Here is a 57671-nt window from a genome sequence, read left to right as displayed (position 1 = left end):
TGGACCAACGGTGTCGGAGTCCCGAGCTGGAGGACAATCCGGCCGCCCTGCTGGCGGCGCTCCTGCACGCGTGGGACGTCGAGCACGGGACACCCATCCATGTGTTGATGCCGTACTCGAGCCGCCTTCGTTCGTTCGCGCTTTGGTTCCAGCAGTTGTGGGCGGAGTCCCTGGGCAAGGAGAAGGGAGGGGAGGGGATCGGGCCCACGCCGCTCCCCGCCGTGGGGGCGACCGATCAGCATGCGCAGGTGCAGCTTTTCATGGAGGGTCCGCGCGACAAGTGTGTCGTGTTCCTGGCCGTGCGCGATTTCGCCGAGACGCTGACGATCCCCGACGTACACACGGACGTGGAGGCTGCGCGTTATCTGTCGGGGCATTCGGTGGCCACCTTGTTGGACACCGAGCGCCGCGCGACGACGGAGGCCCTGCGGCAGCGCGGACGGCCTTCGCTGACGCTGACCATCCCGGCCCTGGACACCGCCTCGCTCGGTGGGCTGTTCCAGCTGTTCGAGCATGCCACGGTCCTGGCGGGAGCGCTCTATGGTGTCGATCCCCTCGATCAGCCCGGCGTCGAGTTGGGGAAGCGACTCACGTACGGCCTGCTGGGCCGGGCCGGACACGAGATCGATCCCCTTCCGCCGGAGCGGACCGCACACACCTGGCAGGGGTAGGGCGGCTCGCTACGCGGCCGCCGGTTGCGGATCCCATCCGGGGGGAAGCCCTGACGCCGTGGTGGCACGGCTCCTGTGCGGAGCCGCTCCTGTACCGGCCCGGAGGGGTGGGTTACCTTCCAATCTACCCGGACGCGCCTTCTGGAAGGCCCCCGGATCTCCTTCAAACTCGTGAGTCGTACCATGAGCGAGCGCGGGGAATCTCCCTATATCATCGTCGAGAAGGGTGGCAGCGGATTCGGGTCGTTCGTACTCGGAGCGCTGCTCGGCGCCGGCGTGGCCCTCCTCCTGGCTCCGCGCTCGGGAGAGGAGACGCAGGCCGAGTTGAAGGCCCAGGCCCGTAAATGGAAGGGCATCGCCGAGGAACGCGTGCGCGATGCGAGTCGAGCCCTCGGACAGCGCGTCGACGACGCACGCGAGGAACTCCATTCACGGGTGGACGACGTGCGCGGGGCGATCGACTCCGGACGGCAGGCCGCGCGCGACGCGCGCGGCGACCTCGAACGTCGCCTCGAGCAGACCAAGGCGGCGTACCGTGCGGGGATTGACGCCGCACGCACCGCCGCCCGCGAAGTCCCGGGGGACGCCGACAGCGAGTCGTGACCCGCGCGGCCCGCGGGTGGCGCTTCATCCGCGACCTCATCGGCAAGGCGTACCGCGACGACATCTTCTTCATGGCGGGCGCGATCACCTTCAATCTGGTGATCGCCATTGTGCCGATCCTCCTGCTCGCCGCCGGCGTGACCGGCTGGGTGCTGCGGGCCCGCTTCGTCGATCCGGGCGCGGGAGCCGTGGGGTTGGTTCTACGACTCCTGCCCCGCGGCGCGGTGGACCCCGACCTGGTGGCGGCACTCGAGGATACGGTGGGCGGGGTGGTCGACCGCAGCGCCGGCCTGTCCCTCGCGGGTGCCCTCGTTCTCGTCTGGATCTCCACGCGGCTGGTCGGGACGCTGCGCTCGGTCCTGAGGCGGGTCTTCGATCAGAGAGTCGACCGGTCGTTGGTGGCGGGGAAATGGTTCGATTTCCGCATGGTGCTGGTCGGGGCCTCCTTCATCATCCTGGGGCTCGGCCTGGCCCGCGGTACGTCGCAGCTGATCGGCCTGCTTTCCGAGCGAGCGGGGCTCGCTCCGAGCCGCTGGGTGAACGAGGGTGCCGGAGCTGCGCTGGAGCTCCTGTTCATGTGGATCCTGCTGCTGGTGATCTATCGGGTGGTCCCCCTGGGCCGACTTCCTCGGCGGACGACCCTGACCGCGGCCACGATCACGGCGGTGAGCCTGACGGTGCTGAAAGAGGCGTTCGCCTGGTACATCCGGAACGTGGCGGACTTTTCCAGCACCTACGGGAACCTGGCGACCCTGGCGGTGCTCTTCTTCTACTTGTACTACGCGTCCGTGGCTTTCGTGCTGGGCGGCGAGGCGTCGGTGGTCCTCAACGGCCTGGGACCCCTCGCCGCGGAACGCATCTTGAACGGGGAACAGGAAGCCGCCGTTTCAGGGGAGGCTTCCCCGGCGGGTCGCCCCCTCGTTGAGCGGGTGCCACAATAGGGGGACCCTGCGGACGACCCGCAGGGAGAACCAGGTTGGACGGATGATGAGAGCCCGGATCGCACGGATGAGGCGCCTTTCCCGGTGGGGCGCGACCACAGTGGTCGCCGCCGCCTGGGCTTCGGCCGTGCCGGTCGGTGCCCAGCTCCTCGACGGCGACGACGGGACCCTCTACCGCACCCGGGCGGTGGAGCACGGTCTCGAGCTCGATCAGCCCCTGCTGGATCATGCGGGTCCCTACATCGTGGTCCATCTCGCCGAGAACCGGGTCCTTCTGATGGAGGGGGGTCGGATCATCTGGTCGGCGCCGGCCGGAACCGGGACGGGGTTTCGGCTGTCGGGCCAGGGGAAGCGTTGGCAGTTCACAACCCCCAAGGGTCTCTTTCGTGTTCGCCGAATGGAGAAGGACCCCGTTTGGGAGGCACCGGACTGGTACTACGTCGAGAAAGGGATCCGCATCCCTCCGCAGGACCACCCCTCCCGACGGATTCCCGGCGTGATGGGGACCACGGCACTCTACCTCGGAGACGGGCTGGCCATCCACGGAACCAACTCGCCCGGTCTTCTCCTCAATCCCGACCCGGAGCGCCGGAGGGTCTCGCACGGATGCATTCGCCTCACGAACGAAGCGGCGCGGGACCTCTACCACCGGGTCGAGGTCGGCACGCCGGTCCTCATCTACTGAGCCGAGCCGCGCTGTGAGCAATGAAGGGGCGGTCCAGGTCGTGGCCCGCAACAAGAAAGCCCGCCACGAGTATCAGATTCTCGATGAGTGGGAGGCGGGGATCGTGCTGACGGGTCCCGAGGTCAAGTCGCTCCGTCAGGGCAAGGTGGCGTTTCAGGACGCGTTCGCGCGCGTCCAGGACGGGGAGGTGTGGCTGCACAGCCTGCACATCAGCCCCTACGAGGAAGCGAACCGCTGGAACCTCGACCCGGTACGCCCCCGCAAGCTGCTGTTGCACCGCCAAGAGATCCGCAAGCTGGTGGGGCGGGTCGAGGAGAAGGGGCTGACCCTGGTCCCCCTGGATATCCACTTCCGCAGAGGCCGGGCCAAGGTCGCTCTGGGCCTCGGCCGCGGGAAGAAGTTGCACGACAAGCGCGACAGCATCCGGGAGCGCATGCAGGAGCGCGATGCCGCCCGGGCGCTGGGGCGGCGCGGATGAAGCGGCTGGCACTTCTGCTCGGACTCGCCGCCTGGGGACAGCCCGGTGTTGGAGTCGCGCAGGCCCCCGACGTGTGGATCCGGCTGGGAGGTCGGGAGTCGGAGGCCGTGGCGGTCGACGACCGCCGTGGCTTCGCCGCCTTCGACGCGACCGAGCTGGCCCACTTCGGCTGGCCGGTCGAGCGCCATCGGGATACCGTCTCCATCGGCGTGAACGGGGGGCGGATCCGCCTTGCCGTGGGCACGCCCTACTTCCGCTGGGACGACGACCTACTGCAGTTCACGGATGCGCCCTACGTGGAGCGCGGTCAGGTTCTGGTGCCCGTCCAGTTGCTCGTCGACTTCTTCCCCGATCGCGTGCCGGGGTTCGGGTTCGATCCGGCAACGCGCACCCTGTTTGAAACGCAGGTGGCCCTGAGGCCGCCGCCGCCACCCGTGCAGACGCGCGCGTCGAGAGTGGTGGTGATCGACCCGGGCCACGGGGGGCGAGACCCCGGTGCGATCGGCAGTGGTGGCGTGCGGGAGAAGGACGTGGCGCTCGGCATCGCGCGAGCGCTCGCCCAGGAGCTGGCCCGTGACTCGACGATCGAGGTCCATCTGACCCGCGACCGGGACGTGCGGGTCCCGCTTTGGCGCCGCGGCGAAATGGCGACGCTCGTGAAGGGTGATCGACCCGGCATCTTCCTGAGCATCCACGCGAACGCGCTGCCCGCGTCCCGGGCCACGCGGGGCTTCGAGATCTACTACCTCTCCGAGGCTCGCACCGACGACGAGCGCCGCGTGGCGGCCATCGAAAACGCTGCGGATCAGACCGTCCTGTCGGGACCAGCGCCCGACGAGCTGGGGCAGATCCTCGGAGAACTGCGCAACCTCGACTACCAACACTGGTCAGCCCACCTCGCCGAGGTCCTGGGCGAGGACCTGGAGCAGGTGCATCCCGGACGCAACCGCGGGGTCAAGCAGGGCCCATTCGCTGTGATCACGAACGCGCTGATGCCGGCCGTCCTGATCGAGGTGGGCTACCTGACGCATGCGGGGGAAGAGCGGCTCCTGGGCCGGCCCGAGTTCCAGGAGAGCGCGGCCGGTGCGCTCGCCACGGCGGTTCAGCGCTTCTTCGAGCAGTATCCGACCGGGTCGGCAGCGCTGAACGCCCCGGTGGGGCGATGAGGCTCGAACAGGAGCTCTTCGGAACCCGCTTCCCAAACCCTGTGCTGCTGGCGGCCGGAACCTGTGGCTTCGGACAGGAGTTGGTCGAGGTCACGGACCTGGAAGCACTGGGGGGCTTCGTCACCAAATCCGTGACGCGGGAGCCGCGAGGGGGCAACCCCGCGCCCCGGGTGGCGGAGTTCCATGCCGGTATGCTGAATTCCATCGGGCTGGCGAACCCCGGCGTGGATGAAGTGAAACGATCGAAGCTCCCGTGGCTTCGGGACCACGTCCGGCGTCCCCGTGTCTTCGTGAGCGTCGCGGGTCATGATGCCGACGAGTACGAGCATGTGGTCGCGCGCCTGGACGACGCCGACGGGTTCGTCGGGTTCGAGATCAACCTCTCCTGCCCCAACGACGCCAAGCGTGGCGGTCTTCCGTTCGCTCTCGATCCGGAGGCGTTGGTCGCCGTCCTGGAACGCGTGCGGGCGCGGACCGACCGTCCGCTCTGGGCCAAGCTGGCGCCGAACGCTCCCGACCCGGGAGAGAGCGCTCGTCTGGCCGTCGAAGCCGGGGCGGACGGGGTCACCATGGTCAACACGCTTCCGGGGCTGCAGTTCGACGTGGACACCCGTGTCGCTCGTCTCGGCGCGGGTCCGGGTGGCATGAGCGGTCCTGCCCTCCTTCCCGTCGGAGTGCATGCGGTGTGGAGGGCGCGCCAGCGCGTCGAGGTGCCGATCGTGGGCGTGGGTGGCGTGGCCACTGCCGGAGATGCCGTGCAATACCTGCTCGCCGGCGCTTCACTGGTCCAGATCGGCACGGCCTCGTTCGCGGATCCCGCTTCCGCGGGCCGGGTAGTCGAGGAACTCGGCCGGTTCGGCCGCGAGCGCGGGTTCGCGCATGTGAAGGCGCTGATCGGAGCTGGCAGAACGCAGTGAGTCCAGATCCTCTCGAGAGCGGACGACCGCAGGTTGCTCTGGCTCTCGATGTACCCGACCGGGGCACTGCCCTGGCCCTCCTCGATCGCTTGGGGCCCGAGCCGCGGATCTACAAGGTCGGCCTCGAGCTCTTCGCCGCCGAGGGGCCCGCGCTGGTTCGCGAGGTGCTGCAGAGGGGCCATCGGGTCTTCCTCGACCTCAAGCTCCACGACATCCCCAACACCGTGGCCGGCGCAGTCGCGGTGGCCGCCCGCCTGGGGGTCGAGTGGCTGACCGTGCACACGAGCGGCGGGCCGACCATGCTGGAGGCCGCCGCGCGAGCGGCTCAGGGGGGGGTGCGTCTGTTGGGGGTGACGGTGCTGACGTCTTTGGATGCCCCGGCCCTCTCGCTCCTGTTGGGGCGGGCGCCGGTCGACGTGGAACAGGAGGTCCGCCGCAGGGCCGGATGGGCGCTCGACGCCGGTCTGGACGGCGTGGTCTGCTCGGTGGCGGAGGCCAGCGGGCTGCGCGAGGCCTTCGGGCGGCGCCTCTTGCTGGTGACCCCCGGGATCCGTCTCGTCCATCAGGGGGTCGATGACCAGGCCCGGGTCGCGTCCCCGACGGAGGCCGCCCGGGCGGGGTCCGACCTCCTGGTGATCGGCCGTGCCGTCACCGGCGCCGCGGACCCTGCGGCGGCGCTCGCCCGGGTGCACGCGGAGCTGGCCGCCGCGTTCCAGCGAACGTGAAGGCCGTTCGCAATGCCGCCTGGATTCTCCTGTTGGCGTGGGTGCCAGTTCCAGCGTCGGCTCAGGAGGGTTTGAACGGAAGCGCTCGGGCCGTGCAGCGAGCGTTGGCCGAGCGGGACTGGGGTGGGGTCCGGGAGTGGCTGCGTCCCGACGGTGTCCTCCTGCACCTGCACGACGAGACGCACTCCGGACTGGCGCCCGGGCAGGCATTGGCGGCGCTCCGGGACTTCTTCGACGCCCACGAGGCCGGAGGGATGCGTAGCGGCCGCGTCGCGGCGACGGAGGGCGACCCCGGACGGGGGTTCGCCGAGATGGAGTGGGACACGGTGGTGCTGGGGACCTCGGAGGCGGTACGCTACCGCCTGTTCACCAGCCTCGTGTGGGACGAGGGCCGCTGGTGGATCGACGAGTTGCGGGTGTTGCCGCGCGCCGGGCGCGGGCGCGTCTGACCCCTGCCACGACGAAAGAACGGACGACGATGTCGCTGGAGCTCTACGATACCCTGACCCGGTCCGCCCGGCCCTTCGAGCCGCTGCATGCGCCGCGGGTTCTCGTATATGCCTGCGGACCGACGGTGTACAACCACGCGCACATCGGGAACTTCCGGTCCTTCGTCTTCTATGACGTCCTCCGCCGCTACCTGATCTGGTCGGGCTACGACGTTCGCTTCGTCATGAACCTGACCGACGTCGACGACAAGACCATCGAAGGAGCACGACGCCGCGGCGTTCCGCTGCAGGAGTACACCCGTCCCTACGCGGATGCCATCCTGTCGGAGTCCGCGGCGCTCGGGATCCGCCGCCCGGATGCGACTCCGCTCGCGACGCATTGGGTTCCGCAGATGTTGGACTTCATCGGTCGCCTGATCGAGAAGGGTCTGGCCTACACCACGGAAGACGGCTCGGTGTACTACCGCATCGCGGCCTTTCCAGACTATGGGAAGCTGTCGGGGATCGATCCCGATGCGGTGCGCTCGGGTGCCCGCGTGGCGGTAGACGAATACGCCAAGGACGACGCCCGCGATTTCGCGCTGTGGAAGGCCGCCAAGCCGGTGGACGAGGAGGTCGGTGCGGCTTGGGATTCACCGTGGGGGCGGGGGCGGCCCGGCTGGCACATCGAGTGCTCGGCCATGAGCATGGGCGAGCTGGCCGAGACGTTGGATATCCACCTGGGTGGCGAGGACCTGGTCTTTCCCCACCACGAGGACGAGATCGCGCAGTCGGAGGGGCTGACCGGCCGGACCTTCGTGCGGTACTGGGTGCACGTGAAGCACCTTCTGCTCGAAGACCGCAAGATGTCGAAGTCGTTGGGCAACACACTCACCGTGCGACAACTCCTCGACGCAGGCGTGGACCCTGCCGCGGTGCGGCACATGTTGATCTCGTCGCACTACCGTCACGAGCTGAACTTCAAGCGCGAAGGCCTCGCGGCATCGAGTGCAGCCGTGCGCCGGCTCGCTGATCTCGCACTCCGCCTGGAAGAGGAGGGGCAGTCCGCCTTCAGCCACTCCACGCGCATGGAGGAGTTGGCGGCACGGCTGCGGGCCGAGTTCCGCGCGGCCATGGACGACGACCTCAACACCCCCAATGCGCTGGCCGCGTTGTTCGGGTGGGTGCGCGATGTGAACGCGGAGCTGGATGCCCATCCCGGCACGCCGGGGAGCGAGCGCGCTCAGGCGCGGGAGGCCCTGGAGTCGGTCGATTCGGTCCTGGGGCTGCTCGAGCTGGCGCGACGAGCGCAGGAGACGTCGGCGGGGCGGGAGCGGGAGATCGAAGCGCTGGTGGCCCAGCGGGACGAGGCCCGGGCGCGCAGGGATTTCCAGGCGGCGGACGACATCCGGGATCGGCTCGCTGCCGAGGGCGTGATCCTGGAAGACACGCCTGGGGGGACCCGCTGGAAGCTGGCGGCGGGAGGGGACCGATCCGGTTGACACTCCAGGAAATAGAGGCCTATACTAACTGGCTCTGTTTCCGCTGACGTAGCTCAATTGGTAGAGCAGCTGCCTTGTAAGCAGCAGGTTAAGGGTTCGAGTCCCTTCGTCAGCTCGTGTGGTCGCCGGGGCTCCCAGGGATGGGGGCGTCCGGCCTCCGCCGGCGAAGGGCAGGGCCGGCACGGCCGGTGGGGTACCGAAGCGGTCAAACGGGGCAGACTGTAAATCTGCTGGCTCATGCCTTCGAAGGTTCGAATCCTTCCCCCACCATCGGTGGTCGAGTGTGCGGGAGTAGCTCAGTTGGCTAGAGCATCAGCCTTCCAAGCTGAGGGTCGCGGGTTCGAGTCCCGTCTCCCGCTTGCAGTGCTGACCGGGTGAGCACCGGTCAGGAACGGTGGGTAAGCTCCGGTAGCTCAGGGGTAGAGCGCTTCCTTGGTAAGGAAGAGGTCATGGGTTCAAATCCCATTCGGAGCTCTTCGGTTCGAATCACGGTCGCAGACTAGGGCGAGGCGCGCGCGGGCAACGGCACCCGCCCGCCCGCTACATCCTCGCAGATCGCAGCGAACGCCTCGGCGATCCGATCCCACCCGAAGTGCTCGCGCACGTAGGCGGCTCCCGCGCCACCCAGCCGGCGAGCCTCCTCCTCGTCCTCCAGCAACTCGACCACCACGTCGGCGAACGCGTCCGCCTCGTCGGCAAAGCGCACGTGTGAGCGGTCCTCGACCGGAAGGCCCTCGGCGCCGACGCGGGTGGTGATCACCGGCCGCTCCATGGCCATCGCCTCGAAGATCTTGAGACGCGTGCCCCCTCCGATCCGAATCGGCACGACGAAGGCGGCAGCGCGCTCGACGTAGGGCCTCACGTCGGGAACGCGTCCCACCAGTTCCAGACCGGCCGACGCCTCCGCCATGCGACGGATTCGTTCGGTGGGATTCCGTCCCACCAACGTCAGCTGGGCATCGGGCACCCGCGCCCGCACCTTGGGAAGGATCTCCTCGGCGAAGAAGACGATCGCGTCCTCGTTGGGCATCCAGTCCATGGCGCCTGTGAAGACAAGCTCGCGCGAGCCTGCTGGAGGCCCGTGCGACGGCTTGAAGTAGTCGGTGTCGACCCCGGTGGGGACCCACGACACCGAGGGGAGACCGTAGTCCGCTTCCATCTTGTGGGCGTCGGCCTCCGAGACCGCCACCACATGGTCGAAGCGCCGGCACTCGCGCCCTTCGATCCAGCGCATGCGCCGCCATTGGCTGCCGAAGTAGGTGCGTCGCAGCCGGGAGCGCGAGACCTGTGTGTGCCGCTCCCAGATCGCGGCTTCGACGTTGTGCTGAAACAGGACTGTCGGGCATCCGAGCCCGCCCGGGACGTTGCGACTGGGAAAGAGGAAGTCGCAGACCAGCACGTCGTAGCGTCCGCTGGCGACCTGCCTACGTACCCGGGCCTCCATCTCGCGGGACCGATACTTCGCGACCGCGTAGGGCAGGCGGGAGAACACGTTGAGCAAGAGGTCGCCGTACAGGCGGGGAGAGTCCTTGGGCGTGGTGCGGAACGGGACCCGATCGAGCTCGTGGCAGTACTCGCTGGCGCGCTCGATGGCGTCGGGCGCCGCGTTTCCGTCGTCCAGCGTGAGATAGGTGATGTGATGGTCGCGCTTCAGCGCCTTCAGCATGTGGTAGGTCCGGATGCGCCCACCCTTGTCCAGTGGATGGAGCAACTCGGTTTTGAGCCACAGGATGCGCATCAGACGGATCCCGCCATGGCCGTGAGCCCGGGGACCATCGTCACGTCCTCGACGGCCTCGCCGTCGATGAAGATGCGCTGCCACACCTCGAGGTTCACCAGGCTCCAGAGACGCTCCTGATGCCCTCCGGCCCCGGCGTCGTGTTCCGCCACCAGCGTGCGCAGGGCCTCTTCGCGGAACAGGCCACGCGAGCGGGCGCGATCCGACAGCACGAACTCCTCCACGATGGCGCGGTAGGGGCCCCGCAGCCACGGACCCACCGGCACTGGAAAGCCCATCTTGCGACGGCGCAGGATGGTCTCCGGGAGGACGTCCCGCATGGCTTCCCGCAGTACCACTTTGGTCGTCCATCCCTTGAGCTTCAGGTGGCGCGGGAGCCGGGCGGCGAACTCCACCAGCGGGTGGTCCAGGAAGGGGACGCGGCTCTCGATGGACGCGCCCATGCTCATCTGGTCCTGCTTCATCAACAGCTCGTGCAGGTAGGTGGAGGAATCCGCGTAGAGCATCTGATCCAGGAGGTCGTCGCTCCCGCAGCGCTCGGTGGCCTGGTGGTAGGCCGCATAGGGGTCCAGCGAGCGTGTACGCTCCCGGAGCGAGGGATCCAGAAGGGTGGCCTGCCGGTTCCTGCCGAACACGGCGAAGTTGTCCAAGTAGATCGCTTCCAGATCCGCAGGCATCACCAGGAAGGTGCGCGAGAGTCGGCGACGCCACTTGGATGCGGCCGGGAGTAATCCGATGCCTCCGCGTACGGCGTGGCGCAGCGGGCTCGGGATGTGGCCATAGCGACGCCCCATCTGCAAGTTCAACAGCGTGACCCGGTAGCGGTTGTATCCGGCCAAGGTCTCGTCGCTGCCTTCTCCGGTGAGGACGACCTTGACCCGCTCACGCGCCAGCCGCGCCACGAAATGGAGCGGGACCGAAGACGGGTGCGCCATCGGCTCGTCCTCGAACCACACCATCCGGGGCACGGCGCGCCAGAAGTCGTCAGGATGTACGACGATCTCTCGATGATCCGTGCGGAAGCGCTCGGCGACCTGACGTGCGTAGGCGAGCTCGTTGGCTTCCCGTTCGGCGAAGGCCACCGAGAACGTCTTCACCTGATCGTCGATGAGCGAGCTCATGAGCGCGGTGATGGCGGCGGAGTCGATGCCGCCAGAGAGAAACGCCCCCAAAGGAACGTCGGCCATCAGCCGCAGACGAACCGCCTCGGTCAAACGCTCCCGGTACTCCTGGATGAGGTCCGCATCGGACCCCTCGGCCCTGGGGCCTCCCATGGCCAGATCCCAGTAGCGCTCGATCGACACGCGGCCGTCCTGCCAGGTGAGTGTGTGCCCAGCGGGCAGACGCCGAATCCCGGCGAAGAGGGTCTCGTCTCCGAACGTCGAGTGATTGGCGAGGAAGTCGGGGAGTGAGTCCAGGTTGAGCGCCACGCCCACACCTGCGGCCAGGATCGCCTTGATCTCCGAGCCGAACGTCAGGGTGCCGTCCTGGCTCAGGTGATAGTAGAGGGGTTTGATGCCGAAGCGGTCGCGCACAAGTACGAGCTTGCGCTGGTCGACATGCCAGATGGCGAAGGCGAACATGCCGCGAAAGCGTCGGACGGCGTCCAGCCCTTCCCGCTCGTACCATCGGAGCAGCGACTCCGTATCGCAGTGCGTATGGTACGGCACACCGTCGGCCTTGAGGTGCGCCATCAAGTCGGGGTGATTGTAGATCTCACCGTTGTAGACCAGATGAAGCCGGCCGTCGTCGGATGCCATGGGCTGACGGCCACCCTCCACGTCGACGATGCTGAGGCGGCGGTGTCCGAGTCCGACGCCTTCGCCCACGTATTCTCCGGATCCATCTGGCCCTCGATGCTCGATCGTGTGGGCCATCCGGCGAATGCGGTCGACGTCGACCGTTCCGCCGACGGCTCGGGGGATCGCGATGCCGCAGATTCCGCACATGGTTCAGTCGTCTCGACGAAGCGCGCGTGGCTCGGGGGCGAAGGACATGCGTGTCAGCTCCAGGTCCAGCGGCCGCGGACCGCGCGGTAGGATGCCGTCAGCGGGGCGGCCAGCAGCAGGAGCGCCCACCCGGCCTCGCGCGAAAGACGCACGATCGCGCGAGGGCGCAGCACCGCCAACAGCACCAGCGCGGCCCCGGCCGCCCCGAGCACGGGGAGCGCGAGGGGCTGCACCCAACGCCACAGCAGGGGTCCCAGGGATGCGACGGCCACGAGCATAAGGAACGGCGTGGCCAAGCGGAGCAACTTGTGGCACAGGAACTGGATCCAGACGGGGTTTCGCCAAGGCAGCAGCACGCGGGGCATCCAGAGGCAGAACTGGATCATGCCCGTGAGCGTACGCACCTTGCGGCGGAAGTCCTGGGCTCGGGTGAAGTGGCGGGGGTCGACCGCCAGTGCTTCCTCACAATAGTCGACCCGTTCGCCCTGGAACACCACGTTGAAAGGGACGAAGAGGTCGTCACAGATCGCACCGGCGGGAAGAGGCTTCCACAACGAGCGGCGCATTCCGTAGATGGCTCCGGTCACGGCAACGATGCTGTGGACCGACGCCTCGCCGCGACGAATGAACTGCTCCAGCCTCCACAGGGAATCCGCGACCCGGCCCGCGCGCTGCTGGGTCTCGTACCCGCCGGACACCGCGCCCACGCCAGGCTCGGCGAGTCGCTGCGCCAAGCGCAGGAGGGCATCGGGCGCGAAGCGTTGGCCGGTGTCGGCGAAGATCACCAGAGGACGCGTGGCCGCGCGTACGCCCGCATTCAGCGTGGCAGCCTTGCCGCCCGGAGGGTCGCCGGGCACGACGATGACCTGCTCGCCCAGCGAGGAGCGATAGTCGTGGGTCGACCAGGCCGCGGTGGGATCGACCGCCACGACGATCTCCAACTGGCCGGGGGGGAAGTCGGACGCCTCGAGGTTCTCCACCCGGCGAGCCACCTGTTCAGGGTCGTCCCGGGTCGCGATCACCACCGATACCGCCTCGACCGGCCCGCCCTCGGCATGGATGCGGGGCGGACGCCCAAAGGCCCGTAGCCCGATCGGGTACAGCCCCCACGCGAGCACGACCAGGAGGAGGGCGATGATGCCGGGCAGGATCACGGCCGTTCGACTGGCGAGGGCGGTGGCGTCGCGGCGTAGTGGGAAGTGAGGGGCTCCGCCGGGGGCAGGCGGCGCACGGGCGTGGCGAAGCGCCCGTCGTCCAGGTACCAACGGACCATCCGGCTCAGCCCGTCGCTCAACGGTACGGCGGCCGAGAAGCCGGCCTGCTGAATGCGGTCCGCTTCGAACTGGGTCTCCATCTCCGCCAGTTTCCGGATGCGGGCTCCAGAGATCGGCAGGTTGGCGCCGGTCAGCCGGATCGTCCAGTCGAAGGGCTTTGCAAGGAGCAGCCCGAGTCCGAGGGGCACCCGTAGCGACGGAGGGGTCCGCCCGAGGGCCCGGTAGATCGTATCCGCGATCCGACCGCTGGAGAGATCCGGTTTGTCCGCATAGTTGAAGACGTGGAATCCCGGCTCCCGCACGTGCTCCCAGAGGTGGAAGGTGGCGTCGACGAGGTTCTCGACGTAGGCGAGGCTCTTGATGTTGGTGCCCTCGCCGATCTGAAGGAAGCGGCCCCGCGCGATCTGCCGGATCAGGGCGAACATGTTCGCGAAGTTCCCAGGTCCGAAGACCACCGTCGGCCGAATCACCCAGGCCGTGCGATCCGGCCCGGAGTCGGTCCAGGCCCGAAACACCTGTTCCCCCGCGAGCTTCGACGCGCCGTAGGGGGCTTCTGGGCTCGGCGGCGTGGCTTCGGTCCGGGGAGGCGGGGTGGACCCGTAGACTGCCACGGAGCTGTAGAAGCAGAGCTCCCGTACCCCGTGCTCCTCCATCGCCTGGACCAGCACGCGGGCGGCGCCTTCGTTGACGTCGAAGTAGGTCTGCTCGGAGATCCCGAAGTCGTGGTGGGCTGCAGCCAGGTGCAGGACCCGGTCCACCCCCTGGATCGCCTCACGGACCGCGGCAGGGTCGCGGACGTCGCCCACGATGGAATGGACCCCGGGATACGGACAGGGTGCGAGGTCCAGAACGGTGACCTCGGACCCGGCTCGGATCAGTCGCTCGATGAAGTAGCTGCCGATGAAGCCGGCGCCACCGGTGATCAGGACACGCATCTTCTCGCTCGGACCCCTCCTTCCGGCGGGAGGGGCTGCAAGAGCCGAGCCAGGGTGAAGGAGGCGAAACCTGTTGAAAGACAAGGCGATAGCGCCATGGATCCGTGTCGGCTCGACGCAACACCACGTTGAAGCGCTCCCGCTGCCCAGGAGTCTCTCCAGGGGCGCCGGGGCGGTCAAGGCGTGCAGGTGGTCGACCCCTGCGGGTGCCGCGCGGCACCACGGGAAGATGGGGTCCAGGCCGGGGTCCCAGCGTTGACACTATTTGGTGTCCCGTCTAGCTTTCCCTGTCTGTCCCCCAGCCGGTGCCTTGTGTCCCGGTCGGGGGATGTTCGGTCTGCGGTCCGCACGGAACAATCCCGAGTCGAGATCCCGTCCCCGCCGGCTCCGCCGGAGGATCGGATGACGGTCCAACGAGCTGCCCACGGGGGAGCCTCGGCGGGCCGGTTGGCTTCTCACCCGTCCGGGACTCCACGCTCCCGCCGATCGAGACCCGCCCGCGGGGGAGGGATGGCGTCGACGCGAAGCCGCCGGCTTCGCCCACGCTCCTCGCCGCCGGCGAAACCGCGTAGCGACCGGACCACCGAACCCGACTAACCTGGGCATCGACGAGGAACGACGATGGGCAAGGAGAAATTCGAGCGTACCAAGCCGCACGTGAACGTGGGGACGATCGGCCACGTGGACCACGGGAAGACGACGTTGACGGCGGCGATCACGGTAACGCAGGCGAAGAAGCACGGGGGCAACGCGGTCGCGTTCGACCAGATCGACAAGGCGCCGGAGGAGCGGGAGCGGGGGATCACGATCGCGACGGCGCACGTGGAGTACGAGACGGCGAACCGGCACTACGCGCACGTGGACTGCCCGGGGCACGCGGACTATGTGAAGAACATGATCACCGGGGCGGCTCAGATGGACGGAGCGATCCTGGTGGTGAGCGCGGCGGACGGACCGATGCCGCAGACGCGGGAGCACATTTTGTTGGCGCGTCAGGTGAACGTGCCGTACATCGTGGTGTTCCTGAACAAGGTGGACATGGTGGACGACCCGGAGCTCTTGGAGTTGGTGGAGCTGGAGGTTCGGGAGCTTCTGAGCGAGTACGATTTTCCTGGGGACGACATCCCGGTGGTGAAGGGATCGGCGTTGAAGGCACTGGAGGCGGCGGGCGAGGGTCCGGACGCGGAGTGCATCCAGGAGCTGATGGACGCGATCGACAGCTACATCCCGGAGCCGGAGCGGGACATCGACCGGCCGTTCCTGATGCCTGTGGAGGACGTGTTCTCGATCACGGGGCGGGGGACGGTAGCGACGGGACGGATCGAGCGTGGGATCGTGAAGGTGGGCGACGAGGTGTCGCTGGTGGGGATGGGCTCGGACAAGAAGACGGTGGTGACCGGGGTGGAGATGTTCCGGAAGCTGCTGGAAGAGGGCCGAGCGGGAGACAACGCGGGCCTGCTGCTGCGGGGCGTGGGGAAGGACGAGATCGAGCGCGGGCAGGTGTTGGCGAAGCCGGGGTCGATCACGCCGCATACGAAGTTCAAGGCGGAGGTGTACGTCCTGACGAAGGAAGAGGGGGGACGCCACACGCCGTTCTTCAACGGGTACCGGCCGCAGTTCTACTTCCGGACGACGGACGTGACGGGGTCGGTGCAGTTGCCGGGCGGAGTGGAGATGGTGATGCCGGGGGACAACGTGCAGATGGAGATCGAGCTGATCACGCCGATCGCCATGGACACGGAGCTGCGCTTCGCGATCCGCGAGGGCGGCCGCACCGTCGGCGCCGGCGTCGTCACCGAGATCATCGAGTAGCACCCGGGAGGAACCACGATGCCGCGCGACCGCATCACGCTCGCCTGCACCGAGTGTCAGGAGCGGAACTACACCGCCACCAAGAACAAGCGGCTGCACTCCGAGCGCGTCGAGCACAAGAAGTACTGCCCTCGGTGCCGGACGCACCGCGTGCACAAAGAAACGAAGTAGGCTGGGAGCATCGCCGACACCATGGCTGCCGAACAGGGAAGTCGTTCGCTCGTCCAGAACACCCGGTCCTTCGTGGAGGACTGCTGGGCCGAGTTGCACAAGGTCACGTGGCCCGACTGGCCTCAGACCCGCAACGCGACCTGGGTGATCATTCTGTTCGTGGTGCTGGTCTCGGCCGTGATCTGGGTGATGGATCTGGTGGCCCGAGGCGGCATCAACATGATCCTGAGCATCTTCGGCGCGGCCTGAGGCGGGGTTCATGACCGAACCGAGCCCCGATTCCCGCTGGTACGCGGTGCAGACCTATTCGGGTCATGAGAACAAGGTGCAGAAGCTCATTCTCCGGAAGGCGAGCGACGAGGCCGACCTGGGAGGGAGCGACATCTTCGATGTGCTCGTTCCCACGCAGGACGTGGTCGAGATCAAGAACGGGAAGCGAGTGACGGTGACCCGGCGTCTCTATCCCGGATACGTCCTCGTGCAGATGCTGCTCAACGAGCAGACGCAACACCTGATCAACAACATCCAGGGTGTGATCAAGTTCGTCGGGTCGGGGCGTGAGCCCCAGGCGCTGCGCGACGAGGAGATGAACAAGATCCTCGGAATCAAGTCCGAGGAGGACGAGGAGCGGGAGGAGATCCCGTTCCACGCGGGCCAGGTGGTCGAGATCACGCAGGGACCGTTCACCGACTTCTCGGGGACCGTCCAGCAGGTCTTCCACGACAAAGGCAAAGTGAAGGTGGAGGTGTCGCTTTTCGGACGCCCCACCTCGGTGGAGTTGGACTATACCCAGCTTCGGGGCTACTAGGGGCTGACGCATCATGGCGAAGAAGATCACAGGATACATCAAGCTCCAGGTGCCCGCGGGTGCCGCGAACCCGGCGCCCCCGGTGGGGCCGGCGCTCGGCCAGCACGGCGTCAACATCATGGAGTTCTGCAAGCAGTTCAACGCGCGGACGCAGGGTCAGCCCGGGATGATCATCCCGGTGGTGATCACCGTGTATGCGGACCGTTCGTTCACCTTCATCACCAAGACGCCTCCAGCGGCCGTGCTGCTGAAGAAGGCGGCCGGCATCCCCAAGGGCGCCGGTGTCCCGAACCGGGACAAGGTGGGAAAGGTGACGCAGGCCCAGCTCCGCGAGATTGCCGAGCTCAAGATGCCCGACCTGAACGCCAACGATGTCGAAGCTGCCATGCGGATGATCGCGGGCACGGCGCGCTCCATGGGGTTGGAGGTCGAAGTCTGATCCCGGGGGCTGGGGCCCCCGAGACGTGCCCGATGAACCACCACCTGCGAGCCGCCAGGGGTGGGAGGGCCAATGGACGGCTCACGACAACATGCCGAAACGCGGAAAGAAGTACGCCGAGGCGCGCAGGCGCGTGCCCGCCGGCCAGCGGTTCGACGCGAGTGACGCGCTCGATCTGCTGAAATCCCTCTCCTTTGCGAAGTTCGACGAGACCGTCGAGGTCGCCACCCGCCTCGGGGTCGATCCTCGTAAGGCCGATCAGGTCGTGCGTGGCACCGTCGTCCTTCCGAACGGGACCGGGAAGTCGGTCCGTGTGCTCGTGATCGCCCAGGGCGAGAAGCTCAAGGAGGCGGAGCAAGCGGGGGCCGACTATGCGGGCACCGAATACGTCCAGAAGATCAAGGATGGCTGGCTCGATTTCGACGTTGCTGTGGCCACGCCCGACCTGATGGGGCAGGTGGGGCAGCTCGGGAAGATCCTGGGCCCCCGTGGCCTCATGCCTTCCCCCAAGGCGGGGACGGTGACCTTGGACGTGGCCAAGGCGGTCAACGAGATCAAGGCCGGTAAGATCGAGTTCCGGGTCGACAAGACCGGGAACGTCCACGCTCCCATCGGCCGCGTATCGTTCAGCAGGGATCAGCTACAGGAGAACCTGCGGGCGTTCATGGATTCGATTCTTCGGGCCAAGCCGTCGTCGGCCAAGGGCACGTACGTACGTAGCGTCACGGTCTCCAGCACCATGGGGCCGGGCATCGCGATCGACCCGAACTCGTTCGGGAGGGCCGGCTGATGAAGCGCTCGGTGAAGGAACAGTTCGTCTCTGACCTCCAAGGGCGCATCGATCCTACGACGGTGCTCTACCTGACGGATTTCAGCGGGCTCGATGTGGCGTCCATGACCGAGTTGCGCCGTCAGTTGCGGGCGACCGGTGCCCAGTTCGTGGTCGTCAAGAACCGCCTGGCGCAGCGCGCTCTGGCGGAGCTCGACGTGCCGGGACTGACGGAGCACCTGAAAGGGCCCACGGGCGTGGTGATCAGCCCCACCGATGCGGTGGAACCCGCCCGGGCGCTGACAGAGTTCGCGAAAACCCATGACGAACGGCCGGTCTTCAAGGTCGGTGTCGTGGAAGGCTCTCTGGTGGATGCGGCTGCGATCAAGAGGATCGCGACCCTGCCGTCCCGAGAGCAGCTGTTGGCCGAGTTGGCGGGTGCTTTCCAGGCGCCCCTGTCGGCATTCGTGGGAGTGCTGGAGGCATTGACCCGAGAGATGGCGGGGCTGTTGGAAGCCCTGAAGCAGATCAAGGAGTAGGGACGGGCCGCTTTCGCGGCTTTGTCTCCAACGATCACCGGAGCGCTGTTCGCCGAGTTCCCGGCCTTTCGAGCCGGATCCGCACAAGGAGGAAGCAGTACCCATGGCTACGCATCAGGAGTTGCTCGACACGATCGGGAACATGACGGTCCTCGAGCTCGCCGACTTCGTCGAGGCGTTCAAGGAGAAGTTCAACGTCACCGCCGTCGCCGCCCCGGTGGCCGCGATGCCCGGTGGCGCTGCGCCTGCCGCGGCCGCCGAGGAGGAGAAGGACGAGTTCGAGGTCGTTCTCCAGTCCGTCGGCGACAAGAAGATCCAGGTCATCAAGGTGATCCGCGAGATCACCGGCCTGGGCCTGAAGGAGGCCAAGGACCTGGTTGAGGGCGCACCCTCGACCGTGAAGGAGTCGGTGTCGAAGGCGGACGCCGAAGCCCTCAAGGCCAAGCTCGAGGAAGTGGGCGCCGGCGTCACCCTGAAGTAGGACCAGGACGACACCGCTGCCTATTTCCAAGAACGCAGGCTGCCAGCTGGGGGTCCCCGGCACCCATTCGTGGTGTCGGGGGCGTCCGTGCTTGCAAGACTTGAACGTGCACCGGACCCGTGCTGCGAGCACATGGGTCCAAGGGGAGGTTCCCGTTGGGTACCCGCATTGAGTCTCGTCCGACCCTGAGCTTCGCGAAGCTGCCGTCCATCATGGAGATGCCAAATCTCCTGGACGTGCAGGTCGAGTCCTTCGAAAAGTTGGCTCAGCCCACCCCGGAGTCCGAGCTGCAATGGGACTTTGGCCTGGACCGCGTGTTCGGGGAGATCTTCCCGATCTCCGACGTGAACGAGAACTTCACGCTCGAGTACGTCACGGCCTCACTGGGTGAGCCGAAGTACTCGGTGGAGGAGTGCATCGAGCGCGACATGACGTTCGCTGCGCCGCTCAAGGCCACCCTGCGTTTGATCGTCTGGGAAGACCTCGAGGACGGCGAACGGCGGCCGCGGGACATCATCGAGAAGGAGGTCTACCTCGGTGATCTACCCCTGCTGACCGAGCTTGGCACGTTCATCATCAACGGTGCCGAGCGAGTCGTGGTGAGTCAGTTGCACCGTTCTCCCGGTGTGGTTTTCGAGGAGAGCGTGCATCCGAACGGCTCGAAGCTGTTCAGCGCCAGAATCATCCCGTTCCGGGGGTCGTGGGTCGAGTTCACCATCGACATCAACGACATCTGCTACGTCCATATCGACAAGAAGAAGAAGTTCCCGGCTACGGCCTTGTTGCGGGCCTTCGGCTACGGGAACAACGACAGTATCTACCGCCTCTTCTTCACCACCGAGACGGTAGCCATCGCGGACGAAGCGGATTCCAAGCGACTGATCGGCAGCGTGCTCGCGGCGGAGGTGGCGGATCCCGAGACCGGCGAGCTGCTGGCTGAGATCTCCGACGAGATCGACGACACCCTGGCGGGCCGGCTGCTCCGGGCGGGCATCGCCAAGGTCGAGATCTATTCGAGCGCCCAAGGCGGTGCCCGCGGCGAGAGTCCGATCGTGCGAAACACGATCCGCAAGGACCCCACTAGCAGCGAGGAGGAGGCGCTCTACGCGATCTACTCGCTGCTTCGCCCGGGGGAGGCCCCGAACGTCGAGACCGCGCGCATCGCGTTGGAGCGGGTGTTCTTCAACCCGAAGCGCTACGACCTCGGACGAGTCGGCCGGTACAAGATCAACCAGCGGCTGGGCGTGAGCGCGCCGGCCGCCACCACCGTGCTCACCCGGGACGACTTCGCAGCGATTCTGCGCTATCTGATCGAACTGACCGAGGGTCGGGGCTTCACGGACGACATCGACCACCTGGGCAACCGTCGCGTGCGGACGGTGGGCGAGCTCATCGCCAACCAGCTCTCAGTGGGTCTGTCGCGCATGGCGCGCCTGGTGAAGGAGCGCATGTCGATCAACACCGATCCCGAGAAGATCAACATCGACGACCTGGTCAACGCGCGCACCGTTTCCGCGGTCGTGCAGGCCTTCTTCGGCTCTTCGCAGCTCAGCCAGTTCATGGATCAGACGAATCCGCTGGCAGAGTTGACGCACAAGCGCCGGCTTTCTGCACTGGGCCCGGGAGGACTGACCCGCGAGCGTGCCGGCTTCGAGGTGCGCGACGTGCACTACTCGCACTACGGGCGCATGTGCCCGATCGAGACGCCGGAAGGTCCCAACATCGGGCTGATCACCTCGCTGACCACGTTCTCGCGCATCAACGAGCTCGGGTTCGTGGAGACGCCCTACCGCAAGGTGGTCGACGGTAGAGTCACCGATCAGATCGAGTGGCTGTCGGCCAACGAAGAGGAAGAGGCGCGCATTGCCCAGGCCAACGCGCCTCTGAACGAGGACGGCTCGTTCCGGAACGAATTCGTCTTGTGCAGAGAGCGCGGCGACTTCCCTCTGTTGAAGCCGGAAGCCATCGACTACATGGACGTCGCTCCCGACCAGATGGTGTCGGTGGCCGCGGCGCTGATTCCCTTCCTCGAGCACGACGACGCCAACCGCGCGCTCATGGGCTCCAACATGCAGCGGCAGGCCGTGCCACTCCTCTACCCGGATGCGCCGCTGGTCGGCACCGGGTTGGAGACCAAGGTGGCGATGGATTCGGGCGCGGTGATCACGGCCCGGCGCGGCGGTGAGATCGTGCATGTGACGGCCGACGAGATCGTGGTCGACACGGGGAACGCGAAGGCCAAGGAAGCCGGCGCGCCGCTGGCGCGACTGGCACAGTTCGACCGCTATCGGCTGAAGAAGTTCTGGCGCACCAACCAGGACACGGCCATCAACCAGCGGCCGCTCGTCCGTCGAGGCCAGAAGGTAGCCCCGGGCCACATCATCGCCGACGGTCCCTCCACGGATCGCGGAGAGATCGCACTGGGCCGTAACGTGCTGGTCGCTTTCATGCCCTGGTACGGATACAACTACGAAGACGCGATCGTGATCAGCGAGAAGCTGGTCAAGGAGGACGTCTTCACGTCGATCCACATCCAGGAACTGGAGCTCCACGTTCGCGACACCAAGCGCGGCATGGAGGAGATCACCCGCGAGATTCCCAATGTCGCGGAGGAGAGCCTCGTCGACCTCGACGAGCGCGGCATCGTACGGATCGGCGCGCGCGTGAAGGCCGGCGACATCCTTGTGGGCAAGATCACACCCAAGGGTGAGACGGAGCTGTCGCCGGAGGAGAAGCTCCTCACGGCGATCTTCGGTGAGAAGGCCAAAGATGTGAAGGACTCGTCGCTGCGGGTGCCTCCGGGCATGGCCGGGACGGTGATCGACGTGAAGATCTTCTCGCGCCGGATCGACGACCCTCTCCTCGAGAAGGAGCACGGGGCGCGCATCGGTGAGCTCCGGCAGCAGGAGCGCGACGAGATCCAGCGCATCGCGGAAGCTCGTGGCGAGGAGTTGGTGGAGCTGCTCGACGGCCAGACGGTGGCACTGTGCCTCAAGAAGGGCACCGTGGAGCCCCTCTACGACGAGGGCGTGAAGCTGAGCCGCGCCGAGTTGGCCGAGGCGGATCTCACGGAGATCGACCTCACGACCCTCAAGGTCAAGAATCAGGAGGTCAACGAGCGGATTCGACTGCTGGTGGACGAAGCGCAGCGGCGCATCGACCGTATCCGCGAGAAGACCGAGGAGCAGATCGACAAAGTCTTCCAGCCCGATGAGCTTCCGCCGGGCGTGGTCCAGCTCGTGAAGGTCTACCTGGCCCAGAAGCGAAAGATCTCCGTCGGGGACAAGATGGCGGGCCGGCACGGAAACAAGGGCATCATTGCCCGCATCGCGCCCGAAGAGGATATGCCGTTCCTGCCGGATGGACGTCCGGTGGAGATCGTGCTCAATCCACTGGGCGTGCCGTCCCGCATGAACGTGGGACAGATCCTCGAGACCCACCTGGGCTGGGCGGCGCAGGTCCTGGGCTTCGGTGCCAAGACCCCTGTCTTCCAGGGTGCGTCCGAGGATGAGGTGGGCACGCTTCTGAAGTTGGCCGGGCTGGCCTGGGCGCACGCTTCGCTGGAGATCAGCGGGGACGGCCCGCCCGTGTCGCTCGAGGACCTGCACAGCTGGATCGAGGGCATCGCCGGACTGCCGTCGCGGCGGGAGGCGGGTTCCGGGAACGGCAAGGGAAATGGAAACGGCGGCGGGCCGGGGATCGGCCATGCGTTGGACCTGCTCGACTCGGTCGACCTGGCCAAGGGGGCGGGGCGCTTGGTCGAGGCGCTGAAGGCCTATCTGATCCACGCAGGGCAAGAGCTCGCTACACGCCGCGGTGCGTCGCTGGAAGACCGGTACCCGGCCATCGCGGCGCTTCGCTCCGCGAAGGCGAAGGCTGCCGGGTTGGACGCGGCCGCTGCCGAGATGCTCGAAGAGGCCCAGGTGCTGCCGGGTGGGAAGATCTGGTTGCGGGACGGTCGCAGCGGCCGCCGCTTCGACTTCCCCGTGACGGTGGGCGCCATCTACATGCTGAAGCTGTCCCACCTGGTGGACGACAAGATCCACGCGCGTTCCATCGGGCCCTACTCCCTGGTCACGCAGCAGCCGCTGGCCGGGAAGGCCCAGTTTGGTGGGCAGCGCTTCGGAGAGATGGAGGTGTGGGCGCTCGAGGCCTATGGGGCCGCGCACACGCTGCAGGAGATCCTGACGGTCAAGTCGGACGACGTGACGGGACGCTCCAAGGTGTACGAAGCCATCGTGAAGGGCGACAACCTCCCCGAGCCGGGGATCCCGGAGTCCTTCAACGTGCTGGTCAAAGAGCTCCAGGCCCTGGGGCTCTCGGTAACGCTCGGACAGGAAGAGTAGTCATCCCTCGACGGGATGGCCGGATCCATACGAGGACTGAGCCTGATGATCGACTTTCCAAGGTCGCGAGACACGCGTAGCTCCGACTTCGACTTCATCCAGATCCGGATCGCGTCGCCCGACGAGATCCGCGGTTGGTCGTACGGAGAGGTCACCAAGCCGGAAACGATCAACTACCGGTCGTTCAAGCCCGAGCGCGACGGTCTGTTCTGCGAGCGGATCTTCGGCCCGGTGAAGGACTGGGAGTGCCACTGCGGCAAATTCAAGCGCATTCGCTTCCGCGGTCACGTCTGTGACCGCTGCGGAGTGGAAGTGACGCTGTCCAAGGTTCGCCGCGAGCGCATGGGACACATCGAGCTGGCTGTGCCCGTGGTGCACATCTGGTTCTTCAAGACCCTGCCGAGCCAACTCGGCTACCTGCTCGGCTTGACGCTCCGAGACCTGGAGAAGGTCATCTACTACGCGTCGTATGTGGTGACCAACCCCGGGAAGCAGGACGTCGAGTTCCAGCAACTCCTCGACGAGGACGAATACTACGACCTCCGAGTGAAGGCGCGTGAAGAGGGCGACGACGAGTTCCGTGCCGAGATCGGTGCGGAGGCCATTCGCACGCTTCTGAAACTTCTGGACACGCCGGAAAAGAAGATCCAGGAGCGCAACTCGGACGGACGCGGCATCGACCGCTTGGCCGATTGGTTGCGAAATGAGATCGCCACCGAGACGTCCCAGCATCGCAAGAAGAAGAAGCTGAAGCGCCTGAAGGTGGTCGACGCCCTGCGTCACTCCGGGGATACGCCCGAGAGCCGCAATCGGCCCGAGTGGATGATCATGGACGCGGTGCCGGTGATTCCGCCGGATCTGCGCCCGCTGGTGCCGCTGGATGGGGGTCGCTTCGCGACGTCGGACCTGAACGATCTGTACCGTCGCGTCATCAACCGCAACAACCGGTTGAAGAAGCTCATCGACATGCGAGCGCCGGAGGTCATTCTCCGCAACGAGAAGCGCATGTTGCAGGAGGCGGTCGACGCCCTGTTCGACAACGGACGCCGCTCCAAGGCCATTCGCGGGCGCGGCAAGCGGCCACTCAAGTCGCTGTCCGATATGCTGAAGGGCAAGCAGGGGCGCTTCCGCCAGAACCTGCTGGGCAAGCGCGTGGACTACTCGGGCCGCTCGGTGATCGTGGTGGGACCCGAGCTGAAGCTGCATCAGTGCGGCTTGCCCAAGGCCATGGCCGTGGAGCTCTTCAAGCCGTTCATCATCCATGAGCTGGAGAAGCGGGGCGAGGCCGAAACGGTCAAGCGCGCCAAGAAGATCGTGGAGCGGGACGATCCGAAGGTCTACGAGGTCCTCGAGGACATCATCAAGGACCACCCGGTGCTCCTGAACCGCGCACCGACGCTCCACCGTCTCGGCATCCAGGCCTTCGAGCCGGTGCTGGTCGAGGGGAAGGCCATTCGCATCCACCCCCTGGTCTGCTCGGCCTTCAACGCCGATTTCGACGGCGACCAGATGGCGGTGCATGTGCCTCTTTCGTTCGAGGCGCAGTTGGAGGCGCGCGTGCTGATGCTCTCCTCCAACAACATCCTGCTGCCGTCGAACGGCCGGCCGGTGGCGGCGCCGACGCAGGACATGGTCATCGGCTCCTACTACCTGACCAAGCCACCGCTGCAGATGGCGGACCTTGAGCGGGTGGCGGGAGACCGCCGGGCCGCCAAGGCCGCGCGCAGCAAGGCCGAGGAAGAGCTGGACACGCTCTATGCTGCGGCTCCGCGCTTCTCGACCTTCGGTGAGGTGGAGATGGCCCTGGCTACTGATGCCGTGGGCTTCCACGACCTCTGCTATTTCTGGGTGGGCGGGGATGATTGGGAGACGGAGGACGGCGAGGGCCGCTGGGTCCATACGACCGTGGGGCGCGTGCTCTTCAACTCGATCGTGCCGAACGACCTGGGCTTCCTGAACGTGACGTTCGGGAAGAAGGAGCTCGGAGATCTGATCTTCCAGTGCTTCAACGAGGTCGGCCTGCTCCGTACCACCGAGTTCCTGGACAACCTCAAGGACTTCGGCTTCCGCTACGCCACCATGGGTGGCGTCAGCGTCGGAATCGAAGACCTGGAGATTCCGCCGGAGAAAGAGGAGATCCTCCGGGACGCCGAGGAGCAGGTGACGCGGTTCCAACGCGCCTATTCGGCCGGGTATATCTCCAACGGCGAGCGCTACAACAAGGTCATCGACACCTGGACCCACGCGAACAACGACGTCGCGGAGGCCATGGTGAAGCACCTGGAGCGGTCGAAGGACGGCTTCAACCCGGTGTACATGATGATGACCTCGGGAGCCCGCGGAAACCGGGACCAGATGCGTCAGCTGGCTGGGATGCGCGGCCTGATGGCCAAGCCACAGAAGAAACTGACCGGGGGCATCGGCGAGATCATCGAGAGCCCCATCAAATCGAACTTCCGTGAAGGCCTCACCGTGGTCGAGTACTTCATCTCGACGCACGGCGCCCGCAAGGGTCTGGCGGACACGGCCCTGAAGACCGCTGACGCCGGGTATCTCACGCGCCGCCTCGTCGACGTGGCGCAGGACGTCACGGTCGCGACCGAAGACTGTGGCACGATCCTCGGCTTGGAGATGGCCGCCTTGAAGGAAGGCGAGGACATCATCGAGCCGCTGGCGGACCGCATCGTCGGAAATGTTGCGCTCGAGGACGTCTACGACCCGATCGATGGCGAGTTGTTGGTGCGCGCCGGGGATCTCATCGATGATGAGGTTGCCGAGGCGATCGATGAGGCGGGGATCCAGACGGTGCGCATCCGCTCCGTGCTGACCTGCGAATCGAAGCGCGGCGTCTGCCAGAAGTGCTACGGCCGGAACCTGGCCACCATGAAGATGGTGGACATCGGTGAGGCGGTGGGAATCCTGGCGGCTCAGTCGATCGGTGAGCCGGGTACGCAGCTGACGCTGCGCACGTTCCACATCGGTGGTACGGCGGCCCGTATCGCGGCGCAGACGCAGCGTCGCTCCAAGATCGAGGGGATCGTGGCGCTGGATCGTGTAACCACGGTCGAGACGCCGGACGACGAGCGCGTGGTCACGTCCCGAGAGGGACAGATCGTCCTCAAGACGAAGGAAGGCCAGATCCGCAGCCGCCTGGCGGTGCCCTACGGGGCCACCCTGGCCGTGGAGGAGGGTCAGGCGATCAACGGTGGCGACCTGCTGTTCAGCTGGGATCCGTACTCGGAGCCGATCGTGGCCGACACGGCCGGTCAGGTGCGCTTCGTCGACATCATCGACGAGCAGACCATGCGCGAGGAGCTCGACGAATCCACGGGTCGCCGGCAGTTGGTGATCATCGAAGACCGCAACAAGTCCCTGCACCCCATGATTCAGATCTGGAGCACGGGGAAGAGCTCGGAGAAGCTACGCGAGTTCATCATCCCGGTGGGGGCAAACCTGACCGTACGGGATGGGGACACGGTGAGCCCTGGCGACACCGTGGCCAAGATCAGCCGCGAGGTCTACAAGACCAGAGACATCACGGGAGGTCTGCCGCGGGTGGCCGAGCTGTTCGAGGCGCGGCGGCCCAAAGATCCAGCCGTCATCACCGAGATCGACGGGTCGGTGTCCTTCGGGGACATCAAGCGCGGCAAGCGCGAGGTGGTCGTCACGCCCGAGAGCAGCGAGTCCCGCACCTACGAGGTGCCGGTCGGGAAACACCTCCGGGTGCATGAGGGCGACCAGGTGCGGGCTGGAGACCGGATCTCGGAAGGTCCGATCAACCCGCACGACATCCTGCGGATCAAGGGTGCGCGCGCGGTGCAGGAGTACCTGCTCAACGAGATCCAGGAGGTCTACCGCCTACAGGGCGTGAAGATCAACGACAAGCACATCGGAGTAATCGTGCGCCAGATGCTTCAGAAGGTGCGCGTGATGGACCCCGGCGACACCATGCTGTTGGAAGGGGATCACGTGGACCGGGTCGAGTTCCGGGAGATCAACCAGAAGGCCCTGCTGGAGGGCCAGAAGCCGGCCCGTTCCGAGCCGTTGCTGCTTGGGATCACCAAGGCCAGCCTGACCACCGAGTCGTTCATTTCGGCGGCTTCCTTCCAGGAGACCACCCGGGTGCTGACGGACGCGGCGGTGCGGGGCGCTCGGGACGAGTTGTCCGGACTGAAGGAGAACATCATCATCGGTCACTTGATTCCCGCCGGTACGGGCGTCCACCGCTACAACGAAGTCGAGTTCATGGTGGAGCAGTCCTACTACGACGAGGAGATCCTGCCGCTGGCCCAGCCGGAGGAGTTCAGTCTCGGGTTGGCGGGAGACGACGGGAGCTTCGAGGAGTTGGGCGCCGAGTAGCTCGAGGCATTCGCGCGGGCCGCTCGGGCGCAAGCCGAGCGGGCCCAGAACGGACGAAGGGGGATGGGCGATTCGCCCATCCCCCTTCGCCGTCTCTGCCTTTCAGCGTTGCGTCAGTTGGCTCCAGCGGTCTTCGCGTTGAACTGCGCGATGTCGGCGCCGGTCCCCTGGTAGGGGCTGGAGCCGCTCAGCTGGTAGTTCCCGCCGCTCACGTTGGCGAACCCGACCTGGCTCACGTTCGAGGGGAAGTGATTGCCGTTCGGGTAGAGGTTGGCCTTCCCGGTCACCAGCACGTTGTTGCCGAAGACGTATCCGGGAGCATAGTACTCCAGGGCCGCCGTGCCCTCGCCCTTGCCGCTCCCGATGATACCGTATTGGCCAAGCACGGTGAGGTTGTTCTGGTAGACGAAGTTGGGCGCGGGCGTGTTGCCATCGAACAGCATCAAGGCCTGTCCGGCGAATCCCGTGTTGTTCCGGATGGTGACATTCTCGACGTTGTTCAGCAGCTGGAAGAGGCGCCCCTGGCCGCCGAAGGAGCTCGCCGCCCCGATCTGGTCCAACACGTTGTGCTCGATGAGCACGTTGTTCTGCACGAGGGCAGGGGTGGCCTGGAAGCGGGCCAGCATGTTGATGCCCTGCGACGAGTTCCGGATCAGGTTGTAGCGGATGGTCACGTGCTCGACCACGGCCCAGGGCGCATTGCCGCCCTGGTTGAGGCTCTGCATGACGATGGAGAAGCCGGACTGGGCGTGCACCCAGTTGTTCTCGAGCACGTTCCCCTCGAACAGCACCCGCCGTCCCATCTTGAGCTCGAAGTGGTTCTTGACGGTCCACTTGGAGCCCTTCCACGACAGGGGCTTGAACAAGTGGTTGTGCCGTACCTCGATGTCCGAAGGCACCAGATTGGGGATGTTCGGGTCGGCTCCACCGAACATCACGTTCTCCCCCGCGCCCTCCAGGTAGTTGTTGACGATCTTGAAGGGGCCCGGCGCGTTCCACCCCAGGATGGCCTGGGCGTCCTGCCCCTCCGCGTGGCAGTCCGACAGCCACGAGTCGATCACTGCCGAGGGCGACGCGTTCATCTCGACACACCGCTTCGCGTGCAGGTTCGGCTGCCCATGGATGTACATGCGGTCGAGGACGATGTCGCGCGGCACCTCGGACAGGGCGTCCTGCATGGCCCCGGACCCACCCAGCTTGACCGTGACCCAGCTGAGTGGAGCGGCCGCGTCTGTCGTCACCTCCAGGCCCATGATGCGGTACTGACTGGCTCCTGGGCGGACCCACAGGGCCGGGTCGGTGTTGGGGCTCACGATCTTGGCGAAGGCGCTCGCCACCGTAGGCGTGACCCGTGTCCCCTCGGCGGGGAGGGTCATGTCGGTGGTGAGGACGATCCACCCGCTACCGGCCTTGGCGGGAAGATCGAAGTTCCCGACGAACACGGCACCCGGCTGCAGGGCCAGGATGTCGCCCCGTTGGGCCTGGTTGATGGCGGCCTGCAGGTCCTGCCCGGCCCGGACCTGGATCCGGCGGCCGGTGGGGGCCTGGTAGCTCGTGTTGATATAGGTGCGTGGGAGCTCGGGAGCTCCACCAGCGGGTGGCGGAGGTGGCGGGGGCGTGCTGGAGGACACCACCGTCGCGTTCTTCTGACCGGTCATCGAGGGCCCCGCCAGGGCCATGGAGCTGGTGACGTGGGCCGTGGCCACGACCGCCGCGGAACCGGGGGCCACCGCCGTGGCTCGGCCGGAGCCGTCCACCTGCAGGACCGACGGATTGGAGGAGGCCCAGGTGAAGCTGACGAAGGGCACCGGGCTGCCCCCGGGGTCACGCGCCTCCGCCGAGAACTGAACCGTGCTTCCGCTGGTGAGGTTGGTACTTGGAGCGGAGACGACCACCTGTGATACGAGTTGGCGCACCTCCACGGCCACGCTGTCGCAGGCTCCGATCAGGCAGGCCACCACGACAGACGAGCCCACCGCCCGCGCCACCACCCGACCCAGCTGGTCGACAGAGGCGACCGAGGGAGTGCGCGACGTCCAGTTGGCTCCGCTGGTCACAATCTTGACTCCGTTCGCATCGTACGCGGCGGCGCCCAGAAGGAGTGCGCCGCCCAGTGTATTCAGCGACGTAGAATCTCCCGTGATCCGGACACTGACGACCGGGGCCGAGACGGTCAAGGACGATGTCCCGACCACCCCGCCGGCGGCTGCCCGGATCTGCGCGTCTCCCGCTGCCTTTGCGAGAACCAGACCAGCAGAGGAGACGGTCGCAACGCCCGCATTGGACGTCGTCCATGTCACACTCACACCGGTCACTGGGTTCCCCGCCGCGTCGACCGGAGAGGCCAGGAACTGCCGCTCCTCTCCGGGGCTCAGCGAGGTGGATGCGGGGGTGACCCGCACCTCGGCCACGCTTCCGGCGCTGGCGATCGCCACGACCGCGACCGGGCTGAGGGCTCCTGCCGAGACCGTAAGCTGTTGCGTTCCCGCAACGGCTCCGAGGGTCCATTGGACCGAAGCCCGACCCAGGGCGTCCGTGACGGTCACGGGAGCGCTGAGCGACCCGCCGCCGCGAGCGACCTGCCATGCGACCGACACCCCCGGAAGGCCCTGGCCCGCCGCGTCAGTGACCTGAGCGACGATCGGCTGGGGCAGGGGGCTTCCAGCGACCCCGGATTGTCCGGCACCCGAGGCGATGCGCAGTGCCGACGGCCCGGACTGCACGACCGTGACCTGGGCGGTGGCGGTGCGGCCGCCGGAGCGTGCTTCGACACTGGTCTGGCCCGACGCCACACCCACGACGGTTCCGTTGTCCGCGTTGATGGAGGCAACGGATGGATCGGCGGCCTTCCAGCTCACCGACTGTGCGTCGGTCAGGTTGCCGAAGCGATCGCGAACGGTCGCTGTGAACCTCCGGCTCTGACCGACCCCCAGGTCGGCGGCGCCGGGCTCGATCTGGACGAGGAACGGCTGACCGGGCTTGGCTCTGGCGTTGAACCAGACCTCGTAGCCGTTCTCGAGCTTGGCCACGGCGCGTTGATCGCCCGAGACCTCACCGAGCTTCCAACTCACGCGGACCACACCTGCTGCATCGGTGTGCGCGGCGACCAGCGCGGATGAGGTGGGGCTCTGGCTGCTGGCCGCGCTACCGGCGCCGTGCACGAACTCCCACGTCACGCCGACGTTGGCCGTGGCGGAGCCGTTCTCGTCGATGACCCGCACGGCAAGGTCGGACCCCAACAGCGCACCTACCTCGCCCTGCTGGCCTTCGCCGCCGAGGATCTCCAGCCGAGACCGGCTACCGCTCCGCTTTCCGACTGCGCGGAGAAAGATGTCTGGGAGGCCGCCCGCAGAGACCTTGAGTGCGTTGTCCCCGGGGTTGGCGCCCAAACGCCAGATGACCTTGGCGCTCCCATCCGCGGCAGTGAGGACTTGCGGTGAAGAGACACTGCCTCCGCCCAGTTCCACAGTGAACTGCACCGCCATGCCGGCGACCGGCAGCCCACCTTCGTCCACGACGCGAACACCAATCGAGTCCAGCGCCGATCCCACCGCCCCTTCGGCTGCCTTGTCGATGAGCGGTCGCAGCGAGGCGGGCCGGGGAGCAACGGACACGACCGCTTGCGCGCGGCTCTCGCCGAGCGCGGCCGTGATCGTCGCAACTCCCGGGTGCCGCGCGGAAACCGCGCCCCCGTTGCTGGCGGTAGCGATCGCGGGGCGGTCGCTACTCCAGACAACCTTGGAGCTGTTTGGAAACGAGGAGAGCTCGCGTCCATCCCGGGTACGCAGCGTCAACTGCAGCGAGCCGGTGGCGCCCTGTTGGAGCTGCAACTCCACGGGCGACACAACGAGGTCGCCCTCGACGGGCGCATCCAGATCGAATGACGGTCCCAGTGAATCGGAACCGCATCCGGTGCTGGTGAGGAGCAGGAGGGCTGCGAGCGTCGCATGAAGGCGAGTGCGAGCGACGGATGAAACGGAAGAACCGATGCCGCGAATCGTGTGAGTCATTGCAAAACGGTGATGCGTTGGAGCTACGCTGACCCCGGGGGTGGTGCCGTTGTTTTGTAGCAGGGGCGCAACCTGTGAATGACGTTTCGTGTGGTTCCGTGGCAGGCATGATTCAGACCCATGCGGTCAGCTCGCGACGCTCGGCCACAAAGCCCACCGCTACGCGACGTTCGTCCTTCGATGCGGGCTTGCGACAGGTGACTGATGAACGCAGCGATGGTCCTTCTTGCCGTCGCGCGAACTCAGCGTGGGCTCGCCGCCACGACGTCAGCCGCGCGCGCGCGCCTGGTAGTGCCGGTCCCCCGGTGTCGGGGGCGCTCCGGTGCGGAGGTCGAGGGTCTCGGTCTCTCCGGTGGCAGAGGAACCAGAGACGAGAGGAGAGGGGGGGCTTCCGGCCGAACCGGAGGCCTAGCGCCGTTCCAGAGAGAGGGGTCGCTCCACCCACAAGAACAGTGCGGCGCAGGGGATGATCGAGAAGAGAAAGACCGGCATGAGGAGCAGCCAGAATCCCGCGGCGTTCGACCAGGAGGCTGGCCAGACGCGGGCGATCACCTCCATCGCCATCCGCACGGCGAAGCCGTGCAGCAGGAAGTAGGAGTAGCTCATGTTCCCGAAGCGGCGCAGGGGCGTCAGCGAACAGAAGCGTGCGAACGGGCCCAGGCCCCGGATCGACTCCATGACGACGAAGAAGTAGAGGATGAACAGCAACCAGAGCCGCCAGCGGCTACTCATCTGCAGCTCGAGGATCAGGATCATCCCCACGAACGACAGCAGCAGGGCCGGGATACCCAGCGCGGGCCAGTGTCGATTCCCCCTGGCCAGGAGGGCATCGGACAACAGCATGCCTGATCCGAACATCAGCATCTGGTAGGGCGCGCCGCGGACGGTGCGCATTCCCAGGAAGACGAGCACGCACAGCACCGAGATCACCACGAGACGGGTGGCAGGAGCCCAGCGCCGAAGCTGGAAGACCCACACCACGAGCGGAACCGCCAGGTAGAAGCAGAACTCGTAGCTGAGCGACCAGGCCACGGTGATGATGGGCTCGATGTCGAAGATCCCAGGCAGGAGAAACAGGTTCTGGATCAGGTAGACGACCTGCGCTCCCGGGTCCGACGGCAGCTTGGAGACCGAAGGGAGCACCCAGGACACGACGACGTACAGCGCCAGCACAGCGAGAAACGTCGGGTAGATCCGCTGGATACGGCGACCCAGGTAGGTGGGGAGCGGCCGGGGGCGGCGCACCAACATGCGGTAGATCAGGAACCCCGAGATCACAAAGAAGAGGTCGACCCCTGCGTTGCCGATGGAGGCCATATGCCGGGACACGAAGGCGCTGACGCTCCCCGAAGGGAGCCACACTTCGAACAGAGCCGCGTAGTGGACGAGGAAGACCAGAAACACCGCAATGGCGCGGAGTCCCTCCATGGCCTGGAGGGTCTTGACGTCTCCGTGCCCTGGCTCGAAGGCCTTCCAGAAGCGATCCAGCGTGTCCCGCACCGATCTGTCCCTTGCCTTGACTGGGGGGTCACCTCGGGGATGAGGCGAGAATGCGCCATCATAGCAGACTCCGCGCCAGGGGGGTCGGGGCGGAGCGGGGGAGGATGCCGAAGGGGCGAGCGTCCCGCAACGGGCCCACGGCCGGTCTGGTGGCGGTCGGCGCTGCGGGGAGCCCTGCTCGTGCGAGCCCTGACGCACGAAGGGCCCGGAGGCGGTGCCTCCGGGCCCTGGACCTGCGCGTCGCTTGCCTCGGCCTAGCGGGCCCCGGCGGTCGCGGCGTTGAGGGCCGGGATATCCGCTCCCCGGCCGGCGTAGGGGCTGGAGGCGGACAACTGGTAGTTGCCCCCACCCACGTTCTGGAAGCCGACCTGACTGACGTTCCCCGGGAAGTGGTTCCCCGACGGATAGAGCGAGTTCTTCCCGGCGATGATGACATTGTCCGAGAACGTGCCACCGGGCGCATACTGGGCGAGCGCGGCCGTTCCTTCGCCTGCGCCACTGCCGATGATCCCAAACTGTGTGAAGCTGACGATATTGCCCTGGAACACGAAGTTCTGCGTCGGGCTCGCTCCGTCGAAGAGGAGCACCGACTGACCCGCGAATACGGTGTTCCTGCGGATCGTGAGTGAGCGGATATCATCCAGCACCTGGAAGGTGCGCCCCTGCCCGCCGAAGCTCGAGGTCGGTCCCATCCGGTCGAGTACGTTGTGCTCGATCAAGATGTTGTTTGCAGCCTGGGCGGAGGTGGCCTTGAACCGCGAGAGCAGGTTGATGCCTGCCACGCTGTTGCGGATGAGGTTGTAGCGGACGGTGACGTGCTCGACGACCGCCTGCGGCGCGCCCCCACCCTGATTCAGGCTCTGGAACACGATCGAGTATCCCGTCTGGGCCTGGATCCAGTTGTTCTCGAGCACGTTCCCCTCGAAGAGCACCCTCCGCGCCATCTTCAGCTCGAAGTGGTTCTTGACTGTCCACGCGGTGTTCTGCCAGGAGAGCGGCTTGAAGAGATGGTTGTGCCGGATCTCGATGTCCGAGGGGACCAGACCGGCGATCGAGGGATCGGCGCCACCGAACATGACGTTCTCGCCAGCACCCTCGAGGTAGTTGTTGACGATCTTGAACGGCCCTGGCGCGTTCCACCCCAAGATGGCCTGGGAGTCCTGCCCCTGGGCATGGCAGTCGGAGAGCCACGAGTCGATGACGGCTGCGGGCGACGCGTTGATCTCCACGCAGCGCTTCACGTGCATGCTGGTGGGTCCGTGCACGTAGACGCGGTCGAGGATGATGTCTCGCGGCACCTTGGAGAGGCTGTTCTGAGCGGCCCCCGAGTCGCCCAGCTTCACGATACCGAAGCTGAACGGTGCCGACGACGCGACGCCGACCTCCACGCCCATGATCCGATACTGGCTGGCTCCGGGCTTGACCCAGAGCGCCGGTGAGCTGCTGGCGGCTTCGATGCGCGCGAAGTTGCTCGCGCTCTGCGGTGTCACCCGCGCACCCGCTGGAGGGAGGGTCGTGTTCGTCGTGATGACGATCCATCCGCTCCCGGCCTTGGCCGGCAGGACGTAGTCGCCACGGAAGGTGGCTCCGGCGTCGAGCATGAGGATGTCACCGCGCTGCGCGTTGTTGATCGCCGCCTGCAGGTCGTCTCCCTGTCGAACGCGGATCGTGCGGCCACCGGGAGCCGTATAGCTGGTGTTGACCCAGCTACGCGGCAGGTCGGGTGCCCCACCGACCGGCGGCGGGGGCGGTGGCGGTGGGGGCGGAGCGCTTCCCCCGCTCACCGTCACCGAGACCTGTCCGTTGACCGAGGTGCCCTGAGCCGTCGCCCGTGCGGTGATGGTGGCACTGCCGGTGCTCACCCCTGTGATCGCGCCAGCCGCCGATACGCTCACCACGGAGGTGTTGGAGCTGGAGAACGTCCAGGAGGCGCCCTGAACCGCGTTTCCGCGTGGGTCCACCGCCTTGGCGCCCAGAGACTGGGTGCTGCCCATACCGATCGAGAACGAGTTGGCGCCGAAACTCACCGCGTTGGGGATCTGACGCACCGTGACGCTGAGGCTGTCACAGGCGCCCGAGCAGGCCACGATGCGGGTGGACCCATTCGACTTCGAGGTCACGCGTCCCAGCGCGTCGACGGATGCGACGCCAGGGTCGCGGCTGACCCAGTTGAACGAGCCGCTGATCTTCCCGCCGCTCGCGTTGTACGCCTGGGCGGTGAACTGCACCATATCGCCAAGAGCACTGAAGTTCGTCCGCGGTGCGCCCATCTGCACCCGGCCGGCGCCCTGCGCCACGTTCACGGTGGCGAGACCCCGAACGGACCCTGCCTGGGCGTACACGAAGGACTGACCGGGAGAGATGCCGTCTACGGTTCCCTTCGGGCCCACGCGGGCGACGCCCACGTTGGTGCTGCTCCACGTGAAGGTGGTGCCGTAGATGGGGTTGCCCTGTCCGTCCAGCAGCTGCGCCTGCATCGGGACCTCGTCACCCGGCTGGATGGAGAGAACCGAAGGGAGGACGCGGACCGTGCGGGCGGCTGCGGCCGTGGCTTGTGCCACGAACGTCACCGCAGTCAGTCCGCCACCGCCGGCCGTCACGCGTTGCACTCCGGCTGCGCCGCCCAGCGTCCAGGAGGAACGCGCGGTACCGGTCTGGTCGGTCGTGGACGAACGGGCCGACAGCGAGCCGCCACCGGAGGCGACACCCCAGGTGATGCGGATTCCGGGAACCCCCCGGCCCTGTCCATCGACGACCCGGGCCGCCAAGGAGGTTGGAAGCGTCGTTGAGACCTGCCCCACCTGGCTGTTCCCGCCCGCGACCAGGATGCGGCTGGCTCCCACCTGCAGCACCCGGACGGTGGCGGTGGCCGTCATGGTCTTGGTCTCGGCCAGGATCTCGGTCGTACCGACGGACACGGCCACGACCTCACCAGTCTTGCTGACGGTCGCGACAGCCGGGTTGGCCGAGCTCCAGCGCGGATCGACGCTGATCTTGTTCCCGAAGGGATCGTACGCGACTGCATCGAGGCTGGCCCGGCGGCCGGGCTCCAGGTCGAGCGCACCTGGGGTGATCTCCACACTGGCGATGACTTTGGCACTGGCCTTGGCCTCGAACCACGCCGAGAACCCGTTGGGAAGCCGCGCAACCGCGCGATGCGTCCCGGACTCGGTGCCCAGGCGCCAGCTGACCTCGGTGAGGCCAGTGTTGCCGGCGGTGGACTTGGCCTGGAGCAGCGGGAGGCCCTCGGAGTCCGAGGCGGAGGTGGCCGTGACCAGAGAGCCCGCGTCCAACTCCCAGGAGACCTCCTGGCCCGTAACCGGGTTCCCGAATTCGTCGACCACCCGGACCTTCAGCGGCCGGTCGAGAAGTTCGCCCACTTCACCCTCCTGGCCGTCGCCGTCGACCGGTTCGAGCCGGAGGCGATCGGAGGTCGGTTCGACCTGAGCGCTGAGGTAGATCTCGTCCAGTCCGTCCGATGCGACTCGCACGGCCTGGAGACCGATGTCCCCTCCCAAGCGCCACGAGACACGCGCGATGCCGGAGGCGTCGGTGACGACCGTCTTGGGAGAGACGCGACCGTCTCCGAGCTCCGTCGAGAACCGCACCTCGAAACCGGCGACCGGCAGGCCCCCTTCGTCGATCACCTGAACGCCGATGCTGTCGCGCAGTGTGGCACCCACGGTGCCGAGCATGGTGAGATCCATGAGCGGGCGCAGCGCGGCGGGGCGCGGGAGCACCGTCACGAAGGCACTCGCCGTGCGACCGTCCAGGGTGGCGGTCACGCGCGTCTCACCGGGCAGCTTCGCGGAAACCGAGCCGTCCTTGGCGACGTCGGCGATCGCTGGCCGGTCCACCGACCAGACGATGCGCTCGCTACCCGGGAACGACGACAGGTCGACCCCGGTGAGGGTGCGCATCAAAGGCCGGACCCACCCTGACTCGCCGTTGGTGAGCAAGAGCTCCACCGGCTCGACCACGAGGTCGCCGTCGACGGGGTTGTCCAGATCGAGCGTCGGTCCGAGGGAGTCGGAGCGACAGGAAGCCAGAAGGAGAAGGAGAAGAAACGTGCCGAGCAGGGGGTGTCTCGTGTGGAGGCCCGTGACCGAGCTCCCGATGAACCGGTATTTCACTGCGCTCTTACACCCACGGTGGGAGGTTTCAAATACGGCCGCGGCACTGCGGGACACATGCGTTGACGACGTCATGTGGTGCAGGTGCGCGACAGGGTCGGGTCACGAGCGCCGGACTACTGCAACACTCGGGCCCGACCTGCGCGGAGCCCCGAGAAACCTCGGTTCCCGGCACCGTAGGCGCTTCTGGCGCAGTAGCCTACGGAATCAGGTGTGGCGCGCAGGCCTCAGGTTTGCAAAATCGTGCCAGACCTGCGCGAGTCGGGTCAGGGGTGCATCACCTCGGCACGCCGGCGGGCTGGAAAACGCTTGTTTTCTGGCGGAAACAGACGGCTTCAGGCGTCTGCGGCACCCAGCAGGCTAGGGTCGGGAGTGGGGAGGGGGCTGTGCCGCGACTCCAGCCAGAGTTGCAGGACCAACAAGCGCCACAGGAGCGTGCTGTGGTCACGGCGACGCTCGTCGTGTTCGCGTCGCAGTCGCAGCACCGACGCTCGGTCCACCCACTCCTGGATCTCGGCGTTGGGGCGGGTCAGAGGCTCGAGGCGGTGGCGCAGCTCGTTGCGAAGCCACGGCTTGAGGGGCACCGCAAAGCCCTGTTTCGCCTTGCGGAACACACGCTCGGGCAGCAAGTGCCGGACGGCTTCGCGGAGGATCCACTTGCCTTCTCCCCGGACCTTGAGCTCGCTGGGGATGCGCATCGCGAATTCGACGAGCCGGTGGTCGAGCAGGGGGACGCGGGCCTCCAACGAGACGGCCATCGACATCCGATCGACCTTGGTGAGGATATCCCCGGGGAGGTAGGTAAGGAGGTCCACGCTCATGAGTCGATGGGCGAGGGTGCCCGTCGGGACCTGAGCGAACCAGGGCTCGAGGCAGCGCTCGAAGTCGGGCAAGCGCGCGAGGAGATCGGGACCCGCGACTCCGCCCTCGCGCGGGTCGAGGGGATAGGCGACCTGGGTCGCGTAGCGGCCCTCGATGCGCCGGCCGAGATCCAGCAGCCGATTGCGGCCCAAGGTGGCATGCGGCAGGCGGCGCGCGAGGGCGGCCAACGGCCTGCCGAGAAGGGTCGGGAGCTCGCGCCTACGACCCAGCGTTTCGATGTAGCGCGTGTAGCCACCAAACAGCTCGTCACCCCCGTCCCCCGACAGCGACACCGTGACTTGCTGTCGTGCCAGTTCAGAAACAAGGTATGTGGGGATGGCCGACGAGTCTGCGAACGGTTCGTCGAAGCCGAGCACGACGGCTTCGATCAGTGCGTCCACGTCGGGCCGCACGGTCAGCTGTGTGTGCTGTGTCCCGAGCGCTTCAGCGACTGCGCGAGCGTCGTCCGCCTCATTGAACTCGCGCTCCTCGAAGCCGATGGAGAACGTCTTGAGCGCGCCGGTCTTGTGACGCGCCATATGCGCCACCACGGTCGAGGAGTCGATGCCTCCGGACAGGAACGCGCCCAACGGCACATCCGCCACCAACCTGGCGCGCACGGCGTCGTCGATCAGGCGCCGGATCTCTTCGACGGCGGCATCGCGGTCGATGGTCGGATCCTCCGCTCGCAGTGGGCTCCAATACTGCTCGACACGCAGGCCCTCGCTCCGTGACCAGAGGAGCCGGTGTCCGGGCGGGAGCTTGTGTACGCCGGCATAGATTGAAAGCGGGTCGGGCACGTATCCCAGGGAGAGGTACTGGGCCAACCCCTCTGGATCGATGGGCTGGTCGAAGAACGGCAGGCAAGCGATGGACTTCAACTCGGAAGCGAAGACCACTCCACCGTCGACGGGCCAATAGTAGAGCGGCTTGATGCCCATGCGATCGCGCGCCACGAAGAGCTGCTGGGCCCGCTCGTCCCAGATGGCCAGGGCGAACATGCCATTGAGGTCGTCGACGACCTGAGGGCCACGTTCCTCGAAGCGATGCAGGATCACTTCGGTGTCGGTGTGCGTCCGGAAGGTGTGGCCCCTGGCTTCCAACTCCCGGCGGAGGCCCTGGAAGTTGTAGATCTCCCCGTTGTAGACGATGGTGGCATTGCCGTCTTCGCTGGAGATGGGTTGGTGCCCACCCGCGACGTCGATGATGCTCAGCCGTCGCATCCCCAGCGCCACGTCAGTGGCGAGGTGGAAGCCTTCATCATCGGGCCCACGGTGCCGGATCACGTCACACATGCGTTGGAGCTCGGCGCGGCCGTTCTGCCGCCCCGAAAGCCCGGCCCAGCCTGCAATCCCGCACATCAGCGTGCTCCCAGGAGACTCAGGTAAAGGTCGTGCAGGCTCCCGATCGCACGCTCGGCCGTGAACGCTTCAGCCTTCTGCAGTGATGCCTGGCCCATGCGCGTGCGTAGCGCCGCGTCGGCGAGCAGCGGCTCCAAGGCCGCTGCGAACGCACTTGGGTCCGCCGGGGGCACCAGCACACCGTTGACACCATTCTCCAGCGCATCGGGGACGCCGCCCACATCGGTCGCGACCAGGGGACGCCCGAGGGCCATGGCTTCCAGCAAGGTGTTGGGGAAGCCTTCGCTCTGCGAACCGAGCAGAGAGACCTCGAACAGAGCGTGCCAACTCGGGCGGCTGGGCTGCTTCCCCGCGAGCAGGACCCGCCCTTCGAGCCCCTTCGCGCGGATCAGCTCCCTCAGTCGGGATTCCTCGGGGCCGTCTCCCACGAACACCATGTGCACATCGGGATGGCGGTGGGCCAAGCGGCTGAACGCATCCACGAGGCCGGCGTGATCCTTTTCCGGCCGCAGGCGAGCGACCGTGCCGATGAGGCGGGCCTGAACGCCGACGCCCAGCTGCTGTCGACGCTCTGCGATCCATGCGGCATCGGGAGGTTGGAAGGCAGCACGCTCGACGAAGTTGGGGATCACGTGCACGCGGGCCGGTTCCACGCCATCCTCCGTGGTGAGGATACGCGCCACACCGTGGGAATTGGCAAGCACGGCGTGGGCAAGTCGATAGGAGAGGCGGTTCAGGGGCCCCAACTCCGGACGCACCGGGGTCTTCCACCAGCGGCGGCTGGCTATGACCGCCGGCACGCCGGCCCAGCGCGCCACAGGCACGCCGAAGACGTTGTCATAGATGCCGTGCGCGTGGAACACCTGTACGCGCTGTTCGCGGAGGTAGCGGACCAAGCGTCGCGCTTGGCCGAGCGGGGGCGGCTTGAAGAGCGAGCCGATCTCGAACGGAACGATGGGGATGTCCAACTCGCGGTAGCGATCGATGAGGCGGCCGCGCGTAGACAAGCAGACCACCCGGAGGTCGAACCGACTGCGATCGATCCGCTCGGCGGTTCGAATGGTGTTGAGCTCGGTTCCGGCTTCCTCGAAGCTGTCGACGCAGAAGACGACAGGAATCATCGCACGGAAGCGACCCGGGGAAGAGGAGTAGCGCCTGGTGTGGCCAGACGTTGTCGAGACTCTACTCGGGCTTGGGCCAGGGAGCGTTCCGCCAGGACCGCGCCCGACCAGAGGACCGCCAGGTGCACGTACAGGAAGGCCAGCTCTTCGTAGGATGCGAAGACGCCTGCCATGAGAAAGCCCACCATAGCGTTGCGCAGGTAGCGCAACTGGAGGGCGCGCTCCGGATCGATGCGTCGGAGTCGTTTTGCTGCGCGGCTGATCCGAAGCATCACGCTTCCGACCAGGCCCAGGAACAAGGACAATCCCACGATCCCGGTTTCGCCCAATAGCCGCAGATAGGTGGAGTGTGTGTCTCGGGCCCCGCGGGCGCCGGGGAGCAGGTCCTGCCGTCCCCGACTGACGCGGGAGTGTTGCAGGGGGTAGGCGCCCAAGCCCCAGCCCGTGACGGGGCGGCCCGCGAAAACCTCGATGGACACCTTCCAGATGGTCCACCGTCCGATCGCGGAGTTCTCCGGATCGGCCTCCTCGATGGAGTCGGCTTCCACGAGTCCGATGAAGCGGTTCATGATGTCATCGGGCGTGAACATCGCGACGATGCCACCCAGGAAGAGCACCGCGGCGATGGCGCGCAGCTTCTTTCTCTGGTTGGCCAGGGAAAGCAAGCCCATCCCGATGAGTGCGAGCATGGCGCCGCGGGACTGCGTGATCACGATCACGAAGGCGCACACCCCGACGGATGCCACGGCGCCGAGGCGCGCCAGCTTGTGCCCGCGCTCGCCCATCATGTACAGCGCGCACGCCAGAGGCAGGAAGGTCAGCCCGGCCAGGTCGTTGGGGTTCTCGTAGATGTAGAGCCAGATCGCCCGCCCGAAGACCGTGTAGGCACCGGTGGCCCAGAAGAGGATCGAGCCGCGGCCCGGGTAGAACAGAAACGACCCGAGGAACACCAGGAGGAACATCCGGAACCGGTTCCAGTCGCTCAGCACGTTGAGCGCCACGAACATGATGATGCCCGCCTTGGTCAGCTGCTCCAGGGAAGTGGCCACCACGCCCTGGAAGGGCGACATCATGTAGCCGACCACACACCAAAGCACGAAGATGGTCAGCAGAACGGCCGGCTGGGGGAACTTGAGCTTGTGCTTCTCGAAGGGGAGGCCCAACAGGGCGACGACCATGGCTTCGGTGCCCACCATCAAGCGCATGGTCACCAGCGAGAAGATGTAGACCAGGAAGGCGACGAAGCTCACGGACCAGCGCACGCCGCGGAACCAATCGAACAGTCCCATGCCTCCGTCGCGCACGCGCTCGGCGAGACGCCGACCCCCCATGGGGGGTCGCCGGAAGTCGGCGGGAAGGGGCTGGCTCAGGCTGCGTTGCATGGTCTCCGTCGGTCCTGGGGAAGGCGGGTCAAAGTTCGCCTTGCCGGCGGGCGGCGCAAACATCCCGCAAGAACACTGCCCGACCGGCCGGGCCTCGCCGCCCGCCAGCGGATGGGGGCCTGGTCCGCGAGCAATGCGCGGACGGGCGACCCCGGAAGGAGAGCGGGGAGCGCGCCCGGGAGCGGCCAGACGCGCCCAGCCTGTCGTCCGCGCGCGGCGCGTGTTGGAGAGACGAGACAGCAGGCCGGCCGGTCGTGAGTCGGAGCGGGGCCTGGCCCTCGGAGCAGAACTTGCACGCCGGAGCGAACGAGCGGGAGCTCAACTGGCGGCTCCACCCCGTACCTCTAGATTCGGGACCATGATGGCTGGAACACCGGTGCGTGGCGCCGGATCCGACGGCGCGGCACCCCTTCAGGGCCTGCCCAGCAACCTGCGCGAGGGCCTCGCCTTGGCCCACATGCCGGCGCTGGACGGCATCCGTGCGGTGGCCGCCTTCACGGTCGTGTTCTACCACGCCGGCATTCCCCTGGTCCCGGCAGGGCAGGGCGTCCTCGCGTTCTTCGTCCTCAGTGGATTCCTGATCACCTGGCTGCTGCTCCGGGAAGACGAGGCGACGGGCACCATCTCACTCAAGGGGTTCTACGCACGTCGCAGTCTGCGGATCTTCCCGCCGTTCATCGTCTACTGGTGTGTGGTGTTGGTGCTGCTGCGGGCCACCGGAAACGCGGTCCACGTGCCTCAGGCCATCGCATCGTTCCTCTACGTCAACAACTACTACCAGGCACTCACGGGTGACCCGAACACCCTGCTGAGCCACACCTGGTCCCTGGGCGTGGAAGAGCAATTCTACCTGCTCTGGCCTGCCGCATTCATCGCGTTGCGGCACGACCGCCGGCGCCTGGCCAGGGTGCTGACCGGGATGGTGGTCGCGCTCTGGGTGTATCGCGAAGTGATGGTGCTCGGCGTGGGTATCGATCAGGGCTACGTCTACGAGGCGTTCGACATGCGGGCCGATCACCTCCTGGTCGGATGCCTGATGGCGGTGACCCTGCGGGCGGGCCTCTGGCCGGGCCTGTGGCGTTTCCTCACGGCGGCACCCGCCCGCATGGTGGTGACGGCGCTGCTTCTGATCCTCAGCATCGCTGCCGCGCACGTCGTCGGCGGTCGCTATCGCGACGTGGTGGGCTTCATCCTGGACCCGGTCCTCATGGCCGTGCTGATCGTTCAGGCCATCGCCTTCTGCCGCTCGCCGGTGGCGAAGTGGCTGAACTGGGGCTGGATGCGGTATCTGGGAGCGATCTCGTACCCCGTGTACCTCTACCATCCCCTGACGGTGGCGGTGGTCGACAAGGCGCCGCTGCGGGGCGTGCCGTACCTGGGGTTGGTGCTGCTGCTGACCACGCTCGCGGCCGCGGGGTCCTACCACATCGTGGAGCGCCCGATGCTGCGCTTGAAGAAGCGCTTCGCGGCCAGCGTGCCCCGCCCGCAGGCGGCGTCCCGGGCGGCAGGGACCCCCGTCGCGCCCTGAACTCGGAGATGCCCCTGGCCGACCGGACCGAGGAAGCGCGCTCCTGGGTCCTCGACCTCCTGGCGGGTAGGGCTGGGCCGGCGCCCGAGGAGCTGCGGCCGACCCTCCTCCCCATCCTTCGTCTTCACCGCCTGGAGTCGTTGGCCTGGTGGGAGGCGGACCCCGGCTGGACCGCGCTGGAAGGGGCCGCGCGCGCAGTCGCGGTGCGGAACGGCGTGCTCCTGGAGGCGGTCGCAGGGGCTCGTTCGGACCTCGCCGCAGTGGGCGTCGCCTCGCTGGTCTTCAAGGGAGCGGCGCTGTTGCTCGACCGCGTGTACCCGAGCCCCGGGGCCCGGCCCATGGACGATGCGGACCTGCTCGTGCGTCCGGCGCAGGCCTCCCTCGCGGCCGCCGCCCTGCAGCGGTACGGATTCCAGCCCTGGCGGCCCTGGTCGGATCGGTTACCGGAGTGGGCGGACTCACTCCCCTTCGAGGGGACCGGGGCGCCCGTGCCGGTCACCTTGGATCTCCACTGGCGAACCGAATACGGGCGCATGCGCTTCGGGTCCGGAGACAGCCCCCTGTGGACTGCGGCCGGTGGAGATCGTCCGGTCCCACCACCGGAGACGCATCTGATCGTCGTGGTGGAGCACGTCCTCAAGCACCTGCGGGTCGGCGCCCACCTGCTGGGAGTGGCGGACGCCGCGCGCCTGGCGACGCGCGTTCGGGACTGGGACGAGGTGGTCCGGGTGGGAGGCGCACGCCGGAGTGCCCCTGGGGTGGCGGCCCTCCTGGCTGCTCTCTCCGCGGAGCTGGGTGCGCCGATTCCGGCGGAAGTTCCCCCGCGGCTCCAGCGTACCGCCGGGGGGCGGGGCGATGGGTCATGGGTCGGGATCGGGTCGTGGGTCGGCCGGCAGCCCTCGCCGGCGCGGCGCTGGTCCGGGCTCGGGCAGCGCATCCGGATGGCGGCGACGCCCGGCCGAGCGTGGGAGGAACTGAGGGAGACGGCCTTCCCCGACGCCCGCTGGCTGCGAGCCCGCTACGACTCGGGGGCTCCCGTGCCGGCCCTCTGGGCCCGATACGCCTGGGCCAGCCTGCGCTGGCTGGTGGCCGGCGGCCGCTCTCCGCTGGATCCCCCGGGTCCGGTGGCCTGACTCAGCTGGCGGCCGCTGGCCTGGGCGGGGCCAGGGAGGCGCCCGAGCCGGTTCGTTTGGAGGTGTACATGGCGGCGTCCGCGGCCCGCAGAAGCTCCTCCATCGCGCTTCCGTGCATCGGAAACAGCGCGATTCCAATGCTGGGCACGACCTCGAGTCGCGTCGACGAGTGCGCGATCGGGGCGCCCACCACGTTGCGAATGCGCTCGGCAAGACCCAGCGCTTCTCGAGGGGTCGCCTCGGCGACCAACGCTACGAATTCGTCGCCGCCGATGCGGGCGATCAAGTCCTCCACGCGAAGACAGCGCACGAGGCGAGCCGCGACCGTCTTGAGCGCTTGGTCACCGGCCTCGTGGCCCCACGTGTCGTTGATGGTCTTGAATCCGTCGAGGTCCAGGAAGAGGAGCCCGAGTCCGCGGCCCTCCTCGGAGGCGGAAGCCAGCAGCGCCTCGGCGTCGTCCTCCAGACCTCGCCGGTTGAGAAGGCCGGTGAGGGGGTCCTGGCGCGCGTGGGAGACCATGGTCATCTCCCGCTGCTTCTCCTGGGTGATGTCGACGAAGGTGACCAGGACGTCCCCCCCAAGGGGGCTGCTGGTCACGCGGAACCAAAGGGGGGACTCACCGCCAGCCTGGACCACCGTGTCGACGCTGCTCCGCTGGTCGGCGACGCGACGGAAGACATCGAGCAGCACCGCCGTATGAGGAGGCCGCACCTCCCCCAAGGTCCTTCCAAGGAGCGTGTCTCCGGGCGGAGCCAGTTGGCGGTTGGCGGAGGGATTGGCGAACACGCAGGAAAAGTCCCGGATCCGGCCCTCGGGAGCACGGATGGGGCGGAGTCGGACGACGCCGTTGGGCGAGCTCTCGAGGACGGCTCGCATCATGGCCTCGCTCTCGTGCAGCCCCCACTCGGCCCGGTACCGCTCGCTCACGTCGCGCAGCACGAGCACCCGCCCCAGCGAGGACCCGTCCGGGCCCGCGATCTCCGAGGTCTCGCTCTCGAGGTAGCGATCGTCGGGTCCCCGGACCGCCGAGCGAGTACCCGGGGCGACCGGAACGAGCCCCAGGCCGTTCCGGTCGAGGACCGCGCGCGCGAGCTGGCCCAGGAGAGGACCGGAGCCTTCGCCGAGGAGGCGGCGCGCGGGGCCGTTGGCGTCGACGACGCGGCTCTGGCCGTCGATCAGGACGACTGCGTCCGCGACGGCCTCGAAGGCCCCCCGCATGGCCAGGGGCCTGGCGCGGTAGAGCTGGAAGCCGAAGAACGCCCACGCGTAGACGAGGGCCGTGACCGCGAAGGCCAGCGGCGTCTGCTGCAGGTCGGGGAGCTCAGGACGAATGTTGTAGACGATGTTGACCGCGAAGGGCACGGCGCTGCCCGCCAGCAGGGCGGCCGCCTGGGGCCGGGTCAGGTGCCGGGCCCGGAACAGCTCCAGGAGCAGTGCCAGCTGTCCGGCCGCCAACAGGCCGTACATGTATGGGGTCTGAATCCAGACCCACCAGGGGCCCCAGGGAGTTCGCACGCCCGTGGTCGGGGGTGTCGGGGGGTGGGCCCACATCCATTCATGCCACGGGTTGGTCCATATCAGGCCCAGGGAAAGCAGGGGAACCACGGAGAGCGCCCAGACGAGTGCTCCACCCGCGGGCTTCCCCCGCACCAGGTGCAGCGCGAAGAAGAAGAAGCCCAGCACCGCGCCGAGGATCCCGATGTACTTGTAGTCACGGGCCAGCAGGAACAGGGTGGGAGAACTGGCGAACAGGATCTCGGCGGCGGAGCCCGTCAGCCAGATCGCCGTGGAGAAAAGGGCGGCGGCCATCGGGGGGGCGCCGGGCTCGTACCGGTTTCGCACCACCAAAGCGCCCAGCGTGGCCTGTACCGCGGAGATGGCGAGGAGCACTGCCGCCAGATGCAGGTGAAGGGAGGGGTCCATGGTCGGACAGGGCTCCTGGGTCCCGAGGGCGGTGCTTCCGACCGGCGCGCCCGGAGGCGCCGGGAGGCGGGGCGAATGTGAGGGGCTCGACCGGCCTCCGCCAGTCTCTTTTACCGCTCCCCCGGCGTTGACACCCCTCAACACCGCTCCTACCTTATTCAGTCTCCCTTCCCGCCGGATCTCAGGGTGGGTCGCGGGGGCAGAAAAAGACGTAGATCAGCGGGGTCCAGCGCGCTTCTGGCGCGTTTTTTTACCAGGGTCACCAAGGCCAATGCCGACCATCAACCAGCTCGTTCGCAAGGGACGCGAGGCGGTCAAGAAAAAGACCAAATCGCCTGCGCTCCAGAGCAACCCGCAGAAGCGGGGGGTCTGCACGCGCGTGTACACGACGACGCCCAAGAAGCCCAACTCCGCGTTGCGGAAGGTGGCTCGCGTCCGTCTCACGAACGGCTATGAGGTCACGGCCTATATCCCCGGTGAGGGCCACAACCTCCAGGAGCACTCCATCGTGCTCATCCGAGGTGGCCGTGTGAAGGACCTCCCCGGCGTCCGGTATCACATCGTCCGCGGGACACTCGATGCCTCCGGCGTGTCGAACCGGAAGCAAGGCCGGTCCAAGTACGGCGCCAAGCGGCCCAAGTAGCAGGATCGTAAGAGATGAGTCGTCGTAAGCGAGCGATCGAGCGCCCGGTGGCAGCGGATCCCAAGCATGGATCCCAAGTGGTCACCCGGTTCATCAACAGCCTGATGCTGGACGGCAAGAAGTCGATTGCCGAGAGCATCTTCTATGACGCGCTGGACATCATCGAGGAGCGCTCGGGTCAGCCCGGTCTCCAGGTGTTCAACCAGGCGCTGAACAACGCGAAACCCGCCGTCGAGGTGAAGAGCCGTCGAGTGGGCGGAGCAACGTATCAGGTTCCGGTCGAGGTCCGCCCAGAGCGGCGCCAGGCGCTGGCCACCAAGTGGTTGATCCAGTACGCGCGGGACCGCAGCGAGAAGACGATGTCCCACCGGCTCGCGGCCGAGTTGATGTCCGCCAGTCGTGGTGAAGGCGCAACCATCAAGAAGAAGGACGATACGCACCGGATGGCCGACGCAAACAAGGCGTTCGCCCACTACCGCTGGTAGCTCGGAACCACGACTCGCTGCCGACCTCACGGTTGGCGGCCCGGGTCGTGTTCGGGCGCGGAGGACACCGGCGGCGCAGTAGCCGGGAGAACCTCCGCGCTTTTTGCGCCCCTCAAGGAAGGGGCCACAGCAGTCACCGTGTGCTCGAGACGATCAACAGATAGATGCCTAGGAAGACGCCTCTCAATCAGCTCCGCAACATCGGCATCATGGCGCACATCGATGCCGGTAAGACGACGACCACGGAGCGCATCCTGTTCTATACGGGCAGGGTGCACCGCATGGGCGAGGTGCATGAAGGCGCCGCGACCATGGATTGGATGGAGCAGGAGCAGGAGCGCGGCATCACGATCACGTCGGCGGCGACGACTGCGCACTGGAAGCGCAACGACACCGACTATCGCATCAACATCATCGACACTCCCGGCCACGTCGACTTCACGGCCGAGGTGGAACGATCCCTGCGCGTGCTCGATGGTGCAGTCGCGGTGTTCTGTGCCGTCGGTGGGGTGGAACCGCAGTCCGAGACCGTCTGGCGCCAGGCGGACCGCTATGGCGTTCCCCGCATCGCGTTCGTCAACAAAATGGACCGCATCGGGGCGAACTTCGAAAACGTCGTCGCGATGATGGGAGAGCGCTTGGGCGCCAACGCCCACCCCGTCCACTACCCCCTGGGTGAGGGCGAGCTCTTCACCGGCGTCGTCGACATCGTGCGGCAGGTGGCAATCGTCTGGGAGGACGAGCTGGGGTCCAAGTTTACCGAGGGTCCCATCCCCGACTCACTGACGGACAAGATCGCCGAGCTTCGGCACCATTTGATCGAGGCGGCGGTCGAACACGACGACGTGCTGATCGAGAAGTACCTGGGCGGCGAGGAGTTGAGCGAAGACGAGGTGCGCCACGCGATCCGGTCCGCCACGATCGCGGGCAAGATCTTTCCGGTCTTCGCGGGCTCCGCGTTCAAGAACAAGGGTGTGCAGGCCCTGCTGGACGGCGTGATCGACTATCTGCCGTCCCCGCTGGATATCCCGGCGATCACGGGGCACCTGCCGCACCATGACGAGACGTTCGAGACACGTGAAGCCACGGACAACGCGCCGTTCGCCGCGTTGGCCTTCAAGATCATGACCGACCCCTACGTCGGTAAGCTCACGTTCTTCCGCGTCTATTCGGGCACGTTGAATTCGGGCACGCACGTGTTCAACACGCGACGTGACCGCAAGGAGCGCATCGGCCGAATCCTGCAGATGCACGCCAACAAGCGCGAAGAGCGGGAAGATGTCTACGCCGGTGACATCGCTGCGGCGATCGGGCTGAAGGATGTGAAGACGGGGGACACGCTGTGTGACCCCGATCATCCGATCATCCTGGAGGCGATGAAGTTCCCGGAGCCCGTGATCGCGGTGGCCATCGAACCGAAGACCAAGGCCGACCAGGACAAGCTTTCGACCGGTCTTTCCAAGCTCGCGGACGAAGATCCCACCTTCCGCGTGCACACGGATCCGGAGACCGCTCAGACGATCATCAGCGGGATGGGCGAGCTCCATCTCGAGATCATCGTGGACCGCCTCAAGCGTGAGTTCGGCGTGGACGCCAACATCGGCCGTCCCCAGGTGGCTTACCGCGAGACGATCCGTAAGGAAGCACAGAACGTCGAGGGAAAGTTCGTCCGGCAGACGGGTGGCCGCGGCCAATATGGTCATGTCGTGATCAACCTGGCCCCGTCCGACCCGGGTCAGGGCTTCGTGTTCGAAGACAAGATCGTCGGCGGCGTGATTCCCCGAGAGTACATCGGGCCGGTGGAGCAGGGCATCAAAGACGCCCTGGACACCGGTGTGCTGGCCGGCTTCCCGGTGATCGACGTCAAGGTGGAGTTGATCGACGGCTCCTATCACGACGTCGACTCCAACGAGATGGCGTTCAAGATCGCGGGCTCGATGGCGTTCAAGGAGGCCGTCCGCAGGGCGGGTCCCGTCCTGCTGGAGCCGATCATGGACGTCGAGGTGGTGACGCCTTCCGACTACATGGGCGACATCATCGGTGACCTGTCGTCCCGGCGCGGGAAGGTCGGTGGCATGACCGACCGCGGTGATGCTCGTGTGATCGGGGCCTCTGTCCCGCTTGGCGAGATGTTCGGGTACTCGACCACCCTCCGCTCGATGAGCCAGGGCCGTGCCGTGTACACGATGCAGTTCTCGCACTACGACGAAGTGCCGAAGAGCAAGGCGGAGGAGATCATCACCGCCAGCGGCAAGAAGAACTAGCACAACCAGCGACCCGGAACCCCCGGAACCTGAAAGCAACGAGGAAGAGGGATGGGCAAGGAGAAATTCGAGCGTACCAAGCCGCACGTGAACGTGGGGACGATCGGCCACGTGGACCACGGGAAGACGACGTTGACGGCGGCGATCACGGTAACGCAGGCGAAGAAGCACGGGGGCAACGCGGTCGCGTTCGACCAGATCGACAAGGCGCCGGAGGAGCGGGAGCGGGGGATCACGATCGCGACGGCGCACGTGGAGTACGAGACGGCGAACCGGCACTACGCGCACGTGGACTGCCCGGGACACGCGGACTATGTGAAGAACATGATCACCGGGGCGGCTCAGATGGACGGAGCGATCCTGGTGGTGAGCGCGGCGGACGGACCGATGCCGCAGACGCGGGAGCACATTTTGTTGGCGCGTCAGGTGAACGTGCCGTACATCGTGGTGTTCCTGAACAAGGTGGACATGGTGGACGACCCGGAGCTCTTGGAGTTGGTGGAGCTGGAGGTTCGGGAGCTTCTGAGCGAGTACGATTTTCCTGGGGACGACATCCCGGTGGTGAAGGGATCGGCGTTGAAGGCACTGGAGGCGGCGGGCGAGGGTCCGGACGCGGAGTGCATCCAGGAGCTGATGGACGCGATCGACAGCTACATCCCGGAGCCGGAGCGGGACATCGACCGGCCGTTCCTGATGCCTGTGGAGGACGTGTTCTCGATCACGGGGCGGGGGACGGTAGCGACGGGACGGATCGAGCGTGGGATCGTGAAGGTGGGCGACGAGGTGTCGCTGGTGGGGATGGGCTCGGACAAGAAGACGGTGGTGACCGGGGTGGAGATGTTCCGGAAGCTGCTGGAAGAGGGCCGAGCGGGAGACAACGCGGGCCTGCTGCTGCGGGGCGTGGGGAAGGACGAGATCGAGCGCGGGCAGGTGTTGGCGAAGCCGGGGTCGATCACGCCGCATACGAAGTTCAAGGCGGAGGTGTACGTCCTGACGAAGGAAGAGGGGGGACGCCACACGCCGTTCTTCAACGGGTACCGGCCGCAGTTCTACTTCCGGACGACGGACGTGACGGGGTCGGTGCAGTTGCCGGGCGGAGTGGAGATGGTGATGCCGGGGGACAACGTGCAGATGGAGATCGAGCTGATCACGCCGATCGCCATGGACACGGAGCTGCGCTTCGCGATCCGCGAGGGCGGCCGCACCGTCGGCGCCGGCGTCGTCACCGAGATCATCGAGTAGCACCCGGACAGAGCAGTAACGCAAGCACACCAACGAGCTGATTGAAATGGCTGACCGCATCCGCATTCGCCTGAAGGCGTTCGACCACTGGGTGGTCGATCAGACCGCCGCGGACATCGTGCGCACCGCCCAGAAGACGGGTGCCACGGTGCGAGGGCCGATCCCGCTTCCGACGCGCCGGCAGCGCTGGACGGTTCTCCGGTCGCCGCACGTGGACAAGAAGAGCCGGGAGCAGTTCGAGCTCCGGACGCACAAGCGTCTCATCGACATCGTCGAGAGCCGGCCCCAGACCATCGACGCGCTGACCAAGCTGGATCTTCCGGCCGGTGTCGACGTGGAGATCAAGGTAGACTGACCCATGGCGGGAATCATCGGAAAGAAGCTCGGGATGACGCGCGTCTTCGACGACGAAGGCGCTGCCGTCTCCGTGACCGTCATCGAGGCCGGTCCCTGCCCGGTCGTACAGGTGAAGGACATGGACTCGGACGGGTATCGGGCCGTGCAACTCGGGTTTGCTCAGAAGAAGGCCAAACGGACCACGAAAGCGGAGGCGGGCCACGCGGCGCGCGCCGGCCTCGAGGCCGCCCCGGCCATTCTTCGTGAGTTCCGCACCACGGTGGATGAGACGTTCGAGCCGGGCTCGACCGTCACGGTGGATATGTTCGCTCCCGGCGATCGCGTGAAGGTCACTGGGAACTCGAAGGGGAAGGGCTTCCAGGGCGTGGTGAAGCGTCACGGCTTTACGGGGCGCCCCGGATCGCACGGTCATCCGGAGTCGCGCAATCCAGGATCGATCGGGCCGGGCACCGACCCGTCCCGCGTCATCAAGGGAAAGAAGCTGCCCGGCCAGACCGGGAACGTGCGTCGCACGATCCGCAATCTCGAAGTGGTCCGCGTGGACCCGGACCGGAGCCTGCTCTTCGTGAAGGGTGGCGTCCCCGGCCCCAAGAACTCGTACCTGCTGATCACGAAGTGACCATGTACACGGCGCACTACTACAAGGCGGACGGGAAGAAGGGACGGGCGCGCGCCCTCCCTGACGTCCTGTTCGATGGCCAGGTGAACGAGGCCGTGCTGCACCAGGTGGTGAAGGCCCTCCAGGCCAACGCCCGCCAGGGGACGGCCGCGGCCAAGAACCGTTCCGCGGTCAGCGGAGGGAATCGCAAGCCCTGGCGTCAGAAGGGCACGGGTCGGGCGCGACAGGGCTCGACGCGGGCACCCCATTGGACCGGCGGTGGTCTGGCGTTTCCGCCCCAGCCCCACGGCTGGCACCAGAAGGTGCCCAAGAAGGTACGGGCCCTGGCGCGGCGCTCCGCCCTCAATGCCCGGGCTCAGGACGAGCGTGTGGTTCTGGTGGACGACCTTCTGTTCGACGCGCCCAAGACCTCCCGCCTGGTGAAGTACCTGGATGGGATCGGCGTCGAAGGGACGGTGCTGATCCTCACCGCCGAAGCGCGGCCCAACCTGTACCTGTCTGCTCGCAACGTCGGCGGGCTGGAAGTGCGGGTGTTCGGAGAGGAATCCGTCTACGACCTGCTGCGCGCGCACACGCTGGTGATCGAACGCTCGGCGGTCGACGCGGCTGCGGCTTCGGATGAGGAGGGCGACGATGCGTGAGGCTTGGGACGTGATCGTTCGTCCGGTGGTGACCGAGAAGTCCACCGAGCAGTCGGAGGCGGAGAACGTCTACACGTTCATCGTCGCCGAAGCAGCCAACAAGCACGACATCGCGCGAGCGGTGGAGAGCCTCTGGGACGTGTCGGTGGAGGACGTGCGTACCATGCGTTACCGCGGCAAGGCCAAGAGGGCCCTGCTGGGTCGCATGGCCAAGAACTGGCAGCTGGGGAAAAGGCCGTCCTTCAAGAAGGCAGTCGTCAAGCTGGCCGAGGGCGACCACATCGAGCTCTACGAGGTGGGCTGAGCCATGCCACTCAAGAAGTTCCAACCGATCACGCCGGGCTCGCGCCTGCGCACCGTCATGCAACGGACCGAACTGACCCGTTCGGAGCCGGAGCGGTCTTTGACGGAGACGCTGTCGGGCAAGGGTGGACGCAATCATCACGGCCACGTGACCATGCGTCGCCGGGGTGGTGGCCACAAGCGCCGTTATCGTCGCATCGACTTCAAGCGAGACAAGGTCGGTGTCGAGGCCCGCGTGACGGAGATCGAGTACGATCCGAATCGCAGCGCCAACATCGCGCTGTTGGTATACGAGGACGGCGAGAAGCGCTACATCCTCCATCCAAAGGGATTGGCCGTCGGCGACCGGATCCAGTCGGGACCGGGAGCGGACGTGAAGGTGGGCAATTCGATGCCCCTGGAGCTGATCCCGCTCGGCACCACCGTCCACAACGTGGAGCTGAAGCCGGGCAAGGGTGGGCAGATGGCGCGCTCCGCGGGATCGAACGTTCAGGTGGTCGCCAAGGAAGGGGACTACGTGACGTTGCGGCTGCCCTCCACCGAGGTGCGCCGCGTCCGCCGCGAGTGCATCGCGACGATCGGCGAGGTCGGCAACTCCGACCACAACCTGCAGCGCATCGGAAAGGCCGGAGCCAACCGCTGGCGGGGACGCCGTCCCAAGGTGCGCGGTGTGGTGATGAACCCGGTGGATCACCCTCTCGGTGGCGGCGAGGGCCGCTCGTCGGGTGGTCGTCCCCCGGTATCCCCGTGGGGCAAGCCGGAAGGCAAAAAGACGCGTCACCGCAAGAAGGCCTCGACGAAGCTCATCGTCCGTGGCCGCAAGCGCGGTAAATCGACCAAGTAGGTCGGAGCTCAATCATGGCGAGAAGCATCCGCAAAGGCCCGTACATCGACCTTCCCCTGCTGGCGAAGATCGAGGCGATGAACGCCAGGGGCGAGAAGAAGGTGATCAAGACCTGGGCGCGTGCCTCCACGATCTCTCCGGATTTCGTGGGGCATACGGTCGCGGTCCACAACGGCAACAAGTTCATTCCCGTCTATGTGACCGAGAACATGGTTGGTCACAAGCTCGGTGAGTTCGCCCCCACGCGCTTGTTCCGGGGCCACGGCGGGAAGCTGGCCGACAAGCGTTCGCGGGTCGGCTGAGGCGCGAGGCACAAAGGACGATGGAAGCTAGAGCGATCGCCCGGAGCATCCGGATGAGCCCCCGCAAGGTGCGGCTGGTCGTGGACCAGATCCGCGGCCGAGCGGTGAACGACGCCTACTCGCTGCTGCGCTTTTCGAAGAAGGCGGCATCGGAGCCGGTGGAGAAGACGCTGCGCTCCGCGGTGGCGAATGCCCAGGCCAAGGCACAGGAGCAGGGAGAGGTGTTGGACGTGGACGACCTGGTCGTTCGCGAAGTCTTCGTGGACGAAGGGCCGACGCTCCATCGCTGGCGCGCCGCGGCCATGGGTCGAGCGACACCGCGTCGGCGCCGCTCGAGCCACATCACCGTCGTCGTCGATTCGAGAGGCTGAGACGCATGGGCCAGAAGACACATCCGCACGGGTTCCGCCTCGGAGTGGTGAAGGAGTGGCGCTCGCGTTGGTACGCAGAGCGTGACTTCTCCAAGCTCCTCAAGGAGGACGAGACCATTCGCCAGTATCTCCACCGGCGTATGGCGCACGCAGCGCTCTCGCACGTGGAGATCGAGCGGAAGCCGTCCAAGATCGTCATCACGCTGCACACTGCCAGGCCGGGCGTGGTCATCGGAAAGCGCGGTGCGGAGGTGGACAAGCTCCGCGACGAGCTCTCGGTACTCACCTCGAGTGAGGTCTCCGTCAACGTCGAGGAGATCAAGCGGCCCGAGCTGAGCGCCCGCCTGGTGGCGGAGAACGTCGCGCATCAGCTGCGCCAGCGCATCTCGTTCCGCCGCGCCATGAAGCGAGCCGTCCAGGGTGCCATGCGCGCCGGTGCCGAGGGCATCAAGATCCAATGCGCCGGACGACTGGGAGGCGCGGAGATCGCCCGCACCGAGGGCTACAACGAGGGTCGGGTCCCGCTGCACACGCTTCGCGCGGACATCGACTTTGCCCGGGTGCAGGCACGGACCACCTACGGCACCATCGGCGTGAAGTGTTGGATCTTCCGTGGCGAAGTCGTCGACGACCGCCGCGGCCGTACGTACTCGACGGGATCGTAAGGGCAATGCTGGCACCGAAGCGCGTCAAGTATCGGAAGAAGCACAAGGGCCGCATGAGCGGGAAAGCGCTCCGCGGCAGCAAGGTGTCGTTCGGGGAATACGGCCTTCAGGCACTGGAGCCCGGCTGGATCTCGAACCGGCAGATCGAGTCGGCCCGTGTGGCCATGACCCGCCACATCAAGCGTGGCGGCAAGGTCTGGATCCGGATCTTCCCCGACAAGCCGATCACCAAGAAGCCGGCCGAGACCCGCATGGGGAAGGGGAAGGGGAATCCCGAGGGTTGGGTGGCAGTGATCAGGCCCGGTCGCGTGCTCTTCGAGATGGAAGGGGTGACCGAGACCATCGCCAAGCGGGCCATGGAGCTGGCCGCGGCCAAGCTGCCGCTCAAGACCCGCTTCGTGATTCGCGAGCAGGAGCTGGGGAGCTGACGACCGTGAAGATCGACGAAATCCGTGACCTGACGGACGCCGAGCTGGCCGAGCGCATCCGGGAGTTGAAGCAGGAGCGTTTCCGGCTGGGGTTCCGCAGCGCGACGATGGAATTGGAGAATCCCTCTCTCCTCAAGAGCTTGCGGCGTGAGATCGCCCAGATGAAGACGGTGCTACACGAGCGCACCCGGACTGCCCAGAAGGCGCAGGAGGCTTGAGGATGAGCGAGACCAGCACGGAGCGGAACGCTCGCAAGTCCCGCGTCGGCGTGGTGGTGAGCGACAAGGCCGCCAAGACGGTGGTGGTGAAGGTAGAGCGTCAATTGGCTGATCCGCTGTACGGAAAGCGCGTCAAGCGGACGGCGAAGTACCATGCCCACGATGAGCAAGACGAATACCGGGTGGGAGACACCGTCCGGATCGTGGAGACGCGCCCGCTGTCGAAGTTGAAGCGTTGGCGGGTGGCCGAGCTCATCGAGCGGCCCCAATAAGTCGCATACGACGAACGGCCGGGAAACAGAGCCATGATCCAGCAGGAATCGATCGTCCAGATCGCGGACAATACCGGGGCCAAACGGGCGCTGTGCATTCGCGTCCTCGGAGGCTCCCGCAAGCGGTACGCGCGGGTTGGAGATCAGGTGGTCTTGACCATCAAGGACGCCATCCCCAACGCGCCCGTGAAGAAGGGCGAGGTGGTGAAGGCTGTGATCGTCCGTACCAGCAAAGAGACGCGGCGCAAGGACGGGTCGTACATCCGGTTCGATGACAACGCCGCGGTGCTGATCAACCAGAACGGCGAGCCTCGCGGCACGCGCATCTTCGGGCCCGTGGGGCGTGAGCTCCGTGAGAAGCGGTACATGAAGATCGTGTCGCTTGCACCCGAAGTGCTCTAGAAGGCAACGAAACATGCGGAAACACACCATCACCAAAGGGGACCGGGTGCGAGTCATCCGGGGCAACCACCGGGACGCGGAGGGTACCGTGCTTCGCGTCCTGCGGGATTCGAACCGGGTCGTCGTCGAGGGCGTGAACATGCGCAAGAAGCATCAGCGCCCCACGCCAGACGAGCCCGATGGTGGCATCATCACGTTCGAGGCTCCGATTCACATTTCCAATGTGATGTTGATCGACCCCGCCACCGGAGATGCGAGCCGAGTCCGGATTCGGGTCGAGTCGGATGGAACCAAGGAGCGGATTGCCGTGAAGAGCGGCAACTCCATTCCCAGGGCATAGAGACATGGAACCGCGTCTACAGACACACTATCGGGAAAAGGTGGTGCCCAAGCTCCGCGAGGAGTTCGGCTTCACCAACGTCCACCAGATTCCACGCATCTCGAAGATCGTGGTCAATGTGGGCATGGGCGAAGGATCACGGACCCCCAAGCTCCTGGACTCCGTCGTCGACGAGTTGGGCGTGATTACGGGCCAAAAGCCCGTGATCAACAAGGCGCGCAAATCGATCGCCAACTTCTCCCTCCGCGAAGGGATGCCGGTCGGTGTGTCGGTGACCTTGCGTCGGCGGCAGATGTACGAGTTCCTGGATCGGCTCATCAGCACGGCGCTGCCGCGTGTACGCGACTTCCGCGGCTTGCCCACCCGGTCCTTCGATGGCCGTGGGAACTACACCATGGGCGTCAAGGAGCAGATCATTTTCCCCGAGATCGAGTTCGACAAGGTCGGCAAGGTCCACGGGATGGACATCACCATGGTCACGACGACCGACAAGGACGATCAGGCGCTGGCTCTCCTGCGCGAGATGGGTATGCCCTTCCGGGGCGCCACTCCCGTGCAGGTCGAGGCTACGCAGACCTGACGAGAG

At 66.7% G+C, this 57671-nt stretch carries 51 protein-coding genes and 4 tRNA genes (1 of these 55 only partly in view); 44 read left to right on the top strand and 11 right to left on the bottom strand.

The features are described from left to right. The 14 genes from R3E10_05655 to R3E10_05590 form a co-directional block, all read left to right on the top strand. On the top strand, positions 1-671 hold the final stretch of the coding sequence (locus R3E10_05655) for a glucose-6-phosphate isomerase (protein MEZ4415218.1). Its footprint begins 724 nt before the window's first position; the window shows 671 of its 1395 coding nt (coding positions 725-1395); the start codon falls outside the window, past its left edge; its stop codon occupies positions 669-671. Between the two features lie 183 nt (positions 672-854). Continuing rightward, positions 855-1274, top strand: coding sequence for a YtxH domain-containing protein (locus R3E10_05650; GenBank protein MEZ4415217.1), 420 nt, complete (start codon positions 855-857; stop codon positions 1272-1274). After that, positions 1271-2215 (top strand): YihY/virulence factor BrkB family protein, encoded by a 945-nt coding sequence (locus tag R3E10_05645; protein ID MEZ4415216.1) that lies wholly within the window; start codon positions 1271-1273, stop codon positions 2213-2215. The genes R3E10_05650 and R3E10_05645 overlap by 4 nt, the downstream gene beginning before the upstream one ends. 67 nt (positions 2216-2282) lie before the next feature. Then, complete coding sequence (locus R3E10_05640) at positions 2283-2900, top strand: L,D-transpeptidase (protein MEZ4415215.1); 618 nt, start codon at positions 2283-2285, stop codon at positions 2898-2900. A gap of 13 nt (positions 2901-2913) precedes the next feature. After that, a complete protein-coding gene (gene smpB / locus R3E10_05635; GenBank protein ID MEZ4415214.1) occupies positions 2914-3378 on the top strand; it encodes an SsrA-binding protein SmpB in 465 nt (154 codons plus the stop codon). After that, a complete protein-coding gene (locus tag R3E10_05630) occupies positions 3375-4544 on the top strand; it encodes an N-acetylmuramoyl-L-alanine amidase (protein ID MEZ4415213.1) in 1170 nt (389 codons plus the stop codon). Before smpB ends, R3E10_05630 begins: the two co-directional genes overlap by 4 nt. Then, positions 4541-5461: a dihydroorotate dehydrogenase gene (locus tag R3E10_05625; GenBank protein MEZ4415212.1), complete on the top strand. Its 921-nt coding sequence runs from the start codon at positions 4541-4543 to the stop codon at positions 5459-5461. The genes R3E10_05630 and R3E10_05625 overlap by 4 nt, the downstream gene beginning before the upstream one ends. Beyond that, complete coding sequence (pyrF, locus tag R3E10_05620; GenBank protein MEZ4415211.1) at positions 5458-6186, top strand: orotidine-5'-phosphate decarboxylase; 729 nt, start codon at positions 5458-5460, stop codon at positions 6184-6186. Before R3E10_05625 ends, pyrF begins: the two co-directional genes overlap by 4 nt. Then, entirely contained in the window at positions 6183-6635 is a 453-nt protein-coding gene (locus R3E10_05615; protein MEZ4415210.1) for a hypothetical protein, read from the top strand. Before pyrF ends, R3E10_05615 begins: the two co-directional genes overlap by 4 nt. 29 nt (positions 6636-6664) lie before the next feature. After that, positions 6665-8116, top strand: a complete 1452-nt coding sequence (gene cysS, locus R3E10_05610) for a cysteine--tRNA ligase (GenBank protein ID MEZ4415209.1) — start codon at positions 6665-6667, stop codon at positions 8114-8116. A 42-nt stretch (positions 8117-8158) separates the two neighbouring features. Further along, positions 8159-8231 (top strand) — tRNA-Thr (locus tag R3E10_05605). A gap of 72 nt (positions 8232-8303) precedes the next feature. Further along, a tRNA-Tyr gene (locus R3E10_05600) sits at positions 8304-8386 on the top strand. A 15-nt stretch (positions 8387-8401) separates the two neighbouring features. Then, a tRNA-Gly gene (locus tag R3E10_05595) sits at positions 8402-8475 on the top strand. 43 nt (positions 8476-8518) lie between these two features. Then, positions 8519-8590 (top strand) — tRNA-Thr (locus R3E10_05590). A gap of 25 nt (positions 8591-8615) precedes the next feature. Here the strand turns inward: R3E10_05590 and R3E10_05585 are convergent. From R3E10_05585 to R3E10_05570, 4 genes are read right to left on the bottom strand one after another with little or no spacing between them, the layout of a single operon-like run. Then, positions 8616-9854 carry a glycosyltransferase gene (locus R3E10_05585; protein MEZ4415208.1) on the bottom strand — a complete coding sequence of 413 codons (1239 nt, stop codon included), beginning with the start codon at positions 9852-9854 and terminating at the stop codon, positions 8616-8618. Next, a complete protein-coding gene (gene asnB / locus R3E10_05580; GenBank protein MEZ4415207.1) occupies positions 9854-11803 on the bottom strand; it encodes an asparagine synthase (glutamine-hydrolyzing) in 1950 nt (649 codons plus the stop codon). Before asnB (R3E10_05580) ends, R3E10_05585 begins: the two co-directional genes overlap by 1 nt. 53 nt (positions 11804-11856) lie before the next feature. Further along, positions 11857-12957, bottom strand: a complete 1101-nt coding sequence (locus R3E10_05575) for a glycosyltransferase (GenBank protein ID MEZ4415206.1) — start codon at positions 12955-12957, stop codon at positions 11857-11859. Then, complete coding sequence (locus R3E10_05570) at positions 12954-14012, bottom strand: NAD-dependent epimerase/dehydratase family protein (GenBank protein MEZ4415205.1); 1059 nt, start codon at positions 14010-14012, stop codon at positions 12954-12956. The genes R3E10_05575 and R3E10_05570 overlap by 4 nt, the downstream gene beginning before the upstream one ends. Before the next feature lie 621 nt (positions 14013-14633). On the opposite strand from R3E10_05570, the gene tuf (R3E10_05565) reads away from it, so the two are divergent. The 10 genes from tuf (R3E10_05565) (at position 14634) to rpoC (ending at position 27736) form a co-directional block, all read left to right on the top strand. Then, complete coding sequence (tuf, locus tag R3E10_05565) at positions 14634-15824, top strand: elongation factor Tu (protein ID MEZ4415204.1); 1191 nt, start codon at positions 14634-14636, stop codon at positions 15822-15824. 18 nt (positions 15825-15842) lie between these two features. Then, positions 15843-15995 carry a 50S ribosomal protein L33 gene (rpmG, locus tag R3E10_05560; GenBank protein ID MEZ4415203.1) on the top strand — a complete coding sequence of 51 codons (153 nt, stop codon included), beginning with the start codon at positions 15843-15845 and terminating at the stop codon, positions 15993-15995. A 21-nt stretch (positions 15996-16016) separates the two neighbouring features. Beyond that, positions 16017-16244 (top strand): preprotein translocase subunit SecE, encoded by a 228-nt coding sequence (gene secE / locus R3E10_05555; protein MEZ4415202.1) that lies wholly within the window; start codon positions 16017-16019, stop codon positions 16242-16244. Positions 16245-16254: 10 nt separating this feature from the next. Continuing rightward, complete coding sequence (gene nusG, locus R3E10_05550) at positions 16255-16803, top strand: transcription termination/antitermination protein NusG (GenBank protein MEZ4415201.1); 549 nt, start codon at positions 16255-16257, stop codon at positions 16801-16803. Positions 16804-16816: 13 nt separating this feature from the next. After that, a complete protein-coding gene (gene rplK / locus R3E10_05545; GenBank protein ID MEZ4415200.1) occupies positions 16817-17242 on the top strand; it encodes a 50S ribosomal protein L11 in 426 nt (141 codons plus the stop codon). A gap of 91 nt (positions 17243-17333) precedes the next feature. Continuing rightward, complete coding sequence (gene rplA, locus R3E10_05540) at positions 17334-18032, top strand: 50S ribosomal protein L1 (protein MEZ4415199.1); 699 nt, start codon at positions 17334-17336, stop codon at positions 18030-18032. Continuing rightward, the gene (rplJ, locus tag R3E10_05535; protein MEZ4415198.1) at positions 18032-18550 is read left to right on the top strand and encodes a 50S ribosomal protein L10; all 519 of its coding nucleotides are present in this window, start codon (positions 18032-18034) and stop codon (positions 18548-18550) included. Before rplA ends, rplJ begins: the two co-directional genes overlap by 1 nt. Before the next feature lie 103 nt (positions 18551-18653). Beyond that, entirely contained in the window at positions 18654-19031 is a 378-nt protein-coding gene (gene rplL / locus R3E10_05530) for a 50S ribosomal protein L7/L12 (GenBank protein MEZ4415197.1), read from the top strand. Positions 19032-19186: 155 nt separating this feature from the next. Beyond that, entirely contained in the window at positions 19187-23377 is a 4191-nt protein-coding gene (gene rpoB / locus R3E10_05525) for a DNA-directed RNA polymerase subunit beta (GenBank protein MEZ4415196.1), read from the top strand. A 45-nt stretch (positions 23378-23422) separates the two neighbouring features. Next, complete coding sequence (rpoC, locus tag R3E10_05520) at positions 23423-27736, top strand: DNA-directed RNA polymerase subunit beta' (protein ID MEZ4415195.1); 4314 nt, start codon at positions 23423-23425, stop codon at positions 27734-27736. A 113-nt stretch (positions 27737-27849) separates the two neighbouring features. Here rpoC and R3E10_05515 read toward each other — a convergent pair whose 3' ends face one another. From R3E10_05515 to R3E10_05490, 6 genes are all read right to left on the bottom strand, one after another. Continuing rightward, entirely contained in the window at positions 27850-31746 is a 3897-nt protein-coding gene (locus tag R3E10_05515; protein MEZ4415194.1) for an Ig-like domain-containing protein, read from the bottom strand. Between the two features lie 408 nt (positions 31747-32154). Further along, complete coding sequence (locus tag R3E10_05510) at positions 32155-33246, bottom strand: acyltransferase (GenBank protein MEZ4415193.1); 1092 nt, start codon at positions 33244-33246, stop codon at positions 32155-32157. Positions 33247-33500: 254 nt separating this feature from the next. Continuing rightward, positions 33501-37379 carry an Ig-like domain-containing protein gene (locus tag R3E10_05505; protein MEZ4415192.1) on the bottom strand — a complete coding sequence of 1293 codons (3879 nt, stop codon included), beginning with the start codon at positions 37377-37379 and terminating at the stop codon, positions 33501-33503. A 335-nt stretch (positions 37380-37714) separates the two neighbouring features. Then, entirely contained in the window at positions 37715-39601 is a 1887-nt protein-coding gene (asnB, locus tag R3E10_05500; GenBank protein ID MEZ4415191.1) for an asparagine synthase (glutamine-hydrolyzing), read from the bottom strand. After that, on the bottom strand, positions 39601-40722 hold the full coding sequence (locus R3E10_05495) for a glycosyltransferase (protein MEZ4415190.1): 1122 nt from the start codon (positions 40720-40722) through the stop codon (positions 39601-39603). Before R3E10_05495 ends, asnB (R3E10_05500) begins: the two co-directional genes overlap by 1 nt. Continuing rightward, positions 40719-42104 carry an O-antigen ligase family protein gene (locus tag R3E10_05490; protein ID MEZ4415189.1) on the bottom strand — a complete coding sequence of 462 codons (1386 nt, stop codon included), beginning with the start codon at positions 42102-42104 and terminating at the stop codon, positions 40719-40721. Before R3E10_05490 ends, R3E10_05495 begins: the two co-directional genes overlap by 4 nt. Positions 42105-42480: 376 nt before the next feature. Here R3E10_05490 and R3E10_05485 point away from each other — a divergent pair, with 376 nt between their 5' ends. Together R3E10_05485 and R3E10_05480 are read left to right on the top strand one after the other, a co-directional pair. Beyond that, the gene (locus R3E10_05485; protein ID MEZ4415188.1) at positions 42481-43632 is read left to right on the top strand and encodes an acyltransferase; all 1152 of its coding nucleotides are present in this window, start codon (positions 42481-42483) and stop codon (positions 43630-43632) included. Between the two features lie 8 nt (positions 43633-43640). Continuing rightward, a complete protein-coding gene (locus R3E10_05480; GenBank protein MEZ4415187.1) occupies positions 43641-44765 on the top strand; it encodes a nucleotidyltransferase family protein in 1125 nt (374 codons plus the stop codon). A gap of 1 nt (position 44766) precedes the next feature. On the opposite strand, the gene R3E10_05475 is transcribed toward R3E10_05480, so the two are convergent. Continuing rightward, positions 44767-46689, bottom strand: a complete 1923-nt coding sequence (locus R3E10_05475) for a diguanylate cyclase (GenBank protein MEZ4415186.1) — start codon at positions 46687-46689, stop codon at positions 44767-44769. 271 nt (positions 46690-46960) lie between these two features. On the opposite strand from R3E10_05475, the gene rpsL reads away from it, so the two are divergent. The 18 genes from rpsL to rplE all read left to right on the top strand — a co-directional run bounded on the left by rpsL (position 46961) and on the right by rplE (position 57665). After that, the gene (rpsL, locus tag R3E10_05470) at positions 46961-47332 is read left to right on the top strand and encodes a 30S ribosomal protein S12 (protein MEZ4415185.1); all 372 of its coding nucleotides are present in this window, start codon (positions 46961-46963) and stop codon (positions 47330-47332) included. 14 nt (positions 47333-47346) lie between these two features. Further along, a complete protein-coding gene (rpsG, locus tag R3E10_05465) occupies positions 47347-47817 on the top strand; it encodes a 30S ribosomal protein S7 (protein ID MEZ4415184.1) in 471 nt (156 codons plus the stop codon). A gap of 164 nt (positions 47818-47981) precedes the next feature. Next, on the top strand, positions 47982-50081 hold the full coding sequence (fusA, locus tag R3E10_05460; GenBank protein MEZ4415183.1) for an elongation factor G: 2100 nt from the start codon (positions 47982-47984) through the stop codon (positions 50079-50081). 51 nt (positions 50082-50132) lie between these two features. After that, the gene (gene tuf, locus R3E10_05455; GenBank protein ID MEZ4415182.1) at positions 50133-51323 is read left to right on the top strand and encodes an elongation factor Tu; all 1191 of its coding nucleotides are present in this window, start codon (positions 50133-50135) and stop codon (positions 51321-51323) included. A gap of 46 nt (positions 51324-51369) precedes the next feature. After that, complete coding sequence (gene rpsJ / locus R3E10_05450; protein MEZ4415181.1) at positions 51370-51678, top strand: 30S ribosomal protein S10; 309 nt, start codon at positions 51370-51372, stop codon at positions 51676-51678. 3 nt (positions 51679-51681) lie between these two features. Continuing rightward, the gene (gene rplC, locus R3E10_05445) at positions 51682-52299 is read left to right on the top strand and encodes a 50S ribosomal protein L3 (GenBank protein ID MEZ4415180.1); all 618 of its coding nucleotides are present in this window, start codon (positions 51682-51684) and stop codon (positions 52297-52299) included. 2 nt (positions 52300-52301) lie between these two features. After that, positions 52302-52940: a 50S ribosomal protein L4 gene (rplD, locus tag R3E10_05440; protein ID MEZ4415179.1), complete on the top strand. Its 639-nt coding sequence runs from the start codon at positions 52302-52304 to the stop codon at positions 52938-52940. Continuing rightward, positions 52933-53244, top strand: coding sequence for a 50S ribosomal protein L23 (rplW, locus tag R3E10_05435; protein MEZ4415178.1), 312 nt, complete (start codon positions 52933-52935; stop codon positions 53242-53244). The genes rplD and rplW overlap by 8 nt, the downstream gene beginning before the upstream one ends. 3 nt (positions 53245-53247) lie before the next feature. Beyond that, entirely contained in the window at positions 53248-54087 is an 840-nt protein-coding gene (gene rplB / locus R3E10_05430; GenBank protein MEZ4415177.1) for a 50S ribosomal protein L2, read from the top strand. Positions 54088-54101: 14 nt separating this feature from the next. Continuing rightward, positions 54102-54389 carry a 30S ribosomal protein S19 gene (gene rpsS / locus R3E10_05425; GenBank protein MEZ4415176.1) on the top strand — a complete coding sequence of 96 codons (288 nt, stop codon included), beginning with the start codon at positions 54102-54104 and terminating at the stop codon, positions 54387-54389. Positions 54390-54409: 20 nt separating this feature from the next. Then, positions 54410-54760, top strand: coding sequence for a 50S ribosomal protein L22 (rplV, locus tag R3E10_05420; protein MEZ4415175.1), 351 nt, complete (start codon positions 54410-54412; stop codon positions 54758-54760). A 5-nt stretch (positions 54761-54765) separates the two neighbouring features. Then, positions 54766-55425: a 30S ribosomal protein S3 gene (gene rpsC / locus R3E10_05415; protein ID MEZ4415174.1), complete on the top strand. Its 660-nt coding sequence runs from the start codon at positions 54766-54768 to the stop codon at positions 55423-55425. Between the two features lie 5 nt (positions 55426-55430). After that, a complete protein-coding gene (rplP, locus tag R3E10_05410) occupies positions 55431-55853 on the top strand; it encodes a 50S ribosomal protein L16 (GenBank protein ID MEZ4415173.1) in 423 nt (140 codons plus the stop codon). A 5-nt stretch (positions 55854-55858) separates the two neighbouring features. Next, positions 55859-56071 carry a 50S ribosomal protein L29 gene (gene rpmC, locus R3E10_05405; GenBank protein MEZ4415172.1) on the top strand — a complete coding sequence of 71 codons (213 nt, stop codon included), beginning with the start codon at positions 55859-55861 and terminating at the stop codon, positions 56069-56071. Positions 56072-56073: 2 nt separating this feature from the next. Further along, complete coding sequence (gene rpsQ, locus R3E10_05400; GenBank protein MEZ4415171.1) at positions 56074-56343, top strand: 30S ribosomal protein S17; 270 nt, start codon at positions 56074-56076, stop codon at positions 56341-56343. A 33-nt stretch (positions 56344-56376) separates the two neighbouring features. Beyond that, on the top strand, positions 56377-56745 hold the full coding sequence (gene rplN / locus R3E10_05395) for a 50S ribosomal protein L14 (protein MEZ4415170.1): 369 nt from the start codon (positions 56377-56379) through the stop codon (positions 56743-56745). 13 nt (positions 56746-56758) lie between these two features. Further along, positions 56759-57085: a 50S ribosomal protein L24 gene (gene rplX / locus R3E10_05390; GenBank protein ID MEZ4415169.1), complete on the top strand. Its 327-nt coding sequence runs from the start codon at positions 56759-56761 to the stop codon at positions 57083-57085. A 4-nt stretch (positions 57086-57089) separates the two neighbouring features. After that, on the top strand, positions 57090-57665 hold the full coding sequence (gene rplE / locus R3E10_05385; GenBank protein ID MEZ4415168.1) for a 50S ribosomal protein L5: 576 nt from the start codon (positions 57090-57092) through the stop codon (positions 57663-57665). Positions 57666-57671: the final 6 nt, after the last annotated feature.

The sequence above is a fragment of the Gemmatimonadota bacterium genome (genome assembly GCA_041390105.1).
Lineage (GTDB): Bacteria > Gemmatimonadota > Gemmatimonadetes > Longimicrobiales > Gaopeijiaceae > JAGQIF01.
This window is presented reverse-complemented; position numbering and strand designations above follow the sequence as displayed.

What these genes read in the sequence shown, in the direction of transcription:
- R3E10_05650 (MEZ4415217.1), top strand. Translation starts at nt 855, where the DNA reads ATGAGCGAGCGCGGGGAATCTCCCTATATCATCGTCGAGAAGGGTGGC.
- R3E10_05640 (MEZ4415215.1), top strand. Translation starts at nt 2,283, where the DNA reads ATGAGGCGCCTTTCCCGGTGGGGCGCGACCACAGTGGTCGCCGCCGCC.
- R3E10_05630 (MEZ4415213.1), top strand. Translation starts at nt 3,375, where the DNA reads ATGAAGCGGCTGGCACTTCTGCTCGGACTCGCCGCCTGGGGACAGCCC.
- R3E10_05625 (MEZ4415212.1), top strand. Translation starts at nt 4,541, where the DNA reads ATGAGGCTCGAACAGGAGCTCTTCGGAACCCGCTTCCCAAACCCTGTG.
- cysS (MEZ4415209.1), top strand. Translation starts at nt 6,665, where the DNA reads ATGTCGCTGGAGCTCTACGATACCCTGACCCGGTCCGCCCGGCCCTTC.
- R3E10_05585 (MEZ4415208.1), bottom strand. Translation starts at nt 9,854, where the DNA reads ATGCGCATCCTGTGGCTCAAAACCGAGTTGCTCCATCCACTGGACAAG.
- asnB (MEZ4415207.1), bottom strand. Translation starts at nt 11,803, where the DNA reads ATGTGCGGAATCTGCGGCATCGCGATCCCCCGAGCCGTCGGCGGAACG.
- R3E10_05570 (MEZ4415205.1), bottom strand. Translation starts at nt 14,012, where the DNA reads ATGCGTGTCCTGATCACCGGTGGCGCCGGCTTCATCGGCAGCTACTTC.
- tuf (MEZ4415204.1), top strand. Translation starts at nt 14,634, where the DNA reads ATGGGCAAGGAGAAATTCGAGCGTACCAAGCCGCACGTGAACGTGGGG.
- rpmG (MEZ4415203.1), top strand. Translation starts at nt 15,843, where the DNA reads ATGCCGCGCGACCGCATCACGCTCGCCTGCACCGAGTGTCAGGAGCGG.
- secE (MEZ4415202.1), top strand. Translation starts at nt 16,017, where the DNA reads ATGGCTGCCGAACAGGGAAGTCGTTCGCTCGTCCAGAACACCCGGTCC.
- nusG (MEZ4415201.1), top strand. Translation starts at nt 16,255, where the DNA reads ATGACCGAACCGAGCCCCGATTCCCGCTGGTACGCGGTGCAGACCTAT.
- rplK (MEZ4415200.1), top strand. Translation starts at nt 16,817, where the DNA reads ATGGCGAAGAAGATCACAGGATACATCAAGCTCCAGGTGCCCGCGGGT.
- rplA (MEZ4415199.1), top strand. Translation starts at nt 17,334, where the DNA reads ATGCCGAAACGCGGAAAGAAGTACGCCGAGGCGCGCAGGCGCGTGCCC.
- rplJ (MEZ4415198.1), top strand. Translation starts at nt 18,032, where the DNA reads ATGAAGCGCTCGGTGAAGGAACAGTTCGTCTCTGACCTCCAAGGGCGC.
- rplL (MEZ4415197.1), top strand. Translation starts at nt 18,654, where the DNA reads ATGGCTACGCATCAGGAGTTGCTCGACACGATCGGGAACATGACGGTC.
- rpoC (MEZ4415195.1), top strand. Translation starts at nt 23,423, where the DNA reads ATGATCGACTTTCCAAGGTCGCGAGACACGCGTAGCTCCGACTTCGAC.
- R3E10_05515 (MEZ4415194.1), bottom strand. Translation starts at nt 31,746, where the DNA reads ATGACTCACACGATTCGCGGCATCGGTTCTTCCGTTTCATCCGTCGCT.
- asnB (MEZ4415191.1), bottom strand. Translation starts at nt 39,601, where the DNA reads ATGTGCGGGATTGCAGGCTGGGCCGGGCTTTCGGGGCGGCAGAACGGC.
- R3E10_05495 (MEZ4415190.1), bottom strand. Translation starts at nt 40,722, where the DNA reads ATGATTCCTGTCGTCTTCTGCGTCGACAGCTTCGAGGAAGCCGGAACC.
- R3E10_05490 (MEZ4415189.1), bottom strand. Translation starts at nt 42,104, where the DNA reads ATGCAACGCAGCCTGAGCCAGCCCCTTCCCGCCGACTTCCGGCGACCC.
- R3E10_05480 (MEZ4415187.1), top strand. Translation starts at nt 43,641, where the DNA reads ATGCCCCTGGCCGACCGGACCGAGGAAGCGCGCTCCTGGGTCCTCGAC.
- R3E10_05475 (MEZ4415186.1), bottom strand. Translation starts at nt 46,689, where the DNA reads ATGGACCCCTCCCTTCACCTGCATCTGGCGGCAGTGCTCCTCGCCATC.
- rpsL (MEZ4415185.1), top strand. Translation starts at nt 46,961, where the DNA reads ATGCCGACCATCAACCAGCTCGTTCGCAAGGGACGCGAGGCGGTCAAG.
- rpsG (MEZ4415184.1), top strand. Translation starts at nt 47,347, where the DNA reads ATGAGTCGTCGTAAGCGAGCGATCGAGCGCCCGGTGGCAGCGGATCCC.
- fusA (MEZ4415183.1), top strand. Translation starts at nt 47,982, where the DNA reads ATGCCTAGGAAGACGCCTCTCAATCAGCTCCGCAACATCGGCATCATG.
- tuf (MEZ4415182.1), top strand. Translation starts at nt 50,133, where the DNA reads ATGGGCAAGGAGAAATTCGAGCGTACCAAGCCGCACGTGAACGTGGGG.
- rpsJ (MEZ4415181.1), top strand. Translation starts at nt 51,370, where the DNA reads ATGGCTGACCGCATCCGCATTCGCCTGAAGGCGTTCGACCACTGGGTG.
- rplC (MEZ4415180.1), top strand. Translation starts at nt 51,682, where the DNA reads ATGGCGGGAATCATCGGAAAGAAGCTCGGGATGACGCGCGTCTTCGAC.
- rplD (MEZ4415179.1), top strand. Translation starts at nt 52,302, where the DNA reads ATGTACACGGCGCACTACTACAAGGCGGACGGGAAGAAGGGACGGGCG.
- rplW (MEZ4415178.1), top strand. Translation starts at nt 52,933, where the DNA reads ATGCGTGAGGCTTGGGACGTGATCGTTCGTCCGGTGGTGACCGAGAAG.
- rplB (MEZ4415177.1), top strand. Translation starts at nt 53,248, where the DNA reads ATGCCACTCAAGAAGTTCCAACCGATCACGCCGGGCTCGCGCCTGCGC.
- rpsS (MEZ4415176.1), top strand. Translation starts at nt 54,102, where the DNA reads ATGGCGAGAAGCATCCGCAAAGGCCCGTACATCGACCTTCCCCTGCTG.
- rplV (MEZ4415175.1), top strand. Translation starts at nt 54,410, where the DNA reads ATGGAAGCTAGAGCGATCGCCCGGAGCATCCGGATGAGCCCCCGCAAG.
- rpsC (MEZ4415174.1), top strand. Translation starts at nt 54,766, where the DNA reads ATGGGCCAGAAGACACATCCGCACGGGTTCCGCCTCGGAGTGGTGAAG.
- rplP (MEZ4415173.1), top strand. Translation starts at nt 55,431, where the DNA reads ATGCTGGCACCGAAGCGCGTCAAGTATCGGAAGAAGCACAAGGGCCGC.
- rpsQ (MEZ4415171.1), top strand. Translation starts at nt 56,074, where the DNA reads ATGAGCGAGACCAGCACGGAGCGGAACGCTCGCAAGTCCCGCGTCGGC.
- rplN (MEZ4415170.1), top strand. Translation starts at nt 56,377, where the DNA reads ATGATCCAGCAGGAATCGATCGTCCAGATCGCGGACAATACCGGGGCC.
- rplX (MEZ4415169.1), top strand. Translation starts at nt 56,759, where the DNA reads ATGCGGAAACACACCATCACCAAAGGGGACCGGGTGCGAGTCATCCGG.
- rplE (MEZ4415168.1), top strand. Translation starts at nt 57,090, where the DNA reads ATGGAACCGCGTCTACAGACACACTATCGGGAAAAGGTGGTGCCCAAG.